The organism is Streptomyces sp. NPDC058751 (assembly GCF_042746485.1).
GTDB lineage: Bacteria > Actinomycetota > Actinomycetes > Streptomycetales > Streptomycetaceae > Streptomyces.
Map to the genome: position 1 here is coordinate 1 of NZ_JBHYPZ010000058.1, position 56,875 is coordinate 56,875.

47 protein-coding genes and 5 pseudogenes are annotated in these 56,875 nt (G+C 71.3%); 25 read left to right on the forward strand and 27 right to left on the reverse strand.

Features of this window, described 5'->3' with window-relative positions; translation table 11 throughout:
* Positions 1-136: 136 nt before the first annotated feature.
* From ACFW6B_RS36610 to ACFW6B_RS36625, 4 genes are all read right to left on the reverse strand, one after another.
* Entirely contained in the window at positions 137-2,401 is a 2,265-nt protein-coding gene (locus ACFW6B_RS36610; protein WP_386603328.1) for an MMPL family transporter, read from the reverse strand.
* A gap of 315 nt (positions 2,402-2,716) precedes the next feature.
* Positions 2,717-3,055 carry a hypothetical protein gene (locus ACFW6B_RS36615; RefSeq protein WP_386603331.1) on the reverse strand — a complete coding sequence of 113 codons (339 nt, stop codon included), beginning with the start codon at positions 3,053-3,055 and terminating at the stop codon, positions 2,717-2,719.
* A gap of 228 nt (positions 3,056-3,283) precedes the next feature.
* The gene (locus ACFW6B_RS36620) at positions 3,284-3,628 is read right to left on the reverse strand and encodes a protealysin inhibitor emfourin (RefSeq protein WP_386603333.1); all 345 of its coding nucleotides are present in this window, start codon (positions 3,626-3,628) and stop codon (positions 3,284-3,286) included.
* 106 nt (positions 3,629-3,734) lie between these two features.
* A complete protein-coding gene (locus tag ACFW6B_RS36625; protein WP_386603335.1) occupies positions 3,735-4,931 on the reverse strand; it encodes a hypothetical protein in 1,197 nt (398 codons plus the stop codon).
* 197 nt (positions 4,932-5,128) lie between these two features.
* Here ACFW6B_RS36625 and ACFW6B_RS36630 point away from each other — a divergent pair, with 197 nt between their 5' ends.
* The 4 genes and pseudogenes from ACFW6B_RS36630 to ACFW6B_RS36645 all read left to right on the forward strand — a co-directional run bounded on the left by ACFW6B_RS36630 (position 5,129) and on the right by ACFW6B_RS36645 (position 10,770).
* Positions 5,129-8,470 (forward strand): S8 family serine peptidase, encoded by a 3,342-nt coding sequence (locus ACFW6B_RS36630; RefSeq protein WP_386603337.1) that lies wholly within the window; start codon positions 5,129-5,131, stop codon positions 8,468-8,470.
* 144 nt (positions 8,471-8,614) lie between these two features.
* A pseudogene (locus ACFW6B_RS36635) lies at positions 8,615-8,761 on the forward strand (VOC family protein); the annotation flags it as partial.
* 656 nt (positions 8,762-9,417) lie between these two features.
* Positions 9,418-9,729: pseudogene (locus ACFW6B_RS36640) on the forward strand (tyrosinase family protein); the annotation flags it as partial.
* Between the two features lie 453 nt (positions 9,730-10,182).
* A complete protein-coding gene (locus ACFW6B_RS36645; protein WP_386603418.1) occupies positions 10,183-10,770 on the forward strand; it encodes an SMI1/KNR4 family protein in 588 nt (195 codons plus the stop codon).
* A 258-nt stretch (positions 10,771-11,028) separates the two neighbouring features.
* Here ACFW6B_RS36645 and ACFW6B_RS36650 read toward each other — a convergent pair whose 3' ends face one another.
* A complete protein-coding gene (locus ACFW6B_RS36650) occupies positions 11,029-11,319 on the reverse strand; it encodes a hypothetical protein (RefSeq protein ID WP_386603340.1) in 291 nt (96 codons plus the stop codon).
* A 179-nt stretch (positions 11,320-11,498) separates the two neighbouring features.
* Between ACFW6B_RS36650 and ACFW6B_RS36655 the strand changes: the two genes are divergently transcribed.
* A complete protein-coding gene (locus tag ACFW6B_RS36655) occupies positions 11,499-11,906 on the forward strand; it encodes a DUF3224 domain-containing protein (protein ID WP_386603342.1) in 408 nt (135 codons plus the stop codon).
* A gap of 116 nt (positions 11,907-12,022) precedes the next feature.
* On the opposite strand, the gene ACFW6B_RS36660 is transcribed toward ACFW6B_RS36655, so the two are convergent.
* Complete coding sequence (locus ACFW6B_RS36660; RefSeq protein ID WP_386603344.1) at positions 12,023-12,895, reverse strand: polysaccharide deacetylase family protein; 873 nt, start codon at positions 12,893-12,895, stop codon at positions 12,023-12,025.
* Positions 12,896-13,482: 587 nt separating this feature from the next.
* On the opposite strand from ACFW6B_RS36660, the pseudogene ACFW6B_RS36665 reads away from it, so the two are divergent.
* Positions 13,483-13,781, forward strand: a pseudogene (locus ACFW6B_RS36665) (Ig-like domain-containing protein); the annotation flags it as partial.
* 882 nt (positions 13,782-14,663) lie between these two features.
* A complete protein-coding gene (locus tag ACFW6B_RS36670; protein WP_386603346.1) occupies positions 14,664-15,503 on the forward strand; it encodes a C45 family autoproteolytic acyltransferase/hydolase in 840 nt (279 codons plus the stop codon).
* A gap of 177 nt (positions 15,504-15,680) precedes the next feature.
* Here the strand turns inward: ACFW6B_RS36670 and ACFW6B_RS36675 are convergent, their stop codons facing one another.
* Positions 15,681-16,631: a M28 family metallopeptidase gene (locus ACFW6B_RS36675; protein ID WP_386603348.1), complete on the reverse strand. Its 951-nt coding sequence runs from the start codon at positions 16,629-16,631 to the stop codon at positions 15,681-15,683.
* A gap of 379 nt (positions 16,632-17,010) precedes the next feature.
* On the opposite strand from ACFW6B_RS36675, the gene ACFW6B_RS36680 reads away from it, so the two are divergent.
* From ACFW6B_RS36680 to ACFW6B_RS36690, 3 genes are read left to right on the forward strand one after another with little or no spacing between them, the layout of a single operon-like run.
* Positions 17,011-17,868, forward strand: coding sequence for a hypothetical protein (locus tag ACFW6B_RS36680; RefSeq protein ID WP_386603350.1), 858 nt, complete (start codon positions 17,011-17,013; stop codon positions 17,866-17,868).
* On the forward strand, positions 17,868-20,156 hold the full coding sequence (locus tag ACFW6B_RS36685; RefSeq protein WP_386603352.1) for a bifunctional serine/threonine-protein kinase/ABC transporter substrate-binding protein: 2,289 nt from the start codon (positions 17,868-17,870) through the stop codon (positions 20,154-20,156). The genes ACFW6B_RS36680 and ACFW6B_RS36685 overlap by 1 nt, the downstream gene beginning before the upstream one ends.
* The gene (locus ACFW6B_RS36690) at positions 20,156-22,384 is read left to right on the forward strand and encodes a bifunctional serine/threonine-protein kinase/ABC transporter substrate-binding protein (RefSeq protein WP_386603354.1); all 2,229 of its coding nucleotides are present in this window, start codon (positions 20,156-20,158) and stop codon (positions 22,382-22,384) included. Before ACFW6B_RS36685 ends, ACFW6B_RS36690 begins: the two co-directional genes overlap by 1 nt.
* 72 nt (positions 22,385-22,456) lie before the next feature.
* On the opposite strand, the gene ACFW6B_RS36695 is transcribed toward ACFW6B_RS36690, so the two are convergent.
* The 4 genes from ACFW6B_RS36695 to ACFW6B_RS36710 form a co-directional block, all read right to left on the reverse strand.
* Positions 22,457-22,765, reverse strand: coding sequence for a sensor histidine kinase (locus tag ACFW6B_RS36695; RefSeq protein WP_386603356.1), 309 nt, complete (start codon positions 22,763-22,765; stop codon positions 22,457-22,459).
* Between the two features lie 197 nt (positions 22,766-22,962).
* The gene (locus ACFW6B_RS36700; RefSeq protein WP_386603358.1) at positions 22,963-23,361 is read right to left on the reverse strand and encodes a hypothetical protein; all 399 of its coding nucleotides are present in this window, start codon (positions 23,359-23,361) and stop codon (positions 22,963-22,965) included.
* 244 nt (positions 23,362-23,605) lie between these two features.
* Positions 23,606-24,280 (reverse strand): response regulator, encoded by a 675-nt coding sequence (locus ACFW6B_RS36705; RefSeq protein WP_386603360.1) that lies wholly within the window; start codon positions 24,278-24,280, stop codon positions 23,606-23,608.
* A complete protein-coding gene (locus ACFW6B_RS36710) occupies positions 24,277-26,235 on the reverse strand; it encodes a sensor histidine kinase (RefSeq protein ID WP_386603362.1) in 1,959 nt (652 codons plus the stop codon). The genes ACFW6B_RS36705 and ACFW6B_RS36710 overlap by 4 nt, the downstream gene beginning before the upstream one ends.
* A 396-nt stretch (positions 26,236-26,631) precedes the next feature.
* Between ACFW6B_RS36710 and ACFW6B_RS36715 the strand changes: the two genes are divergently transcribed.
* Complete coding sequence (locus ACFW6B_RS36715; protein WP_386603364.1) at positions 26,632-26,937, forward strand: hypothetical protein; 306 nt, start codon at positions 26,632-26,634, stop codon at positions 26,935-26,937.
* A gap of 151 nt (positions 26,938-27,088) precedes the next feature.
* Here ACFW6B_RS36715 and ACFW6B_RS36720 read toward each other — a convergent pair whose 3' ends face one another.
* Both ACFW6B_RS36720 and ACFW6B_RS36725 read right to left on the reverse strand, forming a co-directional pair.
* A complete protein-coding gene (locus ACFW6B_RS36720) occupies positions 27,089-27,211 on the reverse strand; it encodes a hypothetical protein (protein ID WP_386603420.1) in 123 nt (40 codons plus the stop codon).
* Positions 27,185-27,621, reverse strand: a pseudogene (locus tag ACFW6B_RS36725) (transposase family protein); the annotation flags it as partial. The gene ACFW6B_RS36720 and the pseudogene ACFW6B_RS36725, both read right to left, overlap by 27 nt.
* 239 nt (positions 27,622-27,860) lie before the next feature.
* Here ACFW6B_RS36725 and ACFW6B_RS36730 point away from each other — a divergent pair.
* Positions 27,861-28,445 carry a DinB family protein gene (locus ACFW6B_RS36730; protein ID WP_386603366.1) on the forward strand — a complete coding sequence of 195 codons (585 nt, stop codon included), beginning with the start codon at positions 27,861-27,863 and terminating at the stop codon, positions 28,443-28,445.
* On the opposite strand, the pseudogene ACFW6B_RS36735 reads toward ACFW6B_RS36730, so the two are convergent.
* A pseudogene (locus ACFW6B_RS36735) lies at positions 28,443-28,541 on the reverse strand (IS5/IS1182 family transposase); the annotation flags it as partial. The gene ACFW6B_RS36730 and the pseudogene ACFW6B_RS36735 overlap by 3 nt on opposite strands.
* 98 nt (positions 28,542-28,639) lie before the next feature.
* On the opposite strand from ACFW6B_RS36735, the gene ACFW6B_RS36740 reads away from it, so the two are divergent.
* Complete coding sequence (locus tag ACFW6B_RS36740; RefSeq protein WP_386603368.1) at positions 28,640-29,401, forward strand: maleylpyruvate isomerase family mycothiol-dependent enzyme; 762 nt, start codon at positions 28,640-28,642, stop codon at positions 29,399-29,401.
* A 193-nt stretch (positions 29,402-29,594) separates the two neighbouring features.
* On the opposite strand, the gene ACFW6B_RS36745 is transcribed toward ACFW6B_RS36740, so the two are convergent.
* Complete coding sequence (locus tag ACFW6B_RS36745) at positions 29,595-30,437, reverse strand: ATP-grasp domain-containing protein (protein ID WP_386603370.1); 843 nt, start codon at positions 30,435-30,437, stop codon at positions 29,595-29,597.
* Between the two features lie 222 nt (positions 30,438-30,659).
* Between ACFW6B_RS36745 and ACFW6B_RS36750 the strand changes: the two genes are divergently transcribed.
* The gene (locus ACFW6B_RS36750) at positions 30,660-31,133 is read left to right on the forward strand and encodes an AbfB domain-containing protein (protein ID WP_386603372.1); all 474 of its coding nucleotides are present in this window, start codon (positions 30,660-30,662) and stop codon (positions 31,131-31,133) included.
* Between the two features lie 3 nt (positions 31,134-31,136).
* Here ACFW6B_RS36750 and ACFW6B_RS36755 read toward each other — a convergent pair whose 3' ends face one another.
* The 4 genes from ACFW6B_RS36755 to ACFW6B_RS36770 form a co-directional block, all read right to left on the reverse strand.
* Positions 31,137-32,558, reverse strand: coding sequence for a DUF692 family multinuclear iron-containing protein (locus tag ACFW6B_RS36755; protein ID WP_386603374.1), 1,422 nt, complete (start codon positions 32,556-32,558; stop codon positions 31,137-31,139).
* Between the two features lie 13 nt (positions 32,559-32,571).
* On the reverse strand, positions 32,572-32,817 hold the full coding sequence (locus ACFW6B_RS36760) for a hypothetical protein (protein WP_386603376.1): 246 nt from the start codon (positions 32,815-32,817) through the stop codon (positions 32,572-32,574).
* Between the two features lie 231 nt (positions 32,818-33,048).
* Positions 33,049-34,218 (reverse strand): hypothetical protein, encoded by a 1,170-nt coding sequence (locus tag ACFW6B_RS36765; protein WP_386603378.1) that lies wholly within the window; start codon positions 34,216-34,218, stop codon positions 33,049-33,051.
* A gap of 81 nt (positions 34,219-34,299) precedes the next feature.
* Positions 34,300-34,950 (reverse strand): YncE family protein, encoded by a 651-nt coding sequence (locus ACFW6B_RS36770; RefSeq protein WP_386603380.1) that lies wholly within the window; start codon positions 34,948-34,950, stop codon positions 34,300-34,302.
* Between the two features lie 443 nt (positions 34,951-35,393).
* Between ACFW6B_RS36770 and ACFW6B_RS36775 the strand changes: the two genes are divergently transcribed.
* Positions 35,394-35,933, forward strand: coding sequence for an ArsR/SmtB family transcription factor (locus ACFW6B_RS36775; protein WP_386603382.1), 540 nt, complete (start codon positions 35,394-35,396; stop codon positions 35,931-35,933).
* Positions 35,930-37,216 (forward strand): MFS transporter, encoded by a 1,287-nt coding sequence (locus ACFW6B_RS36780; RefSeq protein WP_386603384.1) that lies wholly within the window; start codon positions 35,930-35,932, stop codon positions 37,214-37,216. The genes ACFW6B_RS36775 and ACFW6B_RS36780 overlap by 4 nt, the downstream gene beginning before the upstream one ends.
* A 74-nt stretch (positions 37,217-37,290) precedes the next feature.
* Here the strand turns inward: ACFW6B_RS36780 and ACFW6B_RS36785 are convergent, their stop codons facing one another.
* Positions 37,291-37,596, reverse strand: coding sequence for a barstar family protein (locus ACFW6B_RS36785; protein WP_386603386.1), 306 nt, complete (start codon positions 37,594-37,596; stop codon positions 37,291-37,293).
* A gap of 139 nt (positions 37,597-37,735) precedes the next feature.
* On the opposite strand from ACFW6B_RS36785, the gene ACFW6B_RS36790 reads away from it, so the two are divergent.
* Together ACFW6B_RS36790 and ACFW6B_RS36795 are read left to right on the forward strand one after the other, a co-directional pair.
* Positions 37,736-38,134 carry a DUF4440 domain-containing protein gene (locus tag ACFW6B_RS36790; protein WP_386603388.1) on the forward strand — a complete coding sequence of 133 codons (399 nt, stop codon included), beginning with the start codon at positions 37,736-37,738 and terminating at the stop codon, positions 38,132-38,134.
* Between the two features lie 40 nt (positions 38,135-38,174).
* The gene (locus tag ACFW6B_RS36795) at positions 38,175-38,591 is read left to right on the forward strand and encodes a signal peptidase I (protein ID WP_386603390.1); all 417 of its coding nucleotides are present in this window, start codon (positions 38,175-38,177) and stop codon (positions 38,589-38,591) included.
* Positions 38,592-38,601: 10 nt separating this feature from the next.
* Here ACFW6B_RS36795 and ACFW6B_RS36800 read toward each other — a convergent pair whose 3' ends face one another.
* Positions 38,602-39,591, reverse strand: a complete 990-nt coding sequence (locus ACFW6B_RS36800) for an aldo/keto reductase (protein WP_386603392.1) — start codon at positions 39,589-39,591, stop codon at positions 38,602-38,604.
* A 347-nt stretch (positions 39,592-39,938) separates the two neighbouring features.
* Here ACFW6B_RS36800 and ACFW6B_RS36805 point away from each other — a divergent pair, with 347 nt between their 5' ends.
* Positions 39,939-40,535, forward strand: a complete 597-nt coding sequence (locus tag ACFW6B_RS36805) for a hypothetical protein (RefSeq protein ID WP_386603394.1) — start codon at positions 39,939-39,941, stop codon at positions 40,533-40,535.
* Here the strand turns inward: ACFW6B_RS36805 and ACFW6B_RS36810 are convergent.
* From ACFW6B_RS36810 to ACFW6B_RS36830, 5 genes are all read right to left on the reverse strand, one after another.
* The gene (locus ACFW6B_RS36810) at positions 40,525-41,697 is read right to left on the reverse strand and encodes an XdhC family protein (protein WP_386603396.1); all 1,173 of its coding nucleotides are present in this window, start codon (positions 41,695-41,697) and stop codon (positions 40,525-40,527) included. The two genes, ACFW6B_RS36805 and ACFW6B_RS36810, sit on opposite strands and share 11 nt — an antisense overlap.
* Before the next feature lie 62 nt (positions 41,698-41,759).
* Positions 41,760-42,737, reverse strand: a complete 978-nt coding sequence (locus tag ACFW6B_RS36815) for an NAD(P)H-dependent flavin oxidoreductase (RefSeq protein WP_386603398.1) — start codon at positions 42,735-42,737, stop codon at positions 41,760-41,762.
* A 9-nt stretch (positions 42,738-42,746) separates the two neighbouring features.
* Complete coding sequence (locus ACFW6B_RS36820; RefSeq protein ID WP_386603400.1) at positions 42,747-43,889, reverse strand: acyl-CoA dehydrogenase family protein; 1,143 nt, start codon at positions 43,887-43,889, stop codon at positions 42,747-42,749.
* A 96-nt stretch (positions 43,890-43,985) separates the two neighbouring features.
* Positions 43,986-44,606: a TetR/AcrR family transcriptional regulator gene (locus ACFW6B_RS36825; protein WP_386603402.1), complete on the reverse strand. Its 621-nt coding sequence runs from the start codon at positions 44,604-44,606 to the stop codon at positions 43,986-43,988.
* Positions 44,607-44,699: 93 nt separating this feature from the next.
* Positions 44,700-46,517: an AMP-dependent synthetase/ligase gene (locus ACFW6B_RS36830; protein ID WP_386603404.1), complete on the reverse strand. Its 1,818-nt coding sequence runs from the start codon at positions 46,515-46,517 to the stop codon at positions 44,700-44,702.
* 309 nt (positions 46,518-46,826) lie between these two features.
* On the opposite strand from ACFW6B_RS36830, the gene ACFW6B_RS36835 reads away from it, so the two are divergent.
* Both ACFW6B_RS36835 and ACFW6B_RS36840 read left to right on the forward strand, forming a co-directional pair.
* A complete protein-coding gene (locus tag ACFW6B_RS36835) occupies positions 46,827-48,035 on the forward strand; it encodes an acetyl-CoA C-acetyltransferase (protein ID WP_386603406.1) in 1,209 nt (402 codons plus the stop codon).
* A 22-nt stretch (positions 48,036-48,057) separates the two neighbouring features.
* The gene (locus tag ACFW6B_RS36840) at positions 48,058-50,208 is read left to right on the forward strand and encodes a 3-hydroxyacyl-CoA dehydrogenase NAD-binding domain-containing protein (RefSeq protein ID WP_386603408.1); all 2,151 of its coding nucleotides are present in this window, start codon (positions 48,058-48,060) and stop codon (positions 50,206-50,208) included.
* Here ACFW6B_RS36840 and ACFW6B_RS36845 read toward each other — a convergent pair.
* Positions 50,199-50,888: a TetR/AcrR family transcriptional regulator gene (locus tag ACFW6B_RS36845; protein WP_386603410.1), complete on the reverse strand. Its 690-nt coding sequence runs from the start codon at positions 50,886-50,888 to the stop codon at positions 50,199-50,201. The two genes, ACFW6B_RS36840 and ACFW6B_RS36845, sit on opposite strands and share 10 nt — an antisense overlap.
* 182 nt (positions 50,889-51,070) lie before the next feature.
* Between ACFW6B_RS36845 and ACFW6B_RS36850 the strand changes: the two genes are divergently transcribed.
* The 4 genes from ACFW6B_RS36850 (at position 51,071) to ACFW6B_RS36865 (ending at position 56,775) form a co-directional block, all read left to right on the forward strand.
* On the forward strand, positions 51,071-52,306 hold the full coding sequence (locus ACFW6B_RS36850) for an oxygenase MpaB family protein (RefSeq protein ID WP_386603411.1): 1,236 nt from the start codon (positions 51,071-51,073) through the stop codon (positions 52,304-52,306).
* A gap of 109 nt (positions 52,307-52,415) precedes the next feature.
* Complete coding sequence (locus tag ACFW6B_RS36855) at positions 52,416-53,639, forward strand: oxygenase MpaB family protein (RefSeq protein ID WP_386603413.1); 1,224 nt, start codon at positions 52,416-52,418, stop codon at positions 53,637-53,639.
* A 217-nt stretch (positions 53,640-53,856) separates the two neighbouring features.
* Entirely contained in the window at positions 53,857-56,211 is a 2,355-nt protein-coding gene (locus tag ACFW6B_RS36860; RefSeq protein ID WP_386603415.1) for a molybdopterin cofactor-binding domain-containing protein, read from the forward strand.
* 51 nt (positions 56,212-56,262) lie between these two features.
* Positions 56,263-56,775, forward strand: coding sequence for a (2Fe-2S)-binding protein (locus tag ACFW6B_RS36865; protein ID WP_386603417.1), 513 nt, complete (start codon positions 56,263-56,265; stop codon positions 56,773-56,775).
* Positions 56,776-56,875 lie beyond the last annotated feature (100 nt).

Sequence of the window (56,875 nt, forward strand, 5' to 3'; positions counted from 1 at the left end):
CCGGGTTGGGTGCCGGAGTTTGCCGGTTGTACCTTTTCGGTGCCGTGGCCGTCGGTCGCGTTGGTGGTGCCCCCGGCCGCGCCCGCCGCTACCTGAACCAGGTCGCGCCGGGCCGCGGTGGTCATCCGCGCATCGCTCAGTGCACGAGGTCCCGCTCGTGCTCCGGGGTGTCCAGCGGTGCCTCCGGCGGAGCGGACCCCAGCCGCCGCTGCAGTTCCTCGCCCTCGACGTCCACGTTCGGCAGCAGCCGGTCGAGCCACTTCGGCAGCCACCAGGCGGCTTCGCCGAGCAGCGAGTGCACGGCGGGCACGATCGCCATCCGGACCACGAAGGCGTCGAACAGGACGGCCGAGGCCAGGCCGAAGCCCATCATCGCGACCAGGTCGTTGGTCTCCATGATGAAGCCCGAGAAGACGCTGATCATGATGACGGCGGCGGCCGCGACCACCCGGCCGCTGTGCTGGAAGCCGGTGACGACGGCTCCCCTCGCCGGGGTGCCGTGGACGTACGCCTCGCGCATCCGGGTGACCAGGAAGACCTCGTAGTCCATGGCGAGGCCGAAGACCACCCCGATCATGAAGATCGGCAGCGTCGTCATGATCGGGCCGGTCTGCTCGACGCCGAAGAAGCCGGCGCCCCAGCCCAGCTGGAACACCGCGACCAGTGCGCCGAGCGCCGCGCTCACCGAGAGCAGGAAGCCGAGCGCCGCCTTCAGCGGGACCAGGACCGACCGGAACACCAGGAGCAGCAGCAGGAAGGCCAGGCCGACCACCAGGGCCAGGTAGGGCAGCAGTGCGTCGGACAGGGTCTGCGAGAAGTCGATGAACAGCGCGGGCTGGCCGGTCACCAGGATCTCGGTGGCGCCGGCGGACGCCGCGAGCGAAGACGCCTTCGCGCGGATGTCCATGACCAGCTTCTCCGTCTTGGAGTCGGTCGGTCCGGTCTTCGGGACGACGGTGAGGATGGCGGTGTCGCCCGCCTTGTTGGCGACGGCCCCCGAGACCGAGTCGACGCCCGCGGTCTTCTTGAGGGCTTCGCCGACCTCGTCTCCGGCGGCGGCCGCGTCCTCGCCCTCGACGGTCACCGTCAGCGGGCCGTTGAAACCGGGCCCGAAGGAGTCGGACAGCAGGTCGTACGCCTTGCGCTGGGTGGTGTCGGTCGCCATCGTGCCCTCGCCGGGCAGGCCGAGCTCCAGCTTGGTGGCGGGCAGGGCGAGCGCGCCGAGGCCGACCACCGCGACGAGGAGCACACCGAGCGGGTGGCGCACGGCGAAGGAGGCCCAGCGGGTGGACAGGTTCGGCTTGGTCCGCGCGGCCAGCTCGGCGGCCTTCTTCTCGGACCTGCTCTGTTTGCGTGCCGACAGGGGCTTCTTCGTACGGACGAGGCGGCGGTCCGCGACCCGCAGCACCCGGCGCGGCGCGAAGCCGAGCAGGGCGGGAACGAAGGTGACCGCGATCAGTACGGCGACGGCGACCGTACCCGCCGCGGCGAGGGCCATCTTGGTGAGGATCGGGATGCCGATGACCGCGAGGCCGGCCAGCGCGATGATGACCGTGACCCCGGCGAAGACGACGGCCGAACCGGCGGTGCCGACCGCGATGCCCGCGGCCTCCTGGGGAGTGCGGCCCTCGGTGATCTCGGAGCGGTAGCGGGAGACGACGAACAGGGCGTAGTCGATGCCGACCGCGAGGCCGATCATCATCGCGAGGGTCGACGTCGTGGCGGACAGCCCGAGCGTGGAACCGAGCGCGGTGATGGCGGAGACGCCGACACCCACTCCGATCAGGGCGGTGAGCAGCGGCATACCGGCGGCGATCATCGAGCCGAAGGTGAGGAACAGCACGACGGCCGAGATCAGCACGCCGATCTGCTCACCGGTGCCGGAGGCGGTCTGCTCGACCGCGACCGCGTCACCGCCCGCTTCGACGGTCAGACCGCCGTCGCGGGCCCGGTCGGTCGCCCCGGTGAGCGCGTCGTGCGCCGCGTCGGTCAGTTCGGTGGCGGCGACCTCGTAGGACACCACCACATAGGCGGTGCGGCCGTCCTCGCTGACCGAGTGGGCCGTGAACGGGTCGGCGACACCCCCCACCTGAGGTGCCTCGCCGAGCTCGCCGACGAGCTTGTCGACGGCCGGCTTCTCGTCGGCGATCTTCTTGCCCTCGGGCGCGCGGATCACCACCCGGGCGGTGGCGCCCTCGGCGCCGGCGTCCGGGAACTTCTCCTCGAGCAGGTCGAACGCCTTCTGCGATTCGGTACCCGGCATCGAGAACTGTTCGGCCGGCGGTGTGGGAGCGGACGAGGCCGCGGCACCGACGCCGAAGACGATCAGCACCCACAGCAGGGTCACGAGGCCGCGCCGCCGGAAGGCGAAGCGGCCGAGTCTGTAAAGGAAGGTAGCCACGGAAAACCGCACTCCCATCGAGCAGGGAAGGAGGAATACATGCCGCCGACCGCCCGGGCGTGAACACCGTGCGGTCGGCTCCGACATGCACACACGTTGACCCAGTCGGCCGTCGGTGGGCCGGATTTCCCCGTGGGCCAGGACCGGTCCTCGAGCGGACTTCGAGCGGAGGGATCACTTCCGGCCAGTCGCACCTCGCCGGCCGCCCGGCCCGGAGCTACTTGAGGCCGCGAAATGGCCGATGCGGGTCGGTACTTGTGAAGCGGGCTGGGAACATGCTCGACGGGCTGCGTGCATACGCGCCGGACGTCCTGGTCAGCACACGTCGTGTCGGTGGACGTTCTCCGGGCAGTGCGTGACGCGGTCCCCGCCCGCGTCCGTGACCCGCAGACCGAAGGCGAAGGCGAGCGCGAGGACACCGAGCAGGACCAGGAACCGGACGGCGCGGGGAAGCCGGGCCCACGGACGGGGCCGGGACGAGCGGCCCGTTCGCCACGGAGGGCGCTTCGAAGGGGCGGCCTGCCGCGCATCGGCCGATGCGCGGGACCCCGGTGCGGATGTCCGGTCGCACGAGTGCGTGATCGAGGACCGCGCCTCGTGCCCCGGCCCGTCCGCCACCGCTTCACGGCAGACCTTGCAGATGTACGAAGTCATGCGCCCCCCTGGTGTCCGGCACACGGTAGCCATGGACCCGTGCCGGTGCCAGTGGCGCTTCGTCCGGCGGCGACGGCGAGGACGCGGGGCAGGCGGGGCGTTCGCCGCAGGGTGAGGTGCAGCGGGTCTTCCCCGAAGGTCCGGGGCCCCGCCGAGGACGAGTCTCCGCCCATCGCTTCGAGCCACGCCTGTCGACACGAGCGCGCGGGCGGTGCTCACCAGCGTGTGTCACCGCTGTGCGACGTGTTCCTCGAGCCGGCCGGGCAAGGCCGCGAACGCCGGGGACATCGTGGCGTCGGACCGGGTCGGAGCGGTCGAGCGGCCGCCGTCCTCAACCGTGATCGTGTAGCTCATCGCGTCCCTTGCGCGGCTGGGCCGTTCCTCCTCGGTCTCGGGGACGGCCGCCGCCACCAGCCGCTCCAGCTCCCCCGCCGCGTTCTCGGGGAGGGTGTCGGAGTCCAGCGCCTTGGGCGGGAGACCCAGGCGGACCGCGGCCGCCTGGCCTCCGTGCACTTCCCAGGTCACCTTCATCTCCAGGATGACGCGGACCCTGCCGGGAGTTTCCTCAGGCAACAACTTCTGCGCACGCTCGGTCACTTCGGGCCCGGCGGCCGGCGGAGCGGCGCCGGGCAGGAGGCCCTGGGACAGGCTCCGCGTGCCCGCCGTTCCGGCTGGCCGATCATCCTCCGGCCTCCTCGTCCGAGCGGGTCTTCGCCGATCCGGCGCCATGCGCGGGCCCTGAATGGATCACCGTGGTACGGCCGCCGGGGGCCGGGGGATCCAGGGGGCCGTGCACCGACTCCAGGACCCTTTGGCCCTGCCGGTCGACCCACTTGGTGAAGAGTTCCTGCGAATATCCGAAGATGACGGCCCACGCGATGATCTGGGCCGAGGAATCGAGCGCGGTGAGTCCGGGCACGAATCCTCCCCGCATGAGGAGAAGGCCGAGAACCGCCGTGAGGGCACCCGCGGGGAGCTTCAGTGCCGCGAGGGTGACCGGAACCGGGTAAGAGGTCGACGTGCCCCTGATCTTGCGCAGCGCCGACGCGGCCGCGACTCCGGCGGCGACCAGGCCGACGATTTCCACGACGAGGTAGTCACCCCATGTCGTGACGGCGGCGAAGTTCTGGTCGAGTTCAGTGGACTGGGGAGAGTTCTGGCTGCTCGTGGGACAGACGATCGCATAGGAAACCTTCCCGCTCTCAGTGGGTTCGGCACTCGGTCGTGGAGAGTCGAAGCACAGCGGCACCGAGTCCGGGAAGACGGCGGTCAGTACCGCCACCATCGTCGCCAGGACGAACAGGAAGACGGCCACCCCGCAGACGATGCGCACGAAACTGCCCGCGCGCAGCTTCTCGCGCAGGGCCACGCCGTGCGCGACCTCCACGGCTTCGAGGACGGCGATCAGTTCCGTCTCGTCGATGAGACGTCTGCGCGCGTACTTCTCCATCACGATCTCCGTGGCGATCCTGCGCGGGTCGTCTCGCGTCAGGTGTTCCCTGACCACGGCGAGGAGTCCCGGAAGGTAAGGGGCCACTTCGTCGGGGGACGGGAGGAACGACTTCAGCCAGAGCAGGCGTGCGGTATTCAAGTGGATTTGTGCCACGGTGACATGCGACCCGAACGGCGCCCGGCGGTGCACGTCGAACGTCACGGTCTTCTCCGCGCACTCGAGCTCTTCCTCGGCCGCGCCCAGAATCTTCTGGCCCTCCGGCCCGCCGGAAGCCTGCATCGCGCGCTTTCGCTCACCGATCAGAGCCCTGAGTTTGCGGACCGAGGCGAGGGTGTCCTCACCGAGCTCCCAGGAGTGCCGCTCTCGGTACCACTCCGAGTACCGCCCCGGCACCCTTCTTCGAATCCATCGACCGAGTCCCATGCGCTCATGGTCCGCATTCAGCCGGGTGCGGGTGCCGATTGCCCCGAACAGGGGTGCGTCGCCCCGGGGCGCCGGCACGCACCGGGGCTCATCCGCCGGCGGAACACATTCACTTGCGCCCCACGAGAACCGAACACCACGTCAAACACGTGGTACGGAGGGCAGATCGACATGTCCACGAAGACGGAGGAACGTGGGTGGGACCCAGATTACGAGGGGGAACGGCGGTACTGGCCGCCGTGATGGCCGGGACGCTGATCACAGGGGCGGCGCCGGCCGGCGACCCGTCGGCACAGACCGTGAACTCCCCCGCGCAGCAGGGCAGAAAGGCGAAGCCGTCGTCGACCGCGACCGTGACGCTGATCACCGGCGACCGCGTCGTCGTCGGCTCCGGCGGACGGGTCGTCCGGCTCGTCCGCGGCAAGGGTCGTGAAGAGACCGGCTTTTCGGTACGACGCGAAGCCGGGCACACGTACGTCATCCCGCGGGACGCCCTGCGCATGGTCGCCGACGGCGTCCTCGACCGGCGGCTCTTCGACGTCGCCCAGCTGGTCGAGGACGGGTACGACGACGCGCACCGCAGCACGCTGCCCCTGATCGTCGGCTACCGGCAGAAAGAAGCCGGAGCGAGGAGCCTCGCCGCCTCCGGCGACCCGCTCGGCGGTGTCGCCCGCCACCGCCGCCCGCTGCCCGCGGTCGCCGGAGAGTCGTTCGACGCGCCCAAGGCCGACGTCAGGACCCTGTGGTCGGCGGTCGCGGGCCGCGCTCCGGCCCGCGCGGCGAAAGCCGCTCCCGCGGCGCCCATCGCCCGCCTGTGGCTGGACGCCAAGGTCCGGGCCACCCTCGACACGAGCGTGCCGCAGATAGGCGCGCCCGCCATGTGGAAGGCGGGCCACACCGGCAAGGGCGTCAAGGTGGCGGTCCTGGACACGGGGGTGGACCAGGACCACCCCGACCTCCAGGGCGTCGAGATCGCGGAGAAGAACTTCAGCTCGTCGCCCGGTCCGGAGGACCGCGACGGGCACGGCACGCATGTGGCCTCCATCCTCGCCGGGACGGGCGCGCGGTCGGGCGGCCGCTACAAGGGCGTGGCGCCCGACGTGCAGCTCCTGGACGGCAAGGTCCTGAGCGACGGCGGTTTCGGCAACTCCTCGGGCATCGTCAGAGGCATGCAGTGGGCCGTCGACCAGGGCGCGCAGGTCGTCAGCATGAGCATCGGGATCAACGACTTCGAGGACGTCGACCCGATGGAGGCGGCGGTCGCCCGGCTCTCCGACAAGGCCCTGTTCGTGGTGAGCGCGGGCAACTCGGGCGACAGGCCCGGCACGATCAACTCGCCCGGCAGCGCCCCCGAGGCACTCACCGTCGGCGCGGTCGACAAGCAGGACCGGATCGCGCCGTTCTCCAGCCGCGGCCCGACAGCCACCGGGGAGTCCAAGCCGGACATCACCGCCCCGGGCGTCGACATCACCGCCGCCCTGACCACGAAGAGCCCGGAGTCCTCGGGTGACGGCTACACCACCATGAGCGGGACCTCGATGTCCGCCCCGCACGTGGCGGGCGCCGCCGCCCTGCTGTTCCAGCAGCACCCGACCTGGAGCGGCGCCCGGATCAAGGCGCTGCTGACCGGATCGGCCAAGCCCAACCCGGAGCTCGACGCCTCCCGGCAGGGCGCGGGCCGGGTCGACCTGGAACGGGCGGCCACCGCCTCCCTCGTCTCCGAGCCCGGCTCGCTCGACTTCGGCACACAGCTGTGGCCGCACGCCGACGACGAGTCGGTCACGAAGTCCCTCACCTACCGCAACTACGGCGACCTGGCCGTCACACTCCGGCTGAGCGCGGCCGGGACCGACGCGTCGGGCAGCCCGGCCCCGGCCGGGATGTTCACCGTGAAGGACGCCGAGCTGACCGTCCCCGCCGGCGGCAGCGCGACGACCACCGTCACCGCCGACACCCGCCAGGGCTCGGCCGACGGTACGTTCGGCGGCAGCGTGCTGGCCGAGGGCGACGGCCAGTCGGTGCGCACCGGCCTGGCGGTCGTCCGCGAGGTGGAGTCGTACGACGTCACCCTGCGGCACACGGGTGTCGACGGCGCGGCTCCGTGGAGCTACTACAGCACGATCACCACGGTCGGCACGGACGTGCCGGAGCACATCGACTTCCCGAACCACCCGACGGGCGTCATCACCCGGCGGCTGCCCAAGGGCGACTACCAGCTGGAGAGCTTCGTCTACAACCCGGACGACAAGCTGGCCGTCTTCGTCCAGCCGGTGCTGAAGGTGACGGCGAAGACCACGATCGACCTCGATTCCCGCAAGGCCAAGCCGTTCGCCGTCACCCTCCCGGATCCGGACGCACGACTGGTCAGCGCCACCGTCGGATACGACGACCAGGCCGCGGGGACGAGCAACTACTGGGTCACCAGCGGCCAGACCCAGATCCTCACCGCGGCGCTCGGCCCGGCCGGCGCCGGCCTGCGCGCGCAGTACAACGGTGTGTGGAAGGCCCCCGGCACGGCGGGCGAGAACGTCGACTACCGGCTCGCCTTCCACCGCACGGGCAGGTGGTTCACCGGCCTCGACCGCACCGTCACCCGGGCCGACCTCGCCGAGGTGAAGCTCGGCTTCGGCGCGTCCGTCACCGGGGCGAAGGGCCGGATCTGGGTGACGCCGACGGACAGGAGCGGCTACGGCGTCGGCACGCAGGACCCGGTCGAGCAGAGTCTGCCGCTGACCAGCACGCAGTACGTCAGTACCACCGGCGTGCGCTGGCACTGGAGCGCGGCGCAGCTCAACGCCCAGGACGAGCAGCGCATCATCTACAGCAAGGGCCCGGTGTCCTACAGGCCGGGCACACGCCACACGCTGAACTTCAACACCGGTGTGGTCGGCCCCGATCTGGAGGCCGGGAACGAACAGAACGCCAGCCGGTACGGCGACTACATCGACGCCAGCGTCCAGCTGTTCAACGACGGCAGCGGTCACTCGGGCTCATCGGTGGTCACCGACGGCTTCGCCCGGCTGGAGTCGGGCGGCCGGGTCATCGCCGAGGGGTCGAGCAACGACTGGCTGAGCGCCGAGGTCGCGGCCCCCTCCGCGGTGTACCGCCTGAGCGTGGAGGCGAGCCGCTCCGCCGAGGACACCTCCACCAGCACGAAGGTCTCCTCGGTCTGGACGTTCACCTCGGCCCGTCCGGCCGAGGACCAGTCGGAAGTGCTGCCGTTGTCGACGGTACGGCTCTCGCCGAGGCTGAGTCTGAGCGGGACGGCTCCGGCGGGCGGCACGCTGAAGGTGCCGCTGCGGCTGGGCGGCGCGGCCCGGGCGGCCGGGCAGGTCGCGGCGCTGACCGTCAAGGTCTCCTACGACGGGGGCGCGACCTGGAAGCGGCTCACGGTGAGGACCGACGCGAAGGGGGCGCGCTCGGTGAGCGTGAAGCACCCGGCGACGGCCGGGGCCGTGTCCTTCCGCGTAGACCTGAAGGACAAGGGCGGCAACACCGTGCGGGAGACGATCGTGAACGCCTACCGGCTCGCGCCGTGAGGTGACCGCACGACGGTGACCACCGCACGGCGGCTAGTGCCGCGTCAGTCAAGGTTCGCCCGTCAAGGAGCGGCGTCATGGGGTCCCCCTGCTCGAAGAGCCTGGGGAAGTGCCGGGCGTCGCGACGGGGCGAACCTTGGCCGACGCGGCACTAGGATCTACGGCGACCCGCACCGACGACGGCCCGGCACGATCAACCACAACGACGGCGGCCGCGGCGTGTACTTCATGGACCCGGTGGGCCACGCCATGGAGCTCATCACCGTGCCGTACGGCGGCTGGACCTCGTAAGCCCATGTTCCGAGGGCCGCGCACCGGCAACGGGCGCGGCCCTCGTACGCCGCTCGTTCCCGGTGCGCTCGCGGCCGGCCGGTGGATCGGCGTGGCCGGGTCGCCGTCCGAGGGCGCCGTCCAGGACAGGGTCCCGTCGGTGACGAGATCGAAGCTCCTGGGTACCGGGGGAGGCACCGGCAGCTGGTCCTGAACCAACGGCGAGCGAACGGTGTCGTGGCCGCTGCTCGTGGATAGGGCCGAATGGACAAGCCGAGTCGGCGCGGCGGTCGTAGAGGCGAGGGGCGGGCAGCCCGTCACGGCGGGCCCTTTCGCCGAGTCGCACCGAGGCAACCCGGCCGACGGCGACCTTCAGCCCGAACTCCCCGGCCCCTGCGAACCAGCACCATCAGGGAGTCCAGCCATGACATCAGCCACCGCGCCGGAAGAACTCGCCTACACTGCCGCGCCCAAGGTTCTGGCGGAACACCTGGCCCGCCTGACCAGGCCGACGGAGACACCAGGCCCAGCAGAATCCGGATGCGCTGGCCAAGTACATCAAGGCCGTGAACTTGCTGAAGCATGAGGAATCCGGCAAGTCCACCGTCGACTTCGGGATCCCCGGACCGAAGAATCCGGTCTACAGCTTCGACGTGTTCGTGTTGTGGCACCTCCGGGTGAGCAACACTCCCATCCCGCCGAACGGCAATCCCATGCTGCGGAACTGGGCCCACCGCGGGCCGGTCTTCCTGCCGTGGCACCGGCTGATGCTCCTCTATCTGGAGGGCCAGTGTCAGCGAGTGCTCGGGGACGACAAGACCTTCGGGCTGCCGTACTGGGACTGGTCGGCCGACGCCGACAACGGCTCCGGAGCCCCGATCTGGGCGCCCAACCGCATGGGTGGCCAAGGCAACCCCGTCTCGGACAGGCCGTTCGCCTATCGCCCCGGCGACCCGAACAGCTTCACCGTACGCGTCGAGAGCGACGACCACGGGCAACCCGTCCAGTCGAACGGCGGCGACGGCCGAAGCCTGACAAGGGAGTTCGGCGCGAACTGGGACAGCCTGCCCACCACGGTGGACGTGAAGAACGCACTCGCCTTCGCTTCCTCCGGGCCGAATCCGAAGCCGGGAGACGGTACGACGTCGTCGACTACAGCGCCGTCTCGGACGGCTTCCGAGGCCGCCTCGAAGGGTGGACCCCGCACGTGGCCCCGGCCAATCCCTATGAGGGCGAACGGATCGACGACCCGCTCGACCAGCCGAAGGCGTTCTTCACCAACATCTGAAGCATGCTGGACCGGCGCGAGTACTACACCTATGACTCGTTGCCCTGACAGATCGAACGGGCCGACTTCCAGCTGCCGCGGAAGCGAGTCATACCCGCAGGCTGATCTCTTGCGCCGCGCGATAGATTACGGGCGACACGAGAGAAGAGCTCGCATGGACTCCCGCATCCCGCGGCTGCGACGCAAGCTGGCGCACATCCCCTACGCACCCGACCGAAGCCATTCCTTCGGCGAAGAGCGGCACAGATTCCGTCTCGGCCCCCGTCTGCCCGAAGCCCGGGCAGACGCCTTTGAAGCCGAGCACGACGTGGAACTCCCACGGCCTTATCGAGACTTCCTCACGAGCATGGGCCGCAGCGGCGCGTCCCCGTATTACGGATTGATCCCGCTGGAAAGCTGCGCCCTGTTCACGATGAACCCCACTGGCGCCGACACCGGTTCAAGAGGATTCACCCGGACCCACCGCTCCACGCGCGACGGTCACCTCTTCCTGCACATCATCGAACGTGGCTGCAGCGATCTCGTCCTCATAGGCGTCACCGGCCCTCTCACCGGACGCATGCTCATCGGCAACGCCGACGGCTTCCGGGGCCCGAACGTCTCCTCCGCCCCGGACTTTCTCGCCTGGTACGAACGATGGCTCGACCACATGGCCACCGGCCTGGACAACCGCGCCCTGGAACTCACCTCACCCCGACTCCACGCTCATCCGAATCGACACCGTCTCGCTTCGAAGATCTGACCACCAGTGGTGGCGAAGTATCACGACAAGCCGGGCTCGGTGAAGAAGCCTGTGATCGCCGCAAGTCGGAATGCGACCAGGCCGGTACGTGGTGAAAGCGATCCTCGCCCTTACCTGTCTGTCCGGGATCTGCCCCGGCCCGGTGCTGAAGTCCTTGAGCCGGACGCGGACCGCTCCGTCCGGGGCGTTCTCCTCGGGCTGATCGGCGCCGAGGAACGAAACGACCCGGGCCCGGGCGTTCAGCACACGTACGTGCACTCAAGTCGGCGTGGAGGTCCTGCCCGCCTTCTTCGCCCGCGTCTTCGCGCGCCCGACTCTCCTGAGGACCAACGGCACCGCTACGCCGAGGGCCACCTCGACCGCCGCCAGGAGCAGGAATCCTCGGGTGGTGCCCGCGGACAGGGTGATTCCCAGAGCAACCGCAGCACCGACGGAGAACCCCAACGACGGTCGCCAGTCGTCGGTACGGATCATCGTCCAGCACAGGGGCGGAAACGAGAGGGCCGCGATGACGAAGACAGCCGTGTACCGGCCGTAGCCGTCCGGCACCCCGCACGCCCAGCGCCGGCCGTTGGAACTCCACTCGCACCCGCCCTCGACAAGCCCGGTGGCCCCCCAGCCGAGCGCGACAGCGAAACACAGCCCGTAAAGGGCCCCCGCCCCTGGCTGTTCATGCCCGGAGTCTACCGAGGCAGGGTGATGTCAGTGGTGCGGCATACGATCCTGGTATGCGAGCTTCAGGAACGTTCAGAGTCGCCGGCTTCACCCCGGCGCCGGTGCCGAGCCCCGCGATCGAGACGGCGCTGCCCGTCGGTGTCTCCACGATGGAGAAGCAGTACGAGGGCGAGATCGCCGGCCGCTCCGCCACGTTGTTCACGGCCGCGTTCGACCAGTCCCACGGGGCGGGGACGTACGTCGCCATGGAGTCCTTCGAGGGGACGATCCACGGGCAGGCCGGCGCCTTCAATTTCGCACACTCCGCCACGACCCTGGGCGAAGGGAGGGAGAGCGAGTTCTTCGTCATCGTGCCGGCCAGTGGAACGGGCGCGTTGGCCGGGATCACCGGGACCGGCGGCATCGCGGTCGACGCGGACGGCACCCACCGGATCTGGTTCGACTACGAGTTCGGCCGTTGAAGTGCTCTCCCTCGTGGATGACTCCGTTGGGAAATCCGCAAACCGGTGATGACGAGTGTGCTGGGCTTTCATGATCGGCCTGCACGACTCACCACCACTCGGTCTCCGGAAACGATTCAGTGCACCGGGAAGCCGAAGGAGTAGCCCTGCTCCTTGAGCCGGGGGAGGATGCGGCGCAGGGCTTCGACGGTCTGGGAGCGATCGCCGCCCGCGTCGTGGAAGAGGAGTGTCGGTCCGTTGGGGAGTTCCCGCTCGACCGTGGCGACGATGGCGTCCGTGCCCGGCTTCTCGAAGTCCTTGGTGTCCACGTTCCAGCCCAGCGGCCGCATGCCCCGGGAAGCGGCCAGTTTGCGGCTGTCGGGGGTGAAGGCGCCGCCGGGGGCACGGTAGTACATCGGCCGTACGCCCCCGGACGCCTTGGTGATCATGCGCTCGGCGTCGAGTATCTGCTGTGACCGGTAGGCCGGGGACTTCCTGTCCATGGCGGTGTCGTGCGACACCGAGTGGTCGCACAGCCGGTGCCCGGCCGCGACCACCCTCTTCACGAGGTCCGGGTGGGCCTGCGCCTGCGTCCCCACCATGCAGAACGTGGCCTTCACCCCGTGCTCCCGCAGCACGTCGAGCATTTGAGGGGTCCACACGGGGTCGGGGCCGTCGTCGATGGTGATGTTGACACCACGCGCCCCCGCGTCCGAGGCGTGCACGATGCTCACCGCCACCGCCTTGACCTCACCACCCGGTATGCCCGGCGCCCCCGACTCGACCTCACCGCCCGGCTTGGCCTCACCGCCCGGCTTGGCCGACACGGCCGCCCGGGGCGACGAGGCCGGAGTGTCGGGCGTGCCCGACGAGGCCGCCTCGGGCGACGAGCCGCGCACGACACCGGCCTGCGCGGTCCACACCGAGGCACCGGCGGCCAGCACCGTCACCCCGAGCGCCACCCCGGCCATCTTGCCGTACCAGCCCCGCCCGCCACCGTGCCGTGCCATGCCCGCCCCACTTTCCCGCAGTTCCTCGCCGGCCTTCGGTCGCCTTCCGGCCATCCGGCAGGACGGCAGGACGGCAGGCGACGGTCACAGGATGCATCCATCAGTGATCATGGACAATCCCGGGAAGAGGCACGGACAACTCCGCGAACGGTGGCCTGGACCGGGCCGGCACCTGCGGGCGGTCCCCCGGGGAGTGTCGGGTGTGCATCGGCGACGGCCGGGGACACTTCACCGTCGGCATCTACGTCTGGAGCCAAGTCATCGAGGGCGGGGTCGAGTTCGCACTCCGCGCACCGTCCGCGGTCCGGGGCCCCGGGCCGTCCGCAGTCGGCAGCGGAACAGCATGCGACTGCACTTCAGCCATGCAGGAAAGCAGGGATGTCGGACGTTCACGTCCACGCGCGCCTCGACGTGAATCGCATCACACCCTGACGCGCTCCGCAGGGAGTTACGGCATTCCCGGTCCGATGGTGTGTGCCGGGGTTTGAGAGACATTTCAGGCGTCGCGCGCAACTGCGGCCCACGCCTTCGCTGTCCGGCACCGGCCGGGCCCGTCAGGGCCGAAGAGCGAGAGGGCGGGGCAAGTCGTGGGACGGAGCAAGGACGGCACAGGGATCGCACTCGTCACGGGGCGGTGCTGGCGGGGGTGAGTGCCTGCGGCGGAGACGGCTGCGACAAGGCGGGCGGGGACGCAAAGGCTTCGGGCAACCCGAGTGCGAGCGCCTCTCCGTCACCGATGAAACCCGCGGGCCCGCCGATGCCGCTGGAAACGATCACCCCGCGGACGGGAACCACGGTCGGCGTGGCGATGCCGGTCTCGGTGGTCTTCACGAACCCGGTGGCGGCGAAGGAACGGGCCGCGGTGGAAAAGCACATGAAGGTGTCCCGGAACGGCACGCCGGCGATCAACGCGGGCAGTGCCCATCCGACTTGACACCCTCCCCCTCTTGCCGACCGTTTCAGAATGACGCTGTCCAGCGCCTCGCCGCCGCCTTGCGCGCCCGTGCACCCGAACGGCTTGCCGCGGTAATCCTCGAGGACCAGGGGCCGTGCGGCCCCGCCCACTGGAGAACAGCCGAGGGCGGCTGTCCGGTCAACGACGGTCGCTATTCCTTCCGCAACCCCGACAACGGTTTCGCCTGGCCGGCCGAACGTCTCGCCCGGGTCGGCAGCTCACCGGCGCGCGCCCAGGGGCCCCACCACTTGGGTGGCACGGGATCCGCCGGACCCGATGTCGGCTGATCGGGATGGAGGCCGAGCCGTCGCAGGACGTCCCCGCGAACGCGGACGACGATCGTGCCGTGCCAGTGTCCGTCGGAACGCACCCCGCACATGTGGTCGATCCGGACGTCGTACTCGGTGAAGGGGTACCAGTCGATTCCCCGGTCGCGCAGTCAAACCGCCATGAGCCGGCCGGGCCGCGGGCAGCCGGGGACGTTCTCGAAATGGAAGAGGGTCACCCAGTCGCACGTGTCCATGTCCATGGCCGTCATCATGCCGCAGCACGGGCAACTGCCGCTCGCAGGAACGGATCCCGCCAGCCCCTCGGAAGCCGTGGCGGATGGCCTGGAGCCTCCACCGGCCATGTCCGATCTGGTGAACCACCTGCGAAATTGGCTAGGTTGCCATCACTTCACCGGACATCCGCGAGGGAGCGGCAGCCATGGGCCAACGGCGGAAGACCTTTCGTGCCATCGAGATCGGCGACGGAAGCGACGGGCGATGGGCCACCCACGCACGGGCTCTGTGGCCGCTCGCGGAGAGGTGGATGACCGAGGAGAGCCGGACCTCGGAGGGCTCGGACCGCGCTCGGAGGCTGTTCGAGGAGCACATGCCGGAACTGGTCCCCGTGCTCGATCGACTCGCCGGTCAGCTCGACCGGCCCGAAGGAGAGACCTTCCTCACCTTCGCGGCCTTGCGGCCGTTCTTCTCGGGCTGCACCCAGACGGGTGGAGACGGCACTCTGCTGCGCAACTACGACTTCAGCCCCGACGACTGTGAGGGCACCATCGTCTCCTCCCACTTCCTGCGGCCGGTGATCGGGATGCAGGACGCCGCCTGGGGTTTGCTGGACGGGATGAACGACGCGGGGCTCGCGGTCTCACTCACCTTCGGCGGGCGATTCGTCCACGGCCCGGGCTTCGCCGTCCTCATCGTCCTGCGCTACCTGTTGGAGACGTGCACCACCGTCGACGAGGCGGTCGGCAAGCTGAAGTCCATACCGATCGCGATCCCGCAGAACGTCACCCTTGTCGATCCCGAACAGGCACGGACGGTGTTCGTGGGGCCGGACATCCCACTGACCGAGGCACCGGACGCCTGTGCCGCCAACCATCAGCACATGCCGGTGCCTGACGAGCAGGAGCAGTTCTCCAGGACCCAGGAGCGGCTGAGCGCCGTCCGCGCCACCGGCACGGACGTGGCGGCGATGCTGAAGCCGCCGCTGTACCAATACGCGTATGACGAGGGCCTGGGAACCGTCTACACCGCCCGTTACCGGCCCTCCGAAGGCCGTGTGACCTACTACTGGCCGGGCGAGTCCTGGGAACAGTCCTTCGGCGACTTCGCTCCGGGCTCCCGCACCATGACCATCGGCCAGGCCGGCTGAAGGCCCCTGCCGCCGTTCGGCCGCCCGTCCATCGACGGGCGGCCGAACGGCAGACCGGAGCGTCAGCACGCCTCGCAACGCCATGAACTGCGGGAAGAGGATGCGAAGCAGCTCCTCGTCCGCGCCCGCCGAACCACTCGTGAAAAGCGGCGCGGACGGCCCGCGGTCGAAGCGCGCCTACGCCGACAGCGTCCACACCGCGTACGCCAGCGCGTCCGCGTTCCGGTCCAGCGCCGTGTCGTTGATGTTCGACGACGTGTCGCACGAGGAGTGGTAGCAGGCGTCGAACGCCTTGCCCGCGGTGCCGCCCCACTTGGCGGCCTGGGCGGACGTCTTGATGTAGTCGGCACCGCTGAACAGGCCGCCGACGGGAATGCCCACGTTCTTGAAGGGCGCGTGGTCCGAGCGTCCGTCGCCCTCGGTCTCGATCTCCGTGGAGACGCCGATCCCGGTGAAGTACGTCTTGAAGGTCTTCTCGATGGTCGGGTCGTCGTCGTAGACGAAGTACCCCGGGTTCGGCGAGCCGATCATGTCGAAGTTCAGGTAGCCGCTGATCTTCGCGCGGTTCGCGGTGGTGAGGCTGTTGACGTAGTAGCGCGAGCCCACCATGCCCAGTTCCTCCGCGCCCCACCAGGCGAACCGGAGGTGCTTCGTGGGCTGGTAGTTGGACCGGGCCACGGCGAGTGCCGCCTCCAGCACGGCCGCCGAACCGGAGCCGTTGTCGTTGATGCCGGCGCCCGTGGTCACGCTGTCCAGGTGGGAGCCGGCCATGACGACCTGGCTCGTGTTGCCGCCGGGCCAGTCGGCGATCAGGTTGTAGCCGGTGCGGCCGCCGGAGGTGAACTGCTGGACGGTCGTGGTGAACCCGGCCGCGTCCAGCTTGGCCTTGACGTAGTCGAGGGACGCCTTGTAACCGGTGCGGCCGTGCGCGCGGTTGCCGCCGTTGGCGGTGGCGATGGACTGGAGCTGGGCGAGGTGGGCCTTGACGTTGGCCACGGGGAGGTCGGGCGCCGCGGCGGCCACCGCCTCGGGGGCGGGGGCCGCCCCGGCTATGGAACCACCGGTGAGCAGCGCGGCGACCGTGACGACAGCGGTCGCCGAAGCACGCCCGGGAATGGAGAGCTTCATGTGGGGGGACTCCGAATTCCAGGGAATCCGGCGGAGTTCCCACGAGGGGAGCGCGGGGTGTCCGGGGATTCCAGGGTGAATGGGGTGCCTGGATGGTGAAGGTGATACTGACGTGCCGTCAAGAGCGGTATCCAGTCACCCGCGTTCGCATAGCGGATACCTCTTCGGGCGACGACGCCCGCGGGCGCCCCCGCGCGCCGTCGCCGTTTCGTACGGCCGCCGAATGACCGTTCCCGGCCCTCCCGGGATACCGGGAGGACGAAGCCGCCGACACACCCGATCGGCCTGTCCTTTGTTCGTGCAACCGCCCGCCCGCTCCTCGCGTCCGTCGATACGATCACCACACGCGGGCGGGTGCTCGTGAGCGAGGGGGCGGGGGATGAACGACGGCAACACCGTTGTGCGCGGAAGGACTTGGCCAGGTCGGATCGTCGCGTCGGTCGCGACGGCGGCCGCGCTGCTCGGCGGCTGCACTTCCGCGGACGACGACAAGGCGGCCGGGCCGAGCGCTTCGGCGCCTTCCAGATCCGCCACGGCCGCGCCCGGCTCCCCCACGGCCGCCCCGTCCGCGTCCCCCTCGGGCGGTGACGCGTTCTCGGCGCTGTTCCGGGCGGATCCCGCCAAGGTGCCCAGGAAGAAGAGCCGTGGTGAGGCGCTGGCGGCGGCCGTCGCGCTCGAGCCGCACGAGTGGGGCGCGAATTTCCGGGCGCAGCGGCCGGCCGCGAGCACCCAGGGCACCTTCGCCGTGCTGGACGAGCAGTGCCGGTGGGAGCGGCGGACGCTGCCCCGGGGCGTCCTTGCCTCCCTGTCCCGCTACAGCGAGATTCCCGCCGCCGGCAAGAAGGGCGAGCTCAAGGTGAGCGCGGCGGTCACCGTGCACACCACTGTGCGCGGCGCCGACGAGCGGCTGGCCTCCACCCTGGAGGAGCCGTTGCGCTGCCGGCAGCAGCAGGTCCGTACCGACGAGCGGATCACCGGACTCATGTCGGCTGCCACTCCCTACGGCCAGGGCAGCAACACCTACGCCGACGACCAGGTCATGGAAATGGGCAAGTACCTCACCGGGAACAGCGAGCAGACCTACCGCTGGTACGTCACCCGGATCGGCACGGTGACCCTGGCGGTGTCGATCAAGGGCGCCAAGGGCTATTCGGACGACGAGTTGAACAACTACGCGTCGCACGCCAACGTCACGATGCTCGACCGCGTGAAGTTCGAGCTCGGAGGAGACAGCTGATGGAGCCGCTGCGTTCGTCGGATCCCGCGCGTGTCGCGGACCATCGCCTGCTGCGCCGGCTCGGCGCCGGAGGCATGGGCGTGGTGTACCTGGCGCGCACGCCGGGCGGCGCGCTGGTGGCGCTGAAGGTGCTCCTCGCCGAGTACGCCGAGGAGCCGGGCTTCAAGGAGCGGTTCCGCCGCGAGGTCGAGGTCGCCCGGCGGGTCGACAGCCCGTGGGTGGTACCGCTGGTGGACGCCGATCCGGACGCCGAGGCGCCGTGGCTGGCGACGGCGTTCGTGCCCGGACCGTCGCTGGCCGAGGCCGTGACGGCGTACGGGCCGCTGCCCGAGCACGGTCTGCGGCTGCTCGGCGCCCGGCTGGCCGAGGCGCTGGGAGAGGTGCACCGGGCCGGGCTGGTGCACCGGGACCTGAAGCCGGGCAATGTGCTGATCGCCCATGACGGGCCGCGGCTCATCGACTTCGGTATCGCCCGCGCGCCGGAGGACCACACGCTCACGGCGACCGGGATGGTGGTCGGCACCCCCGGCTATCTGTCTCCCGAGCAGGCCGAGGGGCGGGGCGGGGACGGTATCGGCCCGGCGAGCGACGTGTTCTCCCTCGGCTGTGTCCTGGCGTTCGCGGCGACCGGCCGGGCGCCGTTCGGCGGCGGAGCGGTCGACGCCCTGCTGTACCGGGCCGTCCACGACCCGGCGGACCTGGAAGGGGTGCCCGCGGGGCTGCTCGATGTGCTGGGCCGCTGTCTGGAGAAGGATCCCGCCCGGCGTCCGGACGCCGACGAGCTGGTGCGGGAGCTGACGGCCGACGGCGCGGCCCGGGGCGAGGGGTCGTCCGAGGACGAGGAAGCGTCCGGGGCCGTACCGCGGGACGAAGGGGTGTCCGAGGCGGCTCCGCGGGACGCGGGGGCGTCCGGGTGGCTGCCCGAGCCGGTCACCCGGCTGATCGCCGAGCGCTCGGCCGCCGCGCTCGCTCTGCCGGACATCGAGCACACGTTGGCGCCGTCCGACACGCCGTCCGCCGCCCGCCCGGCGGAGCCCGACACGCGGGAGACGTCCGCCCCGGCGGAGCCCCGGGACTCCCGTCCGGCCGGCCGGCGTCGTTTCCTGCTGCTCGCCGGCGGGGCCGCGGCGCTGGCGGCGGGCGGGACCTGGTGGGCGGCCGCACGCGACGACGGCCCGGGGGGCAAGACCCCCGCCGCCGCGTCCTCGCGACGGCCGGTGCACACCGTCGCTCTGCACGGCGACCTCAGCGGCCCGCAGCGGGCGACGGGCCGGGCCCAGGAACGCGGACTGCGGCTCGCGGTCGCGGAGTTCAACGCGCGCGACGACGCCCCGTTCACCGTGAAGGTCAAGGCCGTCGACGACAAGGGTGATCCGGCCGCCTCCGCCCGGGTCGCCGCGGAACTCACCGACGATCCGGCGGTCCTCGCCGTGGTCGGCCCGACCACCGACGAGACCGGGCAGGCGGCGCTCGCGACGTACGACGCCGGGCTGCTGCCGGTCGTCGGCGTGTCCCCCGGCACGACCGCCCTGTCCGTCCAGGGGTTCCGCTCGTTCCTGCAGGCACGGTTGCCCGACGCGGTGCTGCCCGTCTACGTGAGCGCCTACCTGCGCGGTGCCGCGCGATCGCGCAAGATCGGCATCGTCGTCGACCGTCCGGCCGGCGTCTACGGAACGAATCTGGGCAGTTCCCTGAGCAACGCGCTCAACAGCATCCCGTACCCGTCCGTGCCGGAGGTGGTCAGCGCGATGCGCCGTGACTTCGGCGGCGCGGTGGACTCGGTCCTCTCCGCCGGCGCCGACTCCGTGTTCTTCGCCGGTCTGCCCGACCGGGGAGCACTGATCGCCGCGGCGCTGCGGGAACGCGCCTTCCGGGGGGCGCGGGTGTCAGGCCCCGCGCTGCTGGACGAGCGGTTCCTGGCACAGGCCCAGGAAGGGGCCGAGGGCTGGGTGATGGTGGCCCCGGTCATCGACGCGACCCGCAAACCCGAGGCGCGGAAGTTCGCCGCCGCCTACCGCGAGCGCTTCAAGGAGGCGCCGCCCCGGTACGCGGCGGAGGCCTACGACGTGACCGGCATGCTGCTCAAGGCCCTGGCCGGGCTGCCGTCGAAGAGCCGCACCCGGCAGAACCTCCTCACGGCCGTACGGGACGGGAAGTACGAGGGCATCACCAAGACGTTCGCCTTCGAGAAGACCGGCATGATCGTCATCGACAGCACCGGCGGCTTCCTCTGGCGGGTGGACCAGGGCCGCTTCGTGTACGACGGCCCCGCGCCGATCACCGCCTGATGGAGCCGCTGCGGGCCGGCGACCCGTCCCGGATCGACCGCTACCGTCTGCTGCGGAGGCTGGGCGCCGGCGGCATGGGCGTGGTCTTCCTGGCCCGCGCGCCGGGCGGGGCGATCGCCGCGGTGAAGACGGTCAGGGCCTCGTACGCCGACGAGAGCGGGTTCCGGGCCCGCTTCCGCCGGGAGGTCGAGACCGCCCGACAGGTCGACAGCCCCTGGGTGGTGCCGCTCCTGGACGCGGACGCCGACGCGGAGACGCCGTGGCTGGCGACCTCGTACGTGCCGGGGCCCTCGCTCGCCGAGGCGGTGGAGGCCTTCGGACCGCTGTCGCCCGCTTCCGTACGGGTGCTGGGCGCGCGGCTCGCCGAGGCGCTCGAGGCGGTGCACGGGGCCGGTCTCGTGCACCGGGACGTGAAGCCGGGGAACGTCCTGCTGGCCCCGGACGGGCCACGGCTCATCGACTTCGGCATCGCCCGCGCCCCGGAGGGCACCGCGCTCACCTCCAGCGGTGTGGTCGTCGGCTCGCCCGGCTTCCTGTCGCCCGAGCAGGCGCGGGCGCGGAGCGGCGAGATCGGCCCGCCCAGCGACGTGTTCTCGCTGGGGTGCGTACTGGCGTTCGCCGCGACCGGGGTGCGGCCGTTCGGCGGCGGCGCGGCGGCGGGGGTGCTGCTGCGCACGATCTACGAGGAGCCCGATCCGGCAGCGCTCCCGGACGGTCTGGCACCCCTGCTGAGAGCCTGCCTGCACAAGGATCCGGCCGACCGACCGGGCCTCGCGCGGCTCCGTGCGACGCTCGGGGGGACAACGGCCGACGAGTCCGCCGGACCGTCCGACTGGCTGCCCGCGCCGGTCACCCGGCTGATCAACGACAGGTCCGCCGCCGTGCTCGCCATCGGCTCGATCGAGCCGACCCAGGTGCCCGCCTCCCCACCGTCGGACACGGCGGACACGGCGTCACCGGAGGCCGCGACGCTGACGGCCCTCACCGCCACCCGTCCCACCGCGCGCGCGATCGGCCGCCGCGGCTTCCTGCGCCTCGGCTCGACGGCGGGACTCCTCGCGGCGGGAGGCGGCGGTGCCTGGTGGTGGAGCACCCGGGCGAAGCCGGGAACGTCCGCGCCGCCGGGGACCGGCCGTCCGCACCCCGAACTGGTCGTGGGGTTCCACGGTGATCTGACCGGCACCCACAAGGAGACCGGGAAGGCCCAGCTCGACGGGGCCCGGCTGGCCGTCGAACGGATCAACGCGCGGAAGGACCACCCTTTCCGGCTCAAGCTGCGGGAGCACGACGACGGCGGCGACACCGAGCGGGCCGGCGAGGTGGCCGCCCGGCTGACGAAGGACGCGAAGGTGCTCGCCGTGCTGGGCCCCACGACCGACGCCTGCTTCACCGCCACGGAGAAGACGTACACCGAGGCGGTGATGCCCGTCGTGTCCGTCTCGGTGGGCGTCAGCACACAGAACTCCACGTCCGGCACGAGCGTCTTCCACTGCCATGCGGCGCTGCGCGTCACGTACGATCTCCTCTCCACCCCCTGCATCCGCTACCTCGGCAACCACGTCGACGCCCGTCGTGTGCTCCTCGTGGACGACCGGGCGCAGGGGGACTTCGCCTGGTCCCTGTGCGACCTGGCCGAGAAAGGACTGCGGCGCAGCGGCCGGGACGTCACGGTGACCCATGTGCCGGCCGGGAGGATCGACTACGCGTCACTCGCCGCCGAGGTGAGGTCCGCCCGCGCGGACGCGGTCGTCTTCACCGGCGACGCGGCCCGGACCGCCGGATTCGCGTCGGCGCTGACCGCCGCCGGGTTCACCGGTACCCGGATGGCCACGGAACGCGCCTTCGACCCACGGTTCATCACGTCGGCCGGTGCCGCCGCGAAGGGCTGGGTCTTCGTCACCTCCTTCACCGACCCGACGGCCCGTGCCTCCACCCGCGCGTTCACGGCGGCCTACCGCGCCCGCTTCCGGGCCGACCCCGGCTGGTACGCGGCGGAGGCCTACGACGCCGTGATGTTCCTGGCCCGGGCCTGTGACAAGGACGGCGCCGCGCTGACGGAACGGGGCGCGATCGTCCGCCGGATGCCCGAGATCACGTATTCCGGCATCACCCGCACGGTCGAGTACGAGTCGGGGTACGGCTACGACCACGACGCGATGTTCGAGTTCCAGGTCGTCGACGGCACGTTCCGGTACCTGGGGCAGTACCGGGAGGCCGCGGTGTCGTGAAGCGGGGCGGCCGCCGCGTGCCGTGACCGGGTGCGGACCGGCCGGTCGCGTCCGCCGGGCGCTCGGCGGGCTTCAGAGGGGGAGGGTCGCGGCCACGGTCGTACCGTCGTGCGCCCGGGACGTGATGCGGAACGTTCCGCCGAGGGCCTCGGCCCTGCGGCGCATCGAGTCCAGGCCGACACCGGCGGGGGAACCCCCGGCTCCACGTCCGTCGTCGACGACGGTGACGTGGAGCGAGTCCTTCGCGGCCCGCGCCGTGACCCGGATGTGCCGTGCCCCCGCGTGGCGGACGGCGTTGGTGACGGCCTCCGCCACGATGCGGTACACCGCGACCTCCACGTCGGCCGGCAGCGACGGCAGGTCGTCCATCGTGACGCTCACGGGAATCGTGTACGCCACCGAGCGGGCGTGCCTGCGCTATGGAGCCGGAACGTGGGCCTCCCAGGGGGCGTCGGGTTCACTACCGGCGCGTGACCGGCGCGCGAGGGGAGGCCACCCCCTCCCCTGCCGGGGTGTGGCCTCCCGTTTCCTGCTCCCGCTCGGCGCCGGTGAGGCGCGCGGGCGGACGAGGCGTCTCGTCAGTTCACGGCGATCGTCGTGTCGGACCGGGACGCGTCGTGGTCCGTGTTGACTCCTGCCGAGACCCGGTAGGAGGCGGTGGCCCGCAGGACGTCGCCGTCGGAGACCCTGGTGGCGTCCAGAGCCGCGAAGTCGACGCGGACCGGCTCTCGGCGCACGGTCGCGGAGGGCTGGAGCTGGCGCGGCACCGTCCGGGTCTGGACCACCTGGTTGGTGGTGAGGTTGGTGACCGTGACGACGAGCCGGTCCTGTCCCGCGAAGCTGTTGAGGGAGGCACCGATCTCGATGTCGGCGATGACGTCGTACTGCCGTCCGATGGTCAGGGTGTCGGCCGTGAACAAGGTCTGGTCGTCGGCGAAGTAGAGCTGCTTGAGACTCGCGTCCCAGGGTCCGGACATGACGGGTGTTCCTTCCGCATGGTGGGTTTCTCGGTTCCGGGGTTCCCGGCCGAGGCATGTCCACTGTCGGCCGCCCGGGACGCCCGCCGCATGAGACGGCGGTCCCGGCCGGGCCGGGCGGGGTGCCCTGGTGAGGGGGCGGATCACCGGACGGACGGCGGGCGGCAGGCGGCGGGCGGAGGGGAAACCGCCGGCCACCGGTACGTGGTGGCCGAAGAGGCGTTCTCGGTGTTCGCCCGCGTTCTCAGTGTTCGCCGATCGAGGGGCCGCCGAGGCCGGCGTCCCGTGCCTTGGCCACGGTGGCGGCGCGGTTGTCCGTACCGAGTTTGTTCATGATGGCGGCCACGTGGTTGCGGACCGTCTTCTCGGACAGGAACAGCCTCCGGGCGATCTCGTCGTTGGTGTGCCCCTGGGCGACGAGTTCGAGGAGTTCCCTTTCCCGGCCGGTGAGTTCGGGGAAGACCTGCGCCACGTAGTCGCGTCTGGCCTGGGTGAAGAACGCGCTGATGCGCTGCGCCGTGGCCTCGCCGTAGACGGCGCTGCCGGAGGCGACGGCGAGGACGGCGCGTACGATCTCGGTCCGGTCTGCGCCCTTGAGGAGATAGCCCCGTGCGCCGGCGCGCATGGCGCCGATGAGCGCCTGGTCGTCGTCGTGCATGGTCAGAACCAGTACGCCGAGATCCTGGTGACGGGACGTCAGTTCACGGATGGCCTCGGTGCCGTCGAGGTTGGGCATGGCCAGGTCGGTCAGTACGACGTCGGGGCGGGTGTCGTCCACGACGCTCAGGAGCTGTTGTCCGTCGGCCGCTTCCCCGACGACGGTGATGTTCTCCTGGCCGTGCAGGGCGGCCTTGAGGCCGAAACGGAACAAGGGGTGGTCGTCGGCGATGACGACGGTGACGGCGGGGTCGGCTGTCACGGTTCCTCCAGCGGCAGTGTGGCGGTGACGGTCGTCCCGCTGTCCGTTCCGGTGAGGGTGAAGCCGCCGCCCAGGGCGTGGGCCCGGCGCCGCATCGAGGCGACACCGATGCCGACGGGGTGTTCGGCGGGGGTGCCGATCCCGTCGTCCGCGACGGTGATCCGCAGGTGCCGGTCCGCGGTGGTGAGGGCGACGACGACGTGGCGGGCCCGCGCGTGCCGGGCGGCGTTGGTCAGGGCTTCGGTGAGGATGCGGTAGGCGGCGCTCTCCACCGCGGGCGGCAGCGGTGGCAGCGGGTCGATACGGACGTCGACGTCCAGGGCCGGGGCGAGGGACAGGGCGTGGCGGCGGGCCGCTTCGGCGAGGCCGAACCGGTCGAGGGCCAGGGGCCGCAGGCCGTCGATGATGCGGCGGATCTCCGCGACCGCGCCGACGACTTCCTCACGGATGCGTTCCAGGAGGGTGGTGACCGTGGCGGTGTCGTCCGCGGCGAGTCCGTCCACGGCGGCTTGCAGCCCCAGGCCGATCCCGGCGAGGGAGGGCCCGAGGCCGTCGTGGAGGTCCGTGCGCAGCCGGTCGCGCTCGGCGCGGGTGGCCTCCACGACCCGGTCGCGTTCGGCCGCGACCGCCTCGCCGAGTTCGAGCGCTCTGACGATCACGGCGAGTTGCTGTGCCAGGGCCGCCAACAGGCGTTTGTCGTCACGGCCGTACGGTTCACCGGGAGTGCGTTCGGCCACCGTCAGCATGCCGAGCGCGCGTCCCGCCAGGCGGAGTTCGACGCGATGGGAGGGACCGGGCGGTGCGGCGGGGACGACGAGTGCCTTGCCCTCCGGGTCGGTCACACCGGCCGCGGGGGCACGGACGGCGCTTTTGACCGCCTCCAGCGCAGCGGGCAGCAGGGCGTGCTCCCCCACGTCCGCCATCTGGTCCCCGAGCTGGATCAAGGCCCGCAGAGGGTCGCGGCGGCCGCCGTAGATCCACCAGTCCACAGCCCGTTGCAGCCGCTCGCGGGCGGGGTTCAGTCCGATCGCCACCACCGCGGCGGCGAGTACGCCGGGCAGGACGCCGCTCGGCCACACCGCTCCCACTCCCGCGCTGGCCAGCAGGTAGACACCCGCGACCACGGCCGTCAGCGTTCCGTACACCAGCGTCCGGCGCAGCGCGATCTCCACGCCCAGCATCCGGTAGCGCACCACGCCGACGGCCACCGCGACGGGAAGCAGCACGCCGAGCAGGGTGTGGATCAGGCGGGGTGCCAGGAACAGGGCTGTCAGCAGCGCGGCCAGGACGCTCGTCATCCACGCCAACTGCTGCCGCTGCGGGGGCCGGGACCGTACCAGGCGCACCAGGGTGTGGCCGGTGATGACCAGCGCGCACACCACGATGACCAGCAGGCAGACGCCGTTGACGAGCGCGAGCGTGGCGGGAGGCAGGGGCAGTGGCGGGGTGCCGCCGGGAACGACGTCGTCGTAGGCCTGGGCGTCGAAGGGGGCGGCCAGGGTCAGCACGGCGATGGCCGCGGCGGCCGCGGTGACGGGCCGGCGCAACCAGCGCGCGGAGAGCCGGCCCTCGGGATAGAGCGCCAGGACGACGGTGGGCAGACAGAACAGGATCGGGTAGTGGGCGCCGCCGGCCGCTGCGGCGACGGCGGAGGCCGCGGGCCAGTGGTGTCCGCCCAGCACGGCGCCGGCTCCGTAGGCGGCGAGACCCGTCTGCCAGGATCCGCTCGCGCCCAGTCCGAGGAACAGCCAGCCCAGCGGGTTGCCCGGCCGCAGCCGGACCAGGACGGCTCCCGTCGCGGCCCAGGACACCAGGACGGTGCCGAGCAGCAGGAGGTGGAACGGGCTCTCCCCGGGCGGCACGCCCCGGGCGACGTGCGTGGCCATCCAGCCGGCGAACGCCACGGCGAGCACGCTCGACGCCACCACCGACCACACCGCTGCGCGCACAGCCACCACCTCATTCTGCGCTGCCGGCCATCGCACGTGCCGGGTACTCCGGTGCTTTGCGCTCCCGCGTTCTCGCAGGTGTCCGCCCCGGCACGCCCATCCGCCGCAAGCCGTCCCGGGTGCCTCCCGTGCCACGCGGCACCCCGTCCGGCCGGGCGTCCGCCGCCACCGTGCCCTGCCGGGGCGGGTCGGCGCATGGGGCGGGTGTCCCGCTGCCGCCGGGCGCCGCGCACGGAAGGCCGGGCCGCGTCGGGCCGCACGGCGCCCTGGACACGGGCCCGGCGCCCGGCGCGACCGGGGCGGGGAACTCAGGCACCCGGCCCGACGGGCGCGCCACCGTAGTGGCATCCACCGGCTCCCGCCGGGAACGATCCCCTCCGCTCCCCATTCCAGGAGTGCCCCATGTCCACCTCAGTGCGCCTGCTGACCGCCTCCGGCCTCATCGCCCTCGTCCTGTGGGGAGTGACCGCCTGCGACGACGAGTCGGCCGGGCCTCCGTCCCTGCCCATGCCGGTCCTGTGCACGCCGGACGACGCCGACGACTGCCCCGGCGCGCACCGCGGCCCCGTCCCGGAACCGGCCCCGCGCGACAGCTCCGCCCCTCCGACCACGCCCCCGCCCCGCAGCGGTTGCGCCTACTGGGGAGAGATCGGCTGTCCCGACACCCCCATCTACGTTCCGCCGCCCGACCTCAGCCCCTGGTCGTAGCCGCAGACCGGCGGCCACGGCCGGAGCCTGCCGGCAACGCCCCGTCGGCGCCCTCAGGGGGAGCATGTGTCTCGCGCGCATCTCCCTCACGCCGCTTCCGGCGTCACGCGTTCAACGGCCACACTGAAAACTCATTGAGCCTTTTCCAACCTCACGTTGATGCGTGATGAAGGACGAGGACGGCCTTCACGAAGTCGGTGATGCGGTTCGTGCGCTTGAGGCGGCGCCCCCGAAAAGGCACCCGGACCGGATCGGTGAGGACTTGGATGTTCATGCCGTGACGTTTTTGTTTGCCGGAGTAGTACGGGGTGTCCGCGGCGATGTCCCCCGGCCTTCGGCCGGGAGGTGCCCCCAGTCGGTCGGCAGCAGGGTGCCGTCGAGGATGACGAACGCTTTCTCCTGGATCGTCGTCATCGCCTCGGCCAGGGACGGAGCGAGGGCAGCCAGGACGTCGACGACTTCGCGTATGCAGCGGAACACGGTCGCGATCCCGATGCCGAACCCGGCAGCGAGTTGAGCGTAGGTGTCCCCGCACCGCAGGTGAGCCAGCACGAGGAGGGCCTGACGCCCGACTGGCAGGCGCCGCCACCGCGTCCCGATCTCCGCCTGCCTGGACGACAGTTGTCCGGCCAGGAACCGAAGGGTTCGGCTCGACAGATCGATCGAGGACGAGCAGACAAGCACGTGAAGCTCCTGGCGAACATGGGTGATCTTGGTCGAGAACCCGTCCACCAGGAGCTTCGCCGTTGCGCAGGGGTGTCCGACTCGCGTTCAGCACCGCCAGGTCGGAAAAGGCTCACTGTCGGCGTAATGCCTTTGCGCATCGGCAGCGGCGGCCACGGCCAGACCTCGTCCCTGCCGGTCGTCGCGGACCATGTACGGGATCTTGAGAGCACGAGCAGCCCATGGCAGGCTCATGCCGCATGATCGACGAATTCGCGAAAGACAACCTGCACGGGAGACTGCGGCGGGACCGCAAGGCGCTGCTCTGGAAACTCGACGGCTTGTCCGAATACGACGCCCGCCGGCCTTTGACGGCGACCGGGACCAACCTCCTCGGCCTGGTCAAACACGTGGCCACCGTCGAGGCCAGGTACTTCGGCGAGGTCTTCGACCGCCCTTCCCCGGAACCGCTGCCCCGGTGGCAGGACCACGACGGCAGCGATCTGTGGGCGACCGAGGACGAGACCCGCGATCAGGTCGTCGGGTTCTACCGGCGCACGTGGGAACACTCGGACGCGACGATCGACGAGCTTCCCCTCGACGCCCCCGGCCACGTGCCGTGGTGGTCGGAGCCTCGTCCCAACACGAACCTGTTCGCCGTCATGGTCCATGTCCTCGGCGAGTCCATCCGGCATGCCGGGCACGCCGACATCCTGCGCGAGGGCCTCGACGGCCGGACCGGGGTGCGCGCCGAACACGAGGAGCAGATCGACGAGGAAGCCCGTGCGGCCTACCGCGCGAAGATCGAGCAGGCCGCCAGGTCGGCCGCACCGATCAAGGCTTAGGAGCCTACGGCGCTTGTCGAAGTCGTAGCCCCGGTCGGCGAACAACCGCCGCGGCCGGTGACGGTTGCCACCGGTCAGGGTGATGGCGAGGGGTACGGCTACGACCAGGCTTTCCATCAGGTGCTCCAACTCCCGCAGCTGACGGTCTGGAAAATAGGGTGCGGTCGGCTGAACTGGGGTGATAGGCAAGCGATGTGACAGAGAGTCTTGAGTATTCCGCCCTGCTGCAACTGATCGACGAGCGGTCGGCCGCGTTCCGGAGTGCGGTCGCCGCCGCGCCCGGCCTTGACGCGCCGGTGCCGTCCTGCCCCGAGTGGACGTTGTTCGATCTGGTGCAGCACCTGGGTACGGGCCAGCGCTGGTGGGCCGCGATCGTCGCCGCGGGCCCGGCCGAGGCTCCGCCGGCCAAGGATGCCGCGGAGGTGCCGCACGAGCTCGAGGCGCTGCTGGCCTGGTACGCCGAGTCGAACGAACTGCTGCTGAGTGCGCTGCGCGAGGCCGGCCCGGAGCGCGAGTGCTGGACGTGGTGGGGCGCCGGCGTGTCGCCAGCGAATGCCTGGGGCGTCGCCAGGCGCCGGGTGCACGAGGTGCTGGTGCACACCTACGACGCCCAGCTCGCCGCAGGCGCCGTGCAGCCGATGCCGGCGGACGTCGCGATCGACGGCGTGGCCGAGTTCCTCGACACCTGCAACTCCACCCCGGCGGCCTGGCCGCACGAGGCCGCCACCATCCACTACCACGCCGCCGAGGGCCGCTCCTGGCTCCTCACGCTGGACGGCACCGGCGCCTGGCCCGCACCCCTCACCGCCGACGCCGCGCCCGCCTCCGCTTCGGCCGCGGGCACGGCCGAGCAACTGCTCCTCTTCGTCTGGGGCCGCTTCACGCTGAGCGACCTGAAGATCGAGGGCGACCAGCAGGTGTTCGAGCAGCTGATCGCCTGGGAGCCCGAGGAGTAGCCGGTCGATGCCGCCGGCGGACGGTCTCGATGACGTCCGCGTCGGTGAACATCGCGAACGGCTCCGCCTCCGCTCCGCACGGCGGACGGCCGGTACGGCCCCGCACGGCTCGGGCCCGAGCGCCTCGCGGTGGAGGACGTCGGCGGCCTGCTCGCCGGCTGGAGGACCCGAGGCGGACCACGTGCCCTCGTCCTCAGCCGGTTGGGCGGGCGGTCCCGGGAGTGCGGCAGAAGCGGCGGTCGCGGGCCGCCGTCAGGGTACGCGGGCCGGCGGCGCGGAGGACGACGTCCAGGGCCAGGTCGGGGTCGGCGGCGTAGGTGTTGCTGAACCACGCCATGTTCGCCTCGACCACCGCCCATTGGTCGGCGGCGCCGTGCTCGGGTGGGGTCAGGAGTCCGACGTCCACCACCACCGCGCTGGGCAGGCCGTCGCCGCAGGCGGCCAGGAAGTCCTTCGCGAACGCCAGGACGGCGTCCTCGTGACGGTGGCCGTCCAGGGGCCGGGCGTCGAGACGGCCGAAGGTGGCGTACTGCGAACCCGTGCGGACCTCACCCTCCAGGACGTAGAGGCGGAACTCCGTCGCCCAGGTCACCACGTCGCTGATCTGCACCGGGACGTCCGGCGGCAGCTCGGGCCCCGTCGGGAGCCGGCCACCGTCGGCGTAGACGGCGGCCGGGAAGCTCTTGTCGGTCGGCGGCTTGACGAAGGCCGGTCGGGTCAGGCGACGGGCCTCGCCCAGGGTCGCCATGGCGATGTGCCGTCCGGTGTACGCGGGGGAAACGGTGACCAGCCAGTCGTCGGAGGGCTCCAGGAGCGCGAGTTCGAGTTCGTCCACGACGCCTGCCGCGAAGGCGGGGCCGCCGTAGTAATGGCCGCCGCGCCTCCCCGCGGCGGTGCCCGCGCCGCCCTGGGCGGGGAGGACTTCGACGTCCATGCCCCGCCGACGTGCCGACGTCGAGAGCAGTTCGGAGGTCGTGGTGTACTGCGGCGCCAACGCCAGGAAACCGTGCTTCGTCACGATCGACGACCATGCCATCGGTCCGGTCGGGCAGTCCACCGGATTCGGGCCCGCACCCCGGGTCGACCGGACGGGGAGGACCCTCGCGGGCCGGTCCCGCAAAGACCAATGGGCAATTCTTTCAATAGAATTGGCAACTATGTGAAACAGTGGCGCTCGTTTCCCTGAAAGCGCATGCTGGAAACAGCGCACCCGAGCCGCATGGACATACACCTACGAGCCTACGATTGGGGTATACCCATGGCCGCGAACAGGCTCTCGCTCTTTTCCAACAATTTCCCGGACTTCTTCATCGTCGATCGCGACGGCCTCGCCGACATCGCCAAGATCGAGACTGACGAGGACCGCGCCGACGCCACCTTCGAGTGGGACGGACCGAGTCTGAACTTCGGGACGACGGGCCGGCTGCTGCGCGCCGCGCCGCCGCTGGGCTTCTGTCTGCGGATCGCGACGTTCGACGATTTCCGCATACACAGCAAGTTCTTCACGGGCATCATCGACCCCGCAGTCGCCGCCGAAGTGCGCGAGGACTCGACCTTCGCCCTCGAAAGGGCGGAAATCGATCCGAACCAGGTCTCGTTCCGGTCGGTGAAATTCCCCGATCGGTTCATCCGGCACCGGGACTTCCAGCTCTTCGCCGAGCCGGTGAACACCCCCGACGAGCTCCAGTCCGCGTGCTTCAGGATCCACTCGCCCCTCGCCCCGGTCCAGTAGGGGTCAGGCGGGTACGGAGTCGTCGACGAGGCGGACCCGGAAGCGGCCGCGCGACGGAGCGGCCGGAAGGCGCCCTGCGCCCAGGTCCGTCAGGAGCGCGGTCGGGTCCGTGCGCAGCTCCACGGTGCAGGGCGCGCCGTCGAGCCTCGCGCGGAGCAGGCCGAGGTCGAGGTGGACGACGTCCGCCAGCCAGGGCACGGACGGCCTGGTCTCCAGCAGGTGGTCCGCGAACGCGAACGCCTCCTCGGAGGCGAAGAGGAGCGGTGGGCGCGAGAGCGCGTAACCGTGCAGCAGCTCGGCCGTTCCGCCCGGTCCCAGTGTCAGGAACAGCAACCGCATCGTGTACCGGAGGGTGCCGGTCAGCGCGCTGCCCCTGAACTCGGTGACGAGGTCCCGGAGCAGGCCGATCGCCGGGTCGGCGGCCAGCTCCCGGGCCAGCCGCGTGCCGGGGTCGCGGCCGACGGCCAGGCTGCCGAGGGCGAGCTCCCAGTCCCGGGGGGAGACAGCCGTGCCTCCCGGGGCGGCGCGCGGCGCGCCCACGGGACGCGGCGGCGGTGACAGCGGCGGAAGCGGGGCCTGCCGGGGCCACATCTCCCCCACCCGCAGGAGCAGTTCACGGACGGCGCCGCCGGGCAGGTCCGGCGCGGCCGAGGGCGTCACCTCGAACAGGACGGCGCGGAGGGCCGGCAGCCGCGGCAGGACCTGCTCGGCGAGAGCGAGCAGGTCGTCGTCGGGGAGCCCGGAATGGGAGTCCAGCCAGTACCCGCGGTACGCGGAGCCGGCCGCCAGGTGCACCTCCCACACCCGGTCGAGGGGCAGGCCGGCCAGCAGGTCCTCCACGCTGCCGCGGCCGTTGCGCTCGTTGGCCAGGACGTTGTGCAGGTCCAGGAGCAGCCCGCAGCCGCTCCGCTCGGCGACCTGCCGGACGTACGCGCCGTCGGACAGGTCGCCGGGCCGCGGCCGGAGGTAGTTCGTGCCGATCTCCACGGCGAGGGGCACCGGGAGCGCGTCGGCCATGGTGCGTACCGAACGGGCGGCGGTCCGGGCGCCCGCCTCCGTCGGGCAGGGCGGCAGCATGAAGCCGGTGTGGAACCGGCCGGTACGGTCCGCCACCCGGTTGAAGGCGAGGTGCTCGCTGACCCACGGCGCGTGCAGCCTCCCGGCCAGCTCGCCGAAGAGCGCCGTGTGCCGCGGGTCGGGAGGGCAGCACCCTCCGACCGGATTCCCGACCCCGTGCAGCAGCCGCGCTCCGGGGAGGTCCGAGAGCCTTCCCAGCGCGTGCTCGTCGACCGTGATCCCGCCGTCGCCGCGGACCCGCCACATGCTCTGCGGTTCGATCTCGACGACGTCGAGCAGGTCGGCGACCTCGTCGAGGACGCGGTCGAGACCGGGTACGTACGTGAGCCCGGCTCCCAGTCTCGTCATGACGCGCCGGGGATCAGCGGGTCAGCGGGGCGACGACCGCCGGCTGGACCTGGCCTTCCGGATCCACCACGAAGTCGCGGGCGATGGTGATGCGGAGGTCCCGCCCCGAGTGGCACGTGGGGCATCCCAGCTGCGTCATCACGTCCTTGATCACACCCTGCATCTTGTCCAGGTCGTTGGCCACGGAGATCGGCACCGTGACGTTGACCGCCGCCAGCCACGGGTCCGGCAAAGGTCCGGCCATGGGGTTGTTGGACATGGGAGTCTCCCTTTCGGTCGAGGCGCGAGCGGCGGTCCGCGAGGCCCGGACGGCCGCTCCGCATCATGCAGGCACGCCACGACGCCTCACGAGGAGGCGCGCAGGAGCACCCGGGTGAGGGCGACCCGGGGCCCGCCCCGACGTGGTCCGGACGGCCGGGGCCCGCCCCGACGTGCTCCGGACGGTGCGGCCGTTCGGGGACCGGACGACGATCGCGACCCGATCCGCGCTCTAGGAGATTCCGCCGGGGGTGGCGGTGAGGACGCGGCCCCGGATCCTGGGTTCGGCGCCGGCCGCCATGTCCGCCCACGACAGGAACACGCTGCCGGGCGAGCCGTTGCCGAACACTGCCGCGGCACTGAGGTGGAAGCGGTTTCCGTCGGTGCCGGAGCTGGCCGCGACCTTCGGTCCGATCTCCAGCTCGGTGTCCGAGCAGAGCTGGGCCATAACGGTGGGAACGGTCACGGTGGTGTCCGCGCTCTTCTCCACCCAGGCCAGCACGAACTGCCCGCCCGGGAGGGCCGTCAGCGCCGGAGAGGTGCGGTTGAAGTGCTCCGGTGAGCCCGCGGAGGCTTTGAGGACGACGCCGTCCGCCGCCGGGTCGATGACGGCGGCCGAGACCGTGCTCTGGAGGACTCCGAGGTCGCTGTTGACCGTCCGTCTGATGTGCGCGGCGACGAAGCGCCCGTTGTCGAGGCCCGTCAGCGCGCCGCGCCCCGTGAAGCCCACGATGTTGGGGCGCTTCTCGCCGGTCCGGGGGGTTCCGTCGAATCCGAAGACGCGGTAGACGAGCCCGCCGCCGCCCACCGGTTGGCCGTTCGTCCAGGCGACGACGTAGTCCCCGTCGCTCAGGAGCGTCACGGACGCATCGGTGTGGAAGGCCGCGGTGGTGTTCACGGCGATCTCCGGGCCCGCCTTCTGTCCTTCGGGTGTGAAGCGCTGCGCGCGTACGCGCTGTTCCATCGAGGCGCCCGTCCAGGTGACCAGGCAGCCGCCGTCGATCATCCGCGTGACCGTGGGCGGGAACCGCGAATCGATGTCGTCGGTGCTGACCTGGACGGGCGGCCCGGCGGGCTGCCCGCCGGCGAACCGGCGCAGCACCACCGCGGGAGTCGGCGGGGGCAGGTTGAAGGGTTGCTCGATCCATGCCGCGAAGGTGGCCGTCCCCACGGAGTCCAGGAAGGGCCACTGGCGGTTCGTGTTGCCGCCGGGCGGGGTCGCCACGCTGGCGAGGAACTCCGTACCGACCTTCGTGCCGGCGGAGTCGAGCCGCTGTCCCTTGATGCCGGCGTCGGCGTCGTCCGCCCAGAGTGCGGTGAACTGGGCACTGGTGTTCAGCGCGTCGGCGCACGGCTGCAACTGGCCTCCTGCGAGGGATGTGGTCACGACGAAGTCACCCATGATCGTCCTCCAGTGGTTCTGATGGGCATGGTGGGGCTGATGGCCAGGACGCCTCCGGCGGGGCGGGGCCGGTGTCGTCCGTCAACCGCCTGCGAGGTCGAGGACCGAGACGGTGCCGTCGGCGCCGTCGGCCACGTACACGCGCTCGCTGTGCGGCTCGTAGTCCACGCCCGCCACCGCCGCGGACCCGACGGGGACGGTGGCGGTGACGCTGTGGGATGCGGCGTCGATGATCCTCAGCGTGCCGTCCGCACGGCTGACGCAGGCGTCGCCCCGAGGGTCCAGCGCCACGGCGATCGGGGGTGCGAGGACGTCGACGTCGTGGACGCCGCCGGTGGTCGCATCGATCACGGACGCCGTGTGGGAGCCGGAGTTCGCGACGTACACACGGCCCCTCTCATGGTCGATCGCGATGCCGGTGGGCCGCTGCCCCACGGGGATGGTCACGGGGAACCCGCCGGGCTCGGGGGCGAGCACCGAGACGGTGGCGCCGCCGCCGTCGGCGACGTACGCGCCGAACTGCGGGTCGATCGCCACGCTTTGCGGAGCGCTTCCGACCTGGATGGTCTCCTTGACGGTGTCGGTCGCGGAATCGATCACCGACACGGTGTCGTCACCGCTGTTGGTGACGAATACCCGGTCGTTGCCATCGGCGGCGAGCCCGACCGGCCTCGCCCCCACCGGGATGACGCCCACGACGTGCACGGCCTGGGCGCTGGATGTGTCACTCATCGCACGACTCACGTCCGTTGTGGGGTCTGGACGATTCGGCCGTGTCGGGAGCGCGTACGCGAAGGTCCCGGCGGCATCGAATGCCCTGGAGTCCGCACCACGAGTCGATCCCCATTATCCCGACAGTCGTCGATCACGGCATCCCGGGGACTCCGGGCGTCACCCCGCGGAGGAACACGTCGTGCGAGGAACACGTCGTGCACGGTCGTCTCCGCGCCGCCCGTGAACGGCTCGTCGGTGGGCGGGTACACCTCCGCACCGCCGGCGGCCACGCCGGTGCGCGCCCCTGCGCCGGACGCCTCGGCCGTCGCGGGGAGTCAGGGCTGTCCAGGGCCGGGCTCCAAGTAGGTCGGGGGCCCTTCGAGACGTGCCGGACAGCCGATTCCGGAAGCCTGGGCGAAAACCCCTTGCCCAATGGTCAAGAAACGTTGACCATTGTTGGCATGGCTACCGATGATCTTCCCGAGACCTTCCACGTCACCACTGAGGACCAACTGCGCGCCGTCTCCAATCTCACGCGTCACCGGATCATGGCCGTGCTCCGCTTCGAGCCCGCGACGATCACGCAGATCGCCGAGCGAGTGGGCCTCGCGAAGGGGAGTTCCAGCTACCACGTACGACTGCTGGAGCGGACCGGTCTGGTGAAGGTGGTGCGGACGCGGAAGGTGCGGGGGGTCACCGAGCGGTACTACGCGATGGCCGCGCGATCGATCGTGCTGCCGGATCCGGGCGAGGGAGGGCCGGATGTGCTGATGCGGCATGCGGTGGCGGATCTGGAGGCGTCGCCCGCGGACGGCGAACGGCACGTGCGGATGGCGCATCTGCGGCTCACCGAGGAGCAGTTCGCGGAGCTGGGGGCACGGCTGGAGGCTCTGGCGGACGAGTACCGGGAGCTGTCCGATCCGTCGCTGCCGGACGCGTCACTCGTCTTCGCCCTGTTCCACCCGGCATCGCGCGCGCGGACCGAAGGGGACTCCAAGTGACCTCGGATGTCCGGAAGTTGCCGACCGGGTTCGGACGGCTGTGGACCGCGCAGACGGTGTCCTCGCTCGGTGACGGGGTGACTCATGCCGCGCTGCCGCTGCTCGCGCTGACGTTGACGCGGGATCCTTCGGCGCTCGCCGTCGTCACGGCCGCCGGAACGCTGCCGTGGTTGCTCTTCGGGGTTCTCGGCGGTGTGCTGGTGGACCGCTGGGACCGCCGACGCACGATGTGGGTCACGGACGCGGCGCGTGCGGTGCTGCTCGCGATACCCGCGGCGGCGGCCGCGCTCGACGTCCTGAGCATTCCGCTGCTCGCGGCCGTCGCCTTCCTGCTCGGACTCGGCGGACTCTTCTTCGACACGGCCGCCACGGCCTGTCTACCGGATCTGCTCGGCCGCGACCCCGCGCTCCTGGAGCGCGCCAACTCCCGCCTGCGCGGCGCCCAGACCGCCATGTCCGGCTTCGCGGGGCCGCCCGCGGGCAGTGCCCTGCTCGCGCTCGGGCGGGCATTTCCGCTGCTCGCCGACGCGGTGTCGTTCGCGCTCTCCGCACTGCTCGTACGGTCGCTGCCTGCCACGCCCCCGCCCGTGCCGCGGGCCCGTGAGTCGCTGCTGCGGCAGGCGCGGGCCGGTGCCTCGTACGTGTTCCGGGATCAGTTGCTGCTCGGGCTCGCGCTGCGTCCGGCGGTCGGGAACATCGCCTTCCTCGCCGTGGAGACCGTCCTCGCCCTCTTCGCGCACGACCGCCTCGGCATCGACACCCACGGCTTCGGCCTGCTCCTCACGGCGGAGGCCACCGGCGGTCTGCTCGGCGCGGGCATCGCCTCCTTCCTCGGCCGACGGCTCGGCACCGGCACCGCACTGACCTGCACGGCCGCGGTCGAGGGGGTCGCCGTCCTGGGCCTGGCCGCCGCCCCGAACCCGTACGTCGCCGGCCTCGCGCTCGCCGTCTGCGGAGCGGGCATGGGCGCCACGATGGTGCTCGGCCCCTCCCTCCGACAGGCGATCGTCCCCGCCCACCTGATGGGCCGGGTCGCCTCCACCTCCCGCATGCTCGCCATGTGCGCCGCCCCGTTCGGCGCCTTCCTCGGCGGCTGGCTGGCCACCGCCTACGACGTACGCACCCCGCTCTACGCCGCCGCCGGCCTCCTCCTCGCCATGACCGCCGTCACGTCGACCATGACCAGCAACCGCCGGGTCGAGGCGGCGTTGCGTGCCGCCGCCCCGACCGACGACCCGGATCACCCGGAGTACCGGGATCCCGTCCAGGAGGGTGTCGTCTAAGGCTCCACGAGGTGCGACGGACGACCCGGCGGGCCGAGTCCGCCGCTGGAATCGGGGAACCGTCCGCCGCGCGGTCAGGACAGCTCGTGCACGACCAGTCGCGACTGCCGTCCCGCGAACGTGCTTCGCAGGTGCCGGGCTTCACGGTTCCGGGCAGCGAAGACTCCGCGCTTGTCCACGTGGACGACCAGGACGTCGTAGCTGTCGATGACATCCGAGATGCCTCGTGTCTGGATGGTGTCCCGCCAGGCTTCCACGTTCCGGCCGAACCACTTCGGCAGCCCGCAGGGCTCGGCGAGGGCGTCCCAGAAGTCATCGAGCGTCTCGATCGGTCGACCCCGCAGGTCCACCACCAACTCCGTTCTCGTCTCTTTCGCCATGGCAGCAGAGTAGCCACCCCTCGACCCGCCCGATACGGCTCAAAGGGAGTCCCTGGCCGTTCCGTTGGGGGCGGTCCAGGGCGTACCGCCGCTTGTCGGTTCCCGGATGTCCGGCGTCCTTCGCTGTTACCGTCCGGCCATGTCCAGGATCGAGATAGACGCCCTGACCGCCGAGTTCTTCGGTGCCTTCGACAACCGGAGCGGCAAGGCCGCCGACGTGGCCCGGATCCGCCGGCTGGTCCTTCCGGACGGTGTGATCGTCAAGACCGGCCCGGAATTCACGGTCTACACCGTGGACGAGTTCATCGAGCCCCGCCTACGGCTGCTGAGCGACGGTCGCCTGGTCGAGTTCTCCGAGTGGGAGACCTCCGAACGCACGGAGATCGCGGGCGACATCGCCTCCCGGATCAGCGGGTACCGCAAGTCCGGGATCCTGGACGGCGAGCCGTTCGAGGGAGGCGGGACCAAGACCATCCAGTACGTCCGCGCCCCGGAAGGCTGGCGGATCACGGCGGTCGCCTGGTACGACCACCCCTGACCGCGACGCGTGGACGCGGTCGGCTGCTACCTTCCGGGCCATGAACGACAGCGTGTACGTGGGCAATGCGGGCAAGGACGCGGCACTGGACCGGGGATGGCTGCTGGGGCACTTCAAGGACGGCTCGGATCCCCGGCACAGCGAGGCCGTGGAGATCAAATGGGGCGTCCACCCACGGGGCGACGAGCGGGCTCAGTGGGTGAGGGGCGAAGAGCGCACCGCCCTGCTGGTGCTCGTCAGCGGGCGTTTCCGGGTGGAACTGCCCGGACGCAGCGTTCTCCTGGCCGAGCAGGGGGACTACGTCGTGTGGGGCCGGGGCGTCGATCACTCCTGGTTCGCGGAGGAGGAGTCCGTGGTCCTGACGGTCCGCTGGCCCTCTCTCCCCGGCTACAGGGAGACCGACCAGGACCGCGGGGTGACCGGCCAGAAGGCCACGGACCCGTCCTCCGGGCTCTGATCGACAGGCCCTAGCGGTTGACGGACCGCATGCCCGCCTCGTCGTAGCGCTCCCCCGCCACCTCGGGCAGCTCCGCCTCGATGCGGGCCAGGTCCTCCTTGGTCAGCGAGATGTCGGCCGCGGCCGCGTTCTGCTCCAGGTAGGTGCGGCGCTTGGTGCCCGGGATCGGTACCAGGTCCTCGCCCTGGGCCAGCACCCAGGCGATGGCCAGCTGGGCCGGGGACACGTCCTTCTCGGCGGCGATCTCCTTGACCTTGGCGGCCAGCCGCAGGTTCGCCCCCAGGTTGTCGTCCTGGAAGCGCGGGTTCTGACGGCGCCAGTCGTTCGCGTCCAGCTCGTCCGGCGAGGCGAACCGGCCGGCGAGGAAGCCGCGGCCGAGCGGTGAGTACGGCACGAAGCCGATGCCCAGCTCACGGCAGGCGGGCAGCACCTCGGCCTCCACGTCCCGTGACCACAGCGAGTACTCGCTCTGCACCGCGGTGACCGGGTGCACGGCGTGGGCGCGCCGGATGGTCTCGGCACTCGCCTCGCTCAGGCCGATGTACCGCACCTTGCCCTCGGCGACCAGCTCACCCAGCGCGCCCACCGTCTCCTCGATGGGTACGTTCGGATCGACCCGGTGCTGGTAGTACAGGTCGATGTGGTCGGTCCCCAGACGCTCCAGGGAGCCGTGGACCGAGCTCCGGACGTGCTCGGCCGAACCGTCCTGCGGGCCCACCGTGCTGATGTCGCCGGGTACGGCATCGTCCATCCGGTAGTTGAACTTCGTCGCGATCACGTACTCCTCGCGACGCCCCCGGACCGCCTCGCCGACGAGCGACTCGTTGGTGAGCGGCCCGTACATCTGCGCGGTGTCGAGGAAGTTCACCCCGATGTCGAGGGCGCGCCGGATGGTCGCGATCCCCTCCTCCTGGTCCGCGGATCCGTAGAAGGCGGACATGCCCATGCAGCCCAAACCGATGGCCGACACCTGAAGGTCCCGCAGACCGCGCTTCCGCATGGCTTCTCCCCGCTTCTCTCCGCGCACTCGTTCGTGGTTCGTGGTTCGTGCGCCGTGGTGTCTGCGACGCTACGACCTGGAGCGCACTCCAGCGCAAGTCGACGCGGCGGCAGGCGACGAGGTCGCGTCCGCCCGCCTCGCGGTGCGACCGGCCGCTCGCCGGCGTCCGCGGGTGGAAGTCCCCGGCGCGGGTCACGGGTACCTCCGCCGGTGCGGGACAAACGCCGAGGCCGCCCATGTCCCCGGCACCGCGGGCGATACCCCGCCGGCGCGGGCCGCCCCCGTCGCGGAACACGGCGTCCGGCCCTCGCCGGGGCCGGTGTGACGGCCATCGGTAAAATGACGGCATGTACATGCAGGGGCGCAGTCTCAGATTCACAGCGGTGTCGGCGATCGTCGTGCTGGCCCTGACCGGGTTCTCGTCCGGTCGTGGTCACGGAAGCCACGGCGGCGAGGGCGGCGGGTGCAGCAGCTCCGGCCAGGACCACGACGGTTCGTCGGCGTCGGGCGGCGGTGGTTCGCACGGCGGCGGCTCTTCCGGCGGCTCGTCCGAGAGCGAGACCCCCGACTCCGGGACGAGCACCGGTGGCAGCGGCGGCGGTGCGGCCCGATCACGGCCCACCGACCGTTCCACCTCCACGGCGCCCTCCTCCGGCGATGCCTCCCGGCCCCTGAAGGACGGCACCGCCGTACTCGAACACTGCGCGAGCATGGACGACCCGTACGCGACCGTCGAGATCAGGAATCCGAACGGACGCGACGGAGTCTTCACGTTGAAGGTCAGTTTCAAGGACTCGCACGGCTTCACCATGATCCGCACCACCAATCAGGTGCCGGTCTCCGCGAACGACGAGTTGACTTACCGGGTGTCCGTCGCCAGCTCGGGACGGATCGAGGAGATCGCTCACTGCGAGGTCGACCCACGGGCCGTCGTCAGCCGCTGACACCCCACGGAACCCACCGCGTCCGGCCGTCGGTCCCGGTTTCCGGCGGGGCCTCGTGGTGGATGGCGGTACGGGTTCCGCTCAGGGGGCCGCCCCCGCCGCCGTGCCGGGTCATGACGATCTCGGCGGCGATGGACAGGGCCGTCTCCTCCGGTGTGAGGGCTCCGAGATCCAGGCCGACGGGGGACCTGAGGCGGGCCAGTTCCCGGTCGGTGACGCCTTCCTCGCGCAGGCGGGCGGCGCGGTCGAGGTGGGTCCGGCGGGAGCCCATCGCGCCGACGTAGGCCACCGGCAGGCGCAGCGCGAGCTTCAGCAGGGGCACGTCGAACTTGGGGTCGTGGGTCAGGACGCACAGCACGGTCCGGGCGTCGGTCCCGGTGCGTTCGAGGTACCGGTGCGGCCAGTCGACGACGATCTCGTCCGCTTCCGGGAAGCGCTCGGCCGTGGCGAAGACGGGGCGCGCGTCGCACACCGTCACGTGGTGGCCGAGGAACTTCCCGAGGCGTACCAGGGCCGAGGCGAAGTCGATCGCGCCGAAGAGGACCATGCGCGGGGCCGGTACCGCCGACTCGACGAGCACGGTGAGCGGACTCCCGCAGTGCGAGTCCCGCTCCCCGATCTCCAGGGTGCCGGTGCGGCCGGCGCCGAGGAAGGCCGCCGCCCGGTCGGCGACGGTCCGGTCCAGTGCGGGGTGGGCGCCGAGACCGCCGGTGCGGGACCCGTCCGGGCGGACGACGAGCGCCCGGCCGGACAGCCCGGCCGGACCGTCGACGACGCGTGCCACGGCCACGGCCCCGCCCCGTGCGGCGGTGGCGACCGCGGCGGCGAGGACGGGGCGGACGGCGGCGTCGGCCCGTACCGGTGTGACGAGGACGTCGAGCACGCCCCCGCAGGTCAGACCGGCGGCGAAGGCGTCCTCGTCGCTGTGGCCGAAGCGCTCCCGGACGGTCGTGCCGTCCAGGAGCGCTTGCCGGCACAGCTCGTAGACGGCTCCCTCCACACAGCCGCCGGAGACGGAGCCGATCGCCGTCCCGTCCGCGGCCACCGCGAGCGCGGCACCGGGGCGGCGCGGGGCGCTGCCGTGGACGGTCACCACGGTGGCCACCGCGAGGTCGCGCCCCTGCGTGAACCACCGGTTCAGCTCTTCGGCGATGTCCAGCATCGGCCTGCCTCCGTGTCGTGCCGTTCGTTCGGGTCATGACCGTCGGCGTGTCGTGCCCGTGGTCAGGCGCACCGGCGGAAGGCCGCCAGCCGTCTGGCGATGAGGTCGTCGGCTTCGGCGACGACGCGCCGTACGAGGTCCTGGACGGTCGGGATGTCGTCGATCAGGCCCTGGGCCAGGCCGGCGCTCCAGATGCCCGCCTCCAGATCGCCGTTCTCGAACACCTTGCGTCCCCTGGCGCCCGAGACCAGTTCCCGGACGTCCGGGAACTCGCCGCCGTCGCCGAGGATGTCGACGACCTTCCTGCTGACCGAGTTGCTCGCGACGCGGGCGGTGTTGCGCAGGGAGCGGAAGATCAGCTCGGTGTCGCGTTCGCTGTTGGCGACGATCTGTTCCTTGACGTTCCGGTGCACCGGCGATTCCACCGTGCACAGGAACCGCGTGCCCATGCTGATGCCGTCGGCCCCCAGCGCGAGCGCGGCGACCAGACCGCGGCCGTCGGTGAACCCGCCGGAGGCGACCAGGGGAACGGTGAGCCGGCGTGCCGCCGCGGGGATCAGGACCAGTCCCGGGACGTCGTCCTCGCCGGGGTGTCCCGCGCACTCGAACCCGTCGATGCTCACGGCGTCGACGCCGATCTCCTCGGCCTTCACCGCGTGCCGCACGCTGGTGCACTTGTGCAGCACCTTGATGCCGTGCGCGCGGAACTCCGGCAGGTGTCCCGCGGGGTTGAAGCCGGCGGTCTCGACGATCTTGACCCCGGATTCGATGATCGCGCGCCGGTACTCGTGGTAGGGCGGCGGCTTGATGGCCGGCAGGATCGTCAGGTTCACCCCGAACGGCTTGTCGGTCATCTCCCGGCAGCGCTCGATCTCCCTCACCAGTGCCTCCGGCGTCGGCTGGGTGAGGGCGGTGAGGAAGCCGAGGCCGCCCGCGTTCGCCACCGCCGAGACCAGCTCCGCCACGCCCACCCACTGCATGCCGCCCTGGACGACGGGATGTTCGACGCCGAACGTCTGGGTGAATCGTGTGGTCAGCATCGCAGCCCCCTACAGCCCGTAGGTCTTGCCGATGATGTCGCGCTGGATCTCGCTCGTCCCGCCGTAGACCGTGGACACGACCGTCTGCCGCAGCAGGGCCTCCATGCCGTACTCCGTGGCGTAGCCGTAGCCGCCCATCATCTGCATGCCCTCCAGGGTCACGTGCTTGGCGAGTTCGGTGCACTTGAGCTTCACCATGGACGCCTCGCGGGCGAAGACCCGGTCGGGTTCGGCCTCGATGGCGGCGGCGACGTCGTCGAGGAGCAGCTGGGCGCATTCGAGTTCGGTGGCCATGTCGGCGATGCGGTGCTTGAGGGACTGGAACGAGCCGACCGGCCGGCCGAACTGCTCGCGCTGGCGGACGTACGCCAGGGTGTCGTCGAACGCCCGCCGTGCCACGCCGAGCATGAGCGCGCCGAGGATCATCCGCTCCAGGTTCAGGCCGGCCATCAGCTGGCTCCACGCCTGGCCGGGGGTGCCGACGACCGCGGAGTCCGGTACGAACGTGTCGGTGAAGTAGAGGTCGTTGACGTCCCTGCCGCCCATGGTGTCGATGCCCTTGACCCGCAGGCCGTCCGCGTCGGTCGGCACCATGAACTGGGTGAGCCCCTCGTGCTTGGTCCCGCCCCGTCCGGTGCGGGCGACGAGCAGGATGTGGTCGGCGAAGTGCGCGTTGGAGCACCAGGTCTTCTGCCCGTTGACGACGTATCCGCCGGCGGTGCGCTCGGCCCGGCAGGTCAGGGCGCCCACGTCCGACCCGGCGCCCGGTTCGGACATCGAGACGGCCTCGACGCGTCCCTTCGTCACGCCTTCGAGCACGACGCGCTTCTGCTCCTCGGTGCCGAACCTGTCGTACGCGGCGGCGGCGATGACGGTGGTCCCGAAGCCGCTGATGGGCGCCAGCCCGTAGGAGGTCTCCTGCAGGAACAGGCAGAGGTCCACCATGCTCCGGCCCGCGCCGTCGTATTCCTCCGGTACGGCGATGCCGAGCCAGCCGAGGGCCGCCATCTTCTCGTAGAGCTGCTGGTTGTGCTGCTCCTGGCCGTTGGCCGTCAGTTTGTCGCGCTGTTCCTTCGTGCCGCACTCGCGGCGGCAGAAGTCGCCTATCGCCTTGACCAGGTCGCGACGTTCGTCCGACAGGGCTCGGGGCATGGTGTCCCTCTTCCTTCTCTTCTCGGTGATCGCGGTGTCGGCCTGACGGCGGGCCGGGGCACGGTGGGTGGTGGGGCCGGCGGTCCCGCGGTGCGCTCAGTCCTCCCGGAGTGCGGGGAAGACGGTGTTGAGCAGGTGCAGCACGGTGCGGGTGAGGATGACGTGCAGGTCGCTGCGGCTGAGGGTGCCGCGCACCAGCCACTCGCGGGAGGCGGCCTTGAGCATGCTGCTGTGGGCGCGGATCATCGCCCGGAGTTTGGTGCGTCCCTCGGTGATGTCGGTCATCATGGCGGCCTCGAGGATCCGGTCGGTGGCGATCTCGTCGGCCTCGAGCATGATCTGGTCGATCTCCGGGTCGTTGCCGAGCGACTCCAGGCCGATCGCGGACAGCCACATGTCCCGGTTGCGTTCGACGACTTCGAGCCAGCGGTCGACGCAGATCGACAGGCGTTCCTCGGGTGTGGTCGGCGGCAGCCGCTCCGAGACCGAGGCCGGCACGACCATCATCTGCCGCACCACTTCGAGGTAGAGCTGTCGCTTGCCGCCGAAGTAGTGGTTGATCAGCGCACGGGCCACGCCGGCTTCGGCCGCGATGTCCGACGTGGACACCGAGGCGTAGCTGTTCGCCCCGAAGAGTCTGCGCGCGACGGAGAGGATCTCCGCGCGCCTGGCGTCCGGTTCCATCCTGCGTCGCGGCGCCTGGCGCTGACCGACCATGCCGTCATTCCTTTTCGCTCGTGCTGCCGACGACGGGTCCGTCGTCGACGTGCGATGTGCCGGGCCCGTGCGGACGGGCCTGCGAGTACGCGTCTACGTGTTGTACATCGACTCGATCGTCGCGGCGTGCCGCTGGTCGATCGCCTTGCGGCGCAGGCTGAGCTTGGGGGTCAGCTCGCCGGACTCCGCGGTCCAGGGTCCGGCGAGGACCTGGTAGCGCTTGACCTGTTCCGGGCGGGAGAGCACGGAGTTGGTCTCCTCGACCGCGGTGTCCAGGGCCGCCAGCACCTTGGGGTGGCGGGCCAGTTCGTCGAGTCCGGTGGTGCCGATCCCGTTCGCGCGGGCCCAGAGCGGGGCCGTCTCCTCGTCCAGCACGAGGAGGGCGGTGACGTAGGGGCGCCGGTCACCGACGGCGACGGCCTGGGCTATCAGGGGGTGGGCCCGCAGCCGGGACTCGATCCTCGTCGGCGCGATGTTCTTGCCGCCGGAGGTGATGATGATCTCCTTCTTGCGGTCGGTGACGGCGACGATGCCCCGGGAGTCGACCGTGCCGACGTCCCCGGTGGCCAGCCAGCCGTCGGCGTCGGTGGCGGCTTCGACGTGGCCGTCGGCCTGCAGGTATCCGGAGAAGACGACGGGGCCGCGGACCAGGAGTTCGCCGTCGTCGGCCTCCTTGACCTCGATGCCGGGACCGGGCCGTCCGACGGAGCCGAGCGCGAACGCCCCGGGTGTGCTGACCGTCGCCGCGCCGGTGGTCTCGCTCAGTCCCCACACCTCGTACACCGGCAGCCCCACGCTCGCCAGGAACTCCAGGACGCCGGTGGGGATCGGCGCCGCTCCGCTGAAGGCGCGGTGACACGCGTCGAACCCGATCGCGGCCCGTAACGGCCGCAGCACCCGCGCGTCCGACTCCTCCAGCGTCCCGGCCAGCTCCGCGGGGACCTCCTTGTCCTCGGAGCGGAGGCGGTACACCTCGAGAGCGGTCTTCTGGGCCTGCGCCACGGCCGCGGCCCGGTCGGCGGGAAGCGTCGCGAGCTGCGTCTGCAGGCCGGCGGCGAGCTTCTCCCACACCCGGGGCACGCCGAAGAACCCGTGCGGGCGCACCGCGCGCAGCGTGGGCAGGAACTGGTCGGGGTCCGGGCAGATGGTGACGTGACCCGCGGTGAAGACGGGCATGTAGATCCCGAGCACGCGCTCGGCGATGTGCCCCATCGGCAGATAGGCGATCGTCCGCGGATGGTCCGGTACGGGGACGAGCCGGTCCTGCATCGCGGACTCGTGGACCACGTTGCGGTGGGAGAGCACCACGCCCTTGGGGTCGCCCGTGGTGCCCGAGGTGTACACCAGGGCCAGCGGTTCGCCGGGGGTCGCGGCGTCGGTGAGCGCCTCGAACGTGGCGTCGTCGGGCGGCATCGCGTTGCGTACGGCCGCGTAGTCGACGAAGCGCGGGTCGTCGGCCGGGGCGGCGTCCCGGTCGAGAACGACGACGCGCAGCTGCGGCAGGCCGTCCAGCGCCGGCTGCCAGCGCCGCAGTTGCTCCTCGCCCTCCAGGACGACGACGGGGGCCGCGCTGTGCCGGATCAGGGCGGCGATCTGCTCCGTGCTCAGCGTGTCGTACGTGCTGCACGACAGGGCGCCCAGGTGGACGGCGGCGAGGTCCGTGACCCAGTGCTCGGGCCTCCTGGACATGGCGACGAGCATGCGGTCGCCCCGGTTCAGGCCGAGCGCGGCCAGCCCCCGGGTGAGGGCCGCGACCTCGGCGCGCAGTTGCGTCCAGGTCAGTGTCCCCGCGTCGGGGCCGGGGCCGGTGGTCAGTGCGGGCCGCTCCCCGAACTCCTGCGCGTTGCGGCGCAGCAGCCTCGTGATCGTCAGCCCCTCGACGTACTGGTGCAGCGGCTCTGCTGTGGTCACGTCGGGTTCCCTCCATCGCGAACCATGTGCGGACTCCTTGGGCGGACCCCACGGTGAACCCACTCTTGTCCCAGTGTCAATAGGTCGCACCGGCATCACCGAACGGTCTTCCATCGAGCTGTCGTGATTCCTCAAGTAGCTTTCCAGAGTTACGAAGAGGCTTGCGGCACTCCTATTGACAGAGCGCCAATAGTTGCCCTTACCTGTCCTCGCCGGATGCGCCGCTCCGGCCGGGACGAAGGCCCGCGACCGGCGCGGCCGGGGCTCGGCAGCAGGGACGCGCACCGCTGGAGAGGAAGTGCGAGGACAGTGACCGAGGCATTCATCTACGACGCGATCCGAACCCCCCGCGGACGGGGCCGGAAGGGGTCGCTGCACCACGTCAAGCCGGTGTCGCTGGTGACGGGGCTGATCGGCGAACTGAGGCACCGTCACCCGCAGCTCGACACCGGGCGCCTGGACGACGTCGTCCTCGGCGTGGTCTCGCCGGTGGGCGACCAGGGCATGGACATCGCCAAGACCGCGGCGCTCGCGGCCGGTCTGCCCGACCACGTCGCCGGGGTCCAGCTCAACAGGTTCTGCGCCTCGGGCCTCGAAGCGGTCAACACGGCCGCGCAGAAGGTCGCTTCGGGCTGGGACCGCCTGGTCCTGGCGGGCGGTGTGGAGTCGATGTCGCGGGTGCCGATGGGCAGCGACGGCGGACCGATGGCGGCGGACCCGGAGACCGCCTTCGACACGTACTTCGTCCCCCAGGGCATCGGGGCCGATCTGATCGCCACCGTCGAGGGCTTCTCGCGGGAGGACGTCGACGCGTACGCGGTGCGGTCCCAGCAACTGGCCGCGCGGGCCTGGACCGGGGGCCGTTTCGCCAAGTCCGTGGTGCCCGTGCGGGACCGCAACGGGGTGATCGTGCTCGCCGAGGACGAGCACCCGCGCCCGGGGACGACGCCCGAGTCGCTCGGCGAACTGCGCCCGTCCTTCGCGGACATCGGCGATCTCGGCGGCTTCGACGCGGTGGCCCTGCAGAAGTACCACTGGGTCGAGCGCATCGAGCACGTCCACACGGCGGGCAACTCCTCCGGCATCGTGGACGGCGCGGCCCTGGTCCTGATCGGCTCGCGGGACGCCGGCCGCGGCCTCGGCCTGACGCCCCGGGCCCGGGTGGTGTCGGCGGCGATCAGCGGGGCCGACCCGACGATCATGCTCACCGGACCCGCTCCGGCGACCCGGAAGGCGCTGGACCTCGCCGGGCTGACGGTGGACGACATCGACCTGTTCGAGATCAACGAGGCCTTCGCCGCGGTGGTGCTCCGGTACGCCAAGGACCTGCGGCTGCCGCTGGAGAAGGTCAACGTCAACGGCGGCGCGATCGCCATGGGGCATCCGCTCGGCGCCACCGGGGCCATGCTCGTCGGCACGGTGGTGGACGAGCTGGAACGCCGCTCCGCCCGGCGGGCCGTCGTCAGCCTCTGCGCCGGCGGCGGAATGGGCATCGCCACCGTGATCGAACGCCTGTGAGACCTGAGACCTGGAGGAGACCATGATCCACTGGGAGCGGGACGACGACGGCGTCGTCGTCCTGACGATGGACGATCCGGACAGTTCCGTCAACACGATGAACCGGACCTACGTCGAATCGATGGAGGACACCGTCGCCCGGCTGGAGGCCGAGCGGGACGGCATCACGGGTGTCGTCCTCACCTCCGCCAAGAAGAGCTTCTTCGCCGGCGGTGACATCGGTTTCATGAGCAGGGCGCGGCCGGAGGACGCCGAGGCGCTGACCGAGCTGTGCGGCACCCTGAAGTCCCAGCTGCGCCGACTGGAGACACTGGGCAGGCCGGTGGTCGCGGCCATGAACGGCACGGCGCTCGGCGGCGGTTACGAGATCGCCCTCGCCTGCCACCACCGCATCGCCCTCGACGCGCCGGACAGCCGGATCGGCCTGCCGGAAGTGACGCTCGGGCTGCTGCCCGGCGCGGGCGGGGTCAGCCGGACCGTCCGGCTCCTCGGAATCGAGAAGGCGTTGACGGACGTCCTGCTCCAGGGGCAGCGGTACAGGCCCTCGGACGCGCTCGCCAAGGGCCTGGTGCACACGCTGGCCGGCACGCCCGAGGAGCTGCTGGCCGAGGCCAGGAACTGGGTGCTGGCCCATCCGGAGTCCGCCCAGCCGTGGGACGCCGAGGGCTTCCGGATCCCCGGCGGTTCCCCCTCTCAGCCGCGGATCGCGGCGAGCCTGCCGGCCTACACCGCCAATCTGCGAAGGCGGTTGAAGGGCGCGAACGTGCCGGCACCGCGCAACGTCCTCGCCGCGGCCGTGGAGAGCGCACAGCTCGACATCGACTCCGGGCTGAAGGTCGAGACCGGCTACCTCGTCGAGCTGATGACGGGGCAGGTCTCGACGAACATGATGCAGGCGTTCTTCTACGACACCCAGGCCATCGAATCCGGTGGCAGCCGCCCCGACGGCCACCCGCGCCACACCGCGCGCAAGGTGGGTGTTCTCGGCGCCGGCATGATGGGCGCGGGCATCGCCTACGCGTGTGCGCGGGGCGGCCTCCAGGTGGTGCTCAAGGACGTGTCGCACGAGGCGGCGAAGAACGGCAAGGGCTACTCCGAGCAGCTGGTCGGCAAGGCCCTGGCGCACGGCCGGATCTCCCGGCAGAAGGCCGACGCGCTGCTCGGCCGGATCGCGCCGACCGCCGACGCCGCGGATCTCGCCGGCTGCGACCTGGTGATCGAGGCGGTCTTCGAGGACCCGGCGCTCAAGCAGCGGGTCTTCGCCGAGATCGAGGGGGTCGTCGCGCCGGACGCGGTCCTCGGCTCGAACACCTCCACCCTGCCGATCACCGGGCTCGCCGAGGGCGTGAAGCGGCCCGAGGACTTCATCGGGCTGCACTTCTTCTCCCCCGTCGACAGGATGCCGCTGCTGGAGATCATCGCCGGCGCCAGGACGAGCCGGGCGACGGTGGCCAAGGCCGTCGACATCGCGCGGCAGATCGGCAAGACACCCATCGTGGTGGGCGACAGCCGCGGCTTCTTCACCAGCCGGGTGATATCCAAGTTCATCGACGAGGCGGTGGCGATGGTCGGCGAGGGCCTGCACCCGGCCTCGGTCGAGCAGGCCGGATCGCAGGCCGGCTATCCGGCGCCGCCGCTGCGGCTGCTCGACGAACTCACCCTGACCCTCCCCCGCAGGATCCGTGAGGAGACCAGGGCCGCGGTACTGGCCGAGGGCGGGCAGTGGCACCCGCACGGATCCGAACCGGTCATCGACCGGATGATCGACGAGTTCGGCCGCGGCGGACGCTCCTCGGGCGCCGGCTTCTACGCGTACTCCGACGGCAGGCGGACGGGGCTGTGGAGCGGTCTGTACGAGCACTTCGCCGTCGCCGGGCACGGGATACCGTTCGAGGACATGAAGGAGCGGATGCTGTTCGCCGAGGCGCTGGACTCGGTCCGGTGCCTCGACGAAGGCGTGCTGCGGTCGGTGCCCGACGCCAACGTCGGCTCGATCCTGGGCATCGGCTTCCCCGCGTGGACCGGCGGCGTCCTGCAGTACGTCAACGGCTATCCCGGCGGTCTGTCCGGCTTCGTCACCCGGGCGGAAGAGCTGGCCGGCCGGTACGGACGGCGCTTCGAGCCGCCCGCGTCCCTGGTGGCGAAGGCCGGGAAGGGCGAGCGCTACGAGTGAGCCGGGTCCGGGCGCGGCGGCCCGAGCATCGGAACGAGGAACTGCCGGGCCACCGCGCCCATCCGGTCGTCGTCGTCGAGGTCGATGACGTGGCTCGGGATGACCAGGAACGACGCGGAGACGCGGACCATCATCTCGGCGACCACCTCCACGTCCACCTCGTCCGCCACCTGGCCGGCCCGCTGCTCCTGGCGGAGCCGCTCGGCGACGAACTGCTGCACCGTGAACAGGGTGCGGCCGCCGTCGCCGGTCATGGACGGCACGACGGCGTCCGGCTCGACGGCCATGACGCCACCGATCAGACGGTTGTGCCGGATGGCGCGCAGTGAGCTCGTGAAACCCAGGACGACCCGGTCGGCCACGGTCCCGGCTTCCCGGATCTCGACGATGAACCGGTCGAAGTAGCGCCGGAACTCGCGCCGTACGACCTGCTCGACCAGTGCTTCCTTGGTGGCGAAGCGGCGGTAGACGGTGATCCGGGAGACCCCCGCGAGCCGGGCCACGTCCGCCATGGTGGACCGCTTGATCCCCGTGCGGCAGAAGAGGTCGCGGGCGGCGTCGAGCAGGCGCACGGACACCTCGTCGTCCGGGCCGGCGCCCACGGTGGCGTCGCTGAAGGCGAGTTCGAGCACGGACGGGGAGCCGGAGGGCCCCGCGAGGCCCGGCACGGCAGGTTCCACAAGTGCCTCCCTGATTCGGTGAAGACCCTGGCGCTCTCGCTCAGCCTGTGCTCCTCTAGGTGATACAGGGAGCCTCGATGTGTTTCATCGTATCAAATCGGCCTCAGGGGCCGGGGATCCAAGCCCCACGGGACTCAAGCCACAGAACTGAAGCCACAGGACTCGAGGAGGAGTTCAGCGCGATGGACGGACTCAGCAGGCGCAAGATGTTGATGGCGGGCGGGGCCCTCGGTGCCTTCGGGGCGCTGGGGATCGCCGCTCCGGCCAATGCCCGGTCCCTGTGGACGTGGGCGCCGAGCGGTTCGGTGGCGGGTTCGGGCGCGGGGATCGACCCGGAGTGGGTGTGGGACGAGGAGGCCGACCCGGTGGTCGCGGCCGTGCTCGACCGCGGTGAGGTCGCGGCCGTCAACGCGCAACTGGCCACCTGGACCCGCAACGACCAGCCGGTGCCGGCCGGACTCCCCGCGGATCTGCGGGACTTCATGGAGCACGCCCGCCAACTGCCGTCCTGGGCGGACCGCGGCAAGCTGGAGGCCGCGGCCGCGTTCAACAAGAGCCGGGGCTTCTACCTCAACGTGCTCAACGGCCTGGGCGGCGGCATGCTGAGCACCGCCATCCCCCGGGAGGCACGCTCCGTCTACTACTCCAAGGGCGGGGCGGACATGGAGGACCGCGTCGCCAAGACGAGCCTGCTGGGCTTCGCGATCGGGGCCCTCAACGCCTACCGGCCGGACGGCGACGTCGTCGTGCAGGCCGTGAAGACCCGGATGGTGCACGCGGCGGTGCGGCACCTGCTGCCGCGGTCCCCGGACTGGACCCGGACCAGCGGCGGCCAGAGGACACCGATCAGCCAGGCGGACATCCTGGTCACCTGGCACAGCCTCGCCACCTACGCGATGCGGAAGCTGCTGGAGTGGAAGGTCAGGATCACCCCCGCGGAGTCGGCGGCGTATCTGCACGTGTGGCAGGTCAGCGTCCACATGCTCGGGGTGCGCGACGAGTACATCCCGGCCACCTGGGACGCGGCCGACGCCCAGTCCAAGCAGGTCCTCGACCCGATCCTGACCTCCACGAGGGAAGGCGTCGAGCTGACCGACATCCTGCTGAACCAACTGGCCGAGCAGACCAGCCCCGGCAGCATCGACCGCCCACTCGTCAACGCGTTCGCCCGGTATCTGGTCGGCGACCGGGTCGCGGACCTCGACGCCATCCCGGAGGAGAAGTTCTGGCTGAAGACGATCGAGCTCGTCTGGCCGCCGCTCGTCGCCTTCCGGGAGGGACTGCTGCCGCTGCCGCTGGTGCCGCCGCTGGCCTGGACGATCGACGAGGCGGTCCGCCAGTACGTCCTGTGGTTCCTCACCAAGGGCAAGGGCACCACGATCAGCCTGCCCGACACCAACCGCCCCGGCTCCAGCTGAAACGCGGCGGCGCCGGCACAGGCCACCGCCCCCTCACGGGACGCGTCGAGCAGCACTCAGACAGCGCTCGAACACCATTCGGGCAGGATCCAAGGAGGAGTTCAAAGCGATGAACGGGTTCGACAGGCGCACGATGTTGAAGGCAGGAGGGGCCCTGGGGGCCCTCGGGGCACTGGGCCTGGCCACGCCGGCCAATGCCCGGTCGCTGTGGACGTGGGCGCCGGGCATGTCGGTGGCGGGCTCCGGAGCGGGCATCGACCCGCAGTGGGTGTGGGACGAGGAGGCCGACCCCGTCCTCGCGGCCGTCCTCGACCGCGGCGGCATCTCCGCGATCAACGACCAACTGGCCACCTGGACACGCAACGACCAGGCGCCACCCGCCGGACTCCCCGCGGACCTCAGGGAGTTCATGAACCAGGCCCGCCGACTGCCGTCCTGGGCGGACCGGGACAAGCTCGACCGCGCTTCCAGGATCAACACCAAGAAGGGCATCTACATCGGGGCGCTCTACGGTCTCGGCAGCGGCCTGCTGAGCACCGCCATCCCCCGCGAGTCGCGCGCCGTCTATTACTCCAAAGGCGGCGCCGACATGAAGGACCGCATCGCCAAGACGGCGAAACTCGGGTACGACATCGGCGCCCCTGACGCCTATCTGCCGCAGGGCTCGATGATCGTGACCGCGGTGAAGACCCGGATGGTCCACGCGGCCGTACGGCACCTGCTGCCGCAGTCCCCGGACTGGACCCGCACCAGCGGCGGCCAGACGATACCGATCGCCCAGGCGGACATCCTGGTCACCTGGCACAGCCTCGCCACGCTTGTCATGCGCAAGATGAAAGAGTGGGGTGTCCGGGTCAGCGCCGCCGACGCCGAGGCGTACCTGCACGTGTGGCAGGTCAGCGCGCACATGCTCGGGGTGCGCGACGAGTACATCCCGGCCACCTGGGACGCCGCCGACGCCCAGTCCAAGCAGCTCCTCGACCCGGTGCTGGCCTCCACCGCCGAGGGAAAGGCGCTGACCGAGGTCCTCCTCGACATCGTGGCCGAACTCGACCTGGGTCTGACCCGGCCCCTGATCAGCGCGTTCTCGCGGTACACGCTCGGCGACCGGGTGGGCGACATGATCGGCCTCTCCAAGGAGCCGATCCTCGAACCGCTGATCGCGACCGCCTGGCCGCTCCTGGTGGCCTTCCGCGAGGGCCTGATCCCCCTGCCCGGGATCCCCGCGGTCCTGTGGACCCTGGAGGAGGCCCTCCGGCAGTTCGTCCTGTTCTTCCTCAACGAGGCGCGGCCGATCTCCATCACGATCCCGGACATGAACCGCCCCTCCTGAACGGCGTCTCCAGCACGACCTCCCCCGAACGCACCGACATCCCGGCGCCGCGACCGCGCACGGACCACGACCGCTGCCAGGGGCGAGAGTCCGCCCACCCCCGCGCCCCTGGCAGCCCTTCCCGGCAGACCCCACCACCCGGAACCGAGCCGCACATGAGGACAGAGACGAGACCGACGGGACCGGCGACGCCCGGACCCGTCCGAGGAGGCCGCCGATGAACGACGCCGACCGTGAGCCCCGGCCGGACACCGCCGCCGGCCCCGCCCCGGGCCGGCGGCGGTTCCTCGGCTACGTACTGGCGGCACCCACGCTGGTGACCGCCGCCGAACTGCTGCCCGCCCCGCCCGCCTCGGCCGGAGTCCCCCCGGCCGGGACCGCCGCGCCCGCCGTCCCCTCCGCGGCCCCTCCCCCGGCGGACATCACCGAGGTGGTCGACCTGAACGACCTGATGACCCTGGCGACCGTGCCGACCGCCGGCCTCATCACGGTCCAGGTCGACCAGGACGGCACGGTCTCCTTCGCGTTGCCGCGGGCGGAGGTGGGTCAGGGCATCAGCACCTCGACCGCCATGCTGATCGCCGAGGAGATGGACGTACCCCTCGACCGGGTACGGATCACCCTGGCCGACGCCCGGCCGGAACTCGTCTTCAACCAGCTCACCGGCGCGTCCAACACGACCGTCTCGACGTACACCCCGGTCAGGGTCGCCGCCGCCGTCGCGCGGGCGCGGCTGCTGGCGGCGGCCGCGGCCCGGTTCGGCGTCCCCGTCGGCGAACTCACCGTGAAAGCGGGGGTCGTCACCGGGCCCGGGGGCAGGAGCGCGGCCATCGGCGACCTGGCCGTGAAAGCCGCGGCCGTACGGACGGAGCAGGTCACCGCCGAGCTGAAGACGCCCGCGCAGTTCAGCGTCATCGGCACTCCGCGAGGCCGTCTCGACGCCCTCGACGCGGTCACCGGGCGCAAGAAGTTCACCATGGACCTCGCCGTCCCGGGTGCCGCCCCGACCATGGTGTGCCGTCCGCCGACGATCAACGGCAAGGTCCGCTCGGTGGCCAACGCCGACGCGGTCCTCGCCATGCCCGGAGTCACCGACGTCACCGTCATCTCCACCGGCGTGGCGGTACGCGCCCGCACCTTCGGCCAGTGCATCGACGCCGTACGCGCGCTGAACGTGTCCTGGAGGCCCGGCACCGCGGAGGGCAAGTCCGACGCGTCCGTGCTCAGGGAGCTGGAAGCGGCCGAACTGCCCATGGGACTGCCGTCGTTGACCCCGAGCGTGGAGGCGAAGTTCACCTTCCACTTCCGCGGCAACAGTGCGCTGGAGACCAACTGCGCCATCGCCGACGTACGGCCCGGCAGCGCCGAGATCTGGGCGAGCCTCAAATCGCCGATCGTCGCGAAGGAGGCGATCGCCGCCAGGCTCGGCCTGCCGCCGGGCGCGGTCACCGTGCACGTCACCCAGGGCGGCGGCTCCTTCGGGCGCAAGCTCTTCTTCGACGCCGCCCTGGAAGCCGTCGAGGTCTCCCGGAAGATCGGCAAGCCGGTCAAACTCATGTGGCACCGCGCCGACGACGCCCGTCAGGGGCGCGCCCACCCGATGGCCACCTCCCGGGTGCGCATCGACCACCTCGGCGACACCGTCCTCGGTTACCGGCAGCGGCACACGTCCGTCGCCACCGACCTCGGCCACGGTTTCGGGGAGGTCGTCACCGCACTGGCCGCGAAGCTGCCGGTGGCCGACCGCGCCTTCTCCGAGGTCTTCTTCCTGCTCTCCCAGTCGATGCCGTACGACTTCGGCACCGACAGCCGACTGCTGAGCGAGACGGACGACGGCTTCAACACGGGCAGCATGCGCAACGTCTACTCCCCCGACGCGACCTGCGCCCGTGAGCTCGTCATCGACAGACTGGCGTCGAGGACGGGCAGGGACCCCTACAGGTTCCGGCGCGCCTTCCTCAAGGACGACCGGTCCAGGGCCGTACTGGACAAGGTCGCCACGGCCGGGAGGTGGGGCCGGGCGATGCCGGACGGCACCGCGCAGGGCATCGCCTTCCACTCCGAGTACCACTCCGTCAGCGCGGTCCTCGTCGAGATCGACTGCCGCCCCGAGACCGTCGGCCGCCCCGTCCGCGACGGCGTGACCGGGCCGCGGGTGACCAAGGCCGTCTGCGCCGTGGACGTCGGACTCACCGTCAACCCCCGGGGTCTCGAGGCCCAGATGATGGGCTGCCTCATGGACGGCATCGCCCAGACCCTCACCGCCGGCCTGCACCTGCGCGACGGGTACTTCCTGGAGGCCAGCTGGGACAACTACTTCTACACCCGGCAGTGGAACACCCCGCCCGAGCTGGAGGTCATCGTCATGCCGACCAGCACGGGCGAACCCGGCGGCGCCGGGGAACTGGGCGTCGCCGCCTCGATGGCCGCGGTCGCCTGCGCGTACGGCCGCGCCACCGGCACCATGCCCACCTCGTTCCCCGTCAACCACGGCACGCTCTCGTTCGTGCCCAAGCCGACCGTGCCGCCGGTCCCCCAGTCGCCGACGGACGGCCTCGACCACGCGTACTGATCCGCCCGCCGGCCCGTCCACCGACGTGCCCGTCGCTGTGAGGAGCCCACCGTGCCCGAACACACATTCCGCCTGAACGGCCGACAGGTCACCGTCGACGTCCCCGACGACGTACGGCTGTTGTGGGTGCTGCGCGACGTCCTGGGGGTCACCGGCCCCAAGTACGGCTGTGCCATCAACGTCTGCAAGGCGTGCACCAGCCATCTCAACGGCAAGGCGGTCAACCCGTGCGCGATTCCGGTGGGGAGCGTGCGGCCGACCGACGAGGTCACCACGATCGAAGGGCTTCCGGCCACCGTGGGGGCGGACCTCCACCCGATGCAGCAGGCGTGGCTCGACCATGACGTGTCCCAGTGCGGCTACTGCCAGCCGGGCCAGATCATGGCTGCCGTCGCCGTCGTGCGCCGGGCCGCCGAGGAGGGGCGCGAGGTGACCGAGGCGGACCTCGACGGCATCCGCAACATCTGCCGTTGCGGCACCTACGTCCGCATCCGCGAAGCCATCAAGGACGGCGCCACGAGGATGCGGGGCACCGCGGACGTGACCGGAATCCGGCACGCGTGACGCGTACGGCGGGACCCGTCTCCGTGACGGGTCCCGCCGTCCGCGTCACGCGTCGCCAGCGCTTCGGCCTCCGGGTCCCGGGGCCGGGGGCCGATGCGCT

Bases quoted from the DNA above. Each gene is read 5' to 3' on its own strand.
- ACFW6B_RS36615 (WP_386603331.1), bottom strand. From the start codon at position 3,055: ATGACTTCGTACATCTGCAAGGTCTGCCGTGAAGCGGTGGCGGACGGG.
- ACFW6B_RS36625 (WP_386603335.1), bottom strand. From the start codon at position 4,931: ATGGGACTCGGTCGATGGATTCGAAGAAGGGTGCCGGGGCGGTACTCG.
- ACFW6B_RS36645 (WP_386603418.1), top strand. From the start codon at position 10,183: ATGGACTCCCGCATCCCGCGGCTGCGACGCAAGCTGGCGCACATCCCC.
- ACFW6B_RS36655 (WP_386603342.1), top strand. From the start codon at position 11,499: ATGCGAGCTTCAGGAACGTTCAGAGTCGCCGGCTTCACCCCGGCGCCG.
- ACFW6B_RS36660 (WP_386603344.1), bottom strand. From the start codon at position 12,895: ATGGCACGGCACGGTGGCGGGCGGGGCTGGTACGGCAAGATGGCCGGG.
- ACFW6B_RS36670 (WP_386603346.1), top strand. From the start codon at position 14,664: ATGACCGAGGAGAGCCGGACCTCGGAGGGCTCGGACCGCGCTCGGAGG.
- ACFW6B_RS36675 (WP_386603348.1), bottom strand. From the start codon at position 16,631: ATGAAGCTCTCCATTCCCGGGCGTGCTTCGGCGACCGCTGTCGTCACG.
- ACFW6B_RS36680 (WP_386603350.1), top strand. From the start codon at position 17,011: ATGAACGACGGCAACACCGTTGTGCGCGGAAGGACTTGGCCAGGTCGG.
- ACFW6B_RS36685 (WP_386603352.1), top strand. From the start codon at position 17,868: ATGGAGCCGCTGCGTTCGTCGGATCCCGCGCGTGTCGCGGACCATCGC.
- ACFW6B_RS36690 (WP_386603354.1), top strand. From the start codon at position 20,156: ATGGAGCCGCTGCGGGCCGGCGACCCGTCCCGGATCGACCGCTACCGT.
- ACFW6B_RS36700 (WP_386603358.1), bottom strand. From the start codon at position 23,361: ATGTCCGGACCCTGGGACGCGAGTCTCAAGCAGCTCTACTTCGCCGAC.
- ACFW6B_RS36715 (WP_386603364.1), top strand. From the start codon at position 26,632: ATGTCCACCTCAGTGCGCCTGCTGACCGCCTCCGGCCTCATCGCCCTC.
- ACFW6B_RS36720 (WP_386603420.1), bottom strand. From the start codon at position 27,211: ATGAACATCCAAGTCCTCACCGATCCGGTCCGGGTGCCTTTTCGGGGG.
- ACFW6B_RS36730 (WP_386603366.1), top strand. From the start codon at position 27,861: ATGATCGACGAATTCGCGAAAGACAACCTGCACGGGAGACTGCGGCGG.
- ACFW6B_RS36745 (WP_386603370.1), bottom strand. From the start codon at position 30,437: ATGGCATGGTCGTCGATCGTGACGAAGCACGGTTTCCTGGCGTTGGCG.
- ACFW6B_RS36750 (WP_386603372.1), top strand. From the start codon at position 30,660: ATGGCCGCGAACAGGCTCTCGCTCTTTTCCAACAATTTCCCGGACTTC.
- ACFW6B_RS36755 (WP_386603374.1), bottom strand. From the start codon at position 32,558: ATGACGAGACTGGGAGCCGGGCTCACGTACGTACCCGGTCTCGACCGC.
- ACFW6B_RS36760 (WP_386603376.1), bottom strand. From the start codon at position 32,817: ATGTCCAACAACCCCATGGCCGGACCTTTGCCGGACCCGTGGCTGGCG.
- ACFW6B_RS36765 (WP_386603378.1), bottom strand. From the start codon at position 34,218: ATGGGTGACTTCGTCGTGACCACATCCCTCGCAGGAGGCCAGTTGCAG.
- ACFW6B_RS36770 (WP_386603380.1), bottom strand. From the start codon at position 34,950: ATGAGTGACACATCCAGCGCCCAGGCCGTGCACGTCGTGGGCGTCATC.
- ACFW6B_RS36775 (WP_386603382.1), top strand. From the start codon at position 35,394: ATGGCTACCGATGATCTTCCCGAGACCTTCCACGTCACCACTGAGGAC.
- ACFW6B_RS36785 (WP_386603386.1), bottom strand. From the start codon at position 37,596: ATGGCGAAAGAGACGAGAACGGAGTTGGTGGTGGACCTGCGGGGTCGA.
- ACFW6B_RS36790 (WP_386603388.1), top strand. From the start codon at position 37,736: ATGTCCAGGATCGAGATAGACGCCCTGACCGCCGAGTTCTTCGGTGCC.
- ACFW6B_RS36795 (WP_386603390.1), top strand. From the start codon at position 38,175: ATGAACGACAGCGTGTACGTGGGCAATGCGGGCAAGGACGCGGCACTG.
- ACFW6B_RS36800 (WP_386603392.1), bottom strand. From the start codon at position 39,591: ATGCGGAAGCGCGGTCTGCGGGACCTTCAGGTGTCGGCCATCGGTTTG.
- ACFW6B_RS36805 (WP_386603394.1), top strand. From the start codon at position 39,939: ATGTACATGCAGGGGCGCAGTCTCAGATTCACAGCGGTGTCGGCGATC.
- ACFW6B_RS36810 (WP_386603396.1), bottom strand. From the start codon at position 41,697: ATGCTGGACATCGCCGAAGAGCTGAACCGGTGGTTCACGCAGGGGCGC.
- ACFW6B_RS36815 (WP_386603398.1), bottom strand. From the start codon at position 42,737: ATGCTGACCACACGATTCACCCAGACGTTCGGCGTCGAACATCCCGTC.
- ACFW6B_RS36820 (WP_386603400.1), bottom strand. From the start codon at position 43,889: ATGCCCCGAGCCCTGTCGGACGAACGTCGCGACCTGGTCAAGGCGATA.
- ACFW6B_RS36825 (WP_386603402.1), bottom strand. From the start codon at position 44,606: ATGGTCGGTCAGCGCCAGGCGCCGCGACGCAGGATGGAACCGGACGCC.
- ACFW6B_RS36840 (WP_386603408.1), top strand. From the start codon at position 48,058: ATGATCCACTGGGAGCGGGACGACGACGGCGTCGTCGTCCTGACGATG.
- ACFW6B_RS36850 (WP_386603411.1), top strand. From the start codon at position 51,071: ATGGACGGACTCAGCAGGCGCAAGATGTTGATGGCGGGCGGGGCCCTC.
- ACFW6B_RS36855 (WP_386603413.1), top strand. From the start codon at position 52,416: ATGAACGGGTTCGACAGGCGCACGATGTTGAAGGCAGGAGGGGCCCTG.
- ACFW6B_RS36860 (WP_386603415.1), top strand. From the start codon at position 53,857: ATGAACGACGCCGACCGTGAGCCCCGGCCGGACACCGCCGCCGGCCCC.